This window comes from Maritalea sp. YIW29, assembly GCF_057219265.1.
Genome location: NZ_JBXVVF010000002.1, coordinates 1 through 57,193 on the forward strand (window position 1 = coordinate 1; position 57,193 = coordinate 57,193).

56 protein-coding genes, 1 tRNA gene and 1 other RNA gene (1 of these 58 cut by a window edge) are annotated in these 57,193 nt (G+C 48.5%); 22 read left to right on the forward strand and 36 right to left on the reverse strand.

What is annotated here, in order from left to right; all coding sequences use genetic code 11:
• From AC2D8L_RS09100 to AC2D8L_RS09110, 3 genes are all read right to left on the reverse strand, one after another.
• Positions 1–1,404 (reverse strand): HAMP domain-containing protein (locus AC2D8L_RS09100; protein WP_484685169.1); only part of this gene is annotated, 1,404 nt, incomplete at its 3' end.
• Between the two features lie 188 nt (positions 1,405–1,592).
• The gene (locus AC2D8L_RS09105) at positions 1,593–3,203 is read right to left on the reverse strand and encodes a glutamate synthase-related protein (protein ID WP_484685170.1); all 1,611 of its coding nucleotides are present in this window, start codon (positions 3,201–3,203) and stop codon (positions 1,593–1,595) included.
• Positions 3,196–4,473 carry a cation:proton antiporter gene (locus tag AC2D8L_RS09110; protein ID WP_484685171.1) on the reverse strand — a complete coding sequence of 426 codons (1,278 nt, stop codon included), beginning with the start codon at positions 4,471–4,473 and terminating at the stop codon, positions 3,196–3,198. The genes AC2D8L_RS09105 and AC2D8L_RS09110 overlap by 8 nt, the downstream gene beginning before the upstream one ends.
• Positions 4,474–4,835: 362 nt before the next feature.
• Here AC2D8L_RS09110 and AC2D8L_RS09115 point away from each other — a divergent pair, with 362 nt between their 5' ends.
• Both AC2D8L_RS09115 and AC2D8L_RS09120 read left to right on the forward strand, forming a co-directional pair.
• Positions 4,836–5,822 carry a relaxase/mobilization nuclease domain-containing protein gene (locus tag AC2D8L_RS09115; RefSeq protein WP_484685172.1) on the forward strand — a complete coding sequence of 329 codons (987 nt, stop codon included), beginning with the start codon at positions 4,836–4,838 and terminating at the stop codon, positions 5,820–5,822.
• Positions 5,812–6,528 carry a hypothetical protein gene (locus tag AC2D8L_RS09120; protein WP_484685173.1) on the forward strand — a complete coding sequence of 239 codons (717 nt, stop codon included), beginning with the start codon at positions 5,812–5,814 and terminating at the stop codon, positions 6,526–6,528. Before AC2D8L_RS09115 ends, AC2D8L_RS09120 begins: the two co-directional genes overlap by 11 nt.
• Before the next feature lie 163 nt (positions 6,529–6,691).
• On the opposite strand, the gene AC2D8L_RS09125 is transcribed toward AC2D8L_RS09120, so the two are convergent.
• From AC2D8L_RS09125 to AC2D8L_RS09165, 9 genes are all read right to left on the reverse strand, one after another.
• A complete protein-coding gene (locus AC2D8L_RS09125) occupies positions 6,692–7,465 on the reverse strand; it encodes an adenylyl-sulfate kinase (RefSeq protein WP_484685174.1) in 774 nt (257 codons plus the stop codon).
• A 32-nt stretch (positions 7,466–7,497) separates the two neighbouring features.
• Positions 7,498–8,799: a hypothetical protein gene (locus AC2D8L_RS09130; protein ID WP_484685175.1), complete on the reverse strand. Its 1,302-nt coding sequence runs from the start codon at positions 8,797–8,799 to the stop codon at positions 7,498–7,500.
• 137 nt (positions 8,800–8,936) lie between these two features.
• Complete coding sequence (locus AC2D8L_RS09135; protein ID WP_484685176.1) at positions 8,937–9,974, reverse strand: hypothetical protein; 1,038 nt, start codon at positions 9,972–9,974, stop codon at positions 8,937–8,939.
• A 47-nt stretch (positions 9,975–10,021) separates the two neighbouring features.
• On the reverse strand, positions 10,022–10,711 hold the full coding sequence (locus tag AC2D8L_RS09140) for a 2OG-Fe(II) oxygenase family protein (RefSeq protein WP_484685177.1): 690 nt from the start codon (positions 10,709–10,711) through the stop codon (positions 10,022–10,024).
• A gap of 16 nt (positions 10,712–10,727) precedes the next feature.
• Positions 10,728–12,320 (reverse strand): tetratricopeptide repeat-containing sulfotransferase family protein, encoded by a 1,593-nt coding sequence (locus tag AC2D8L_RS09145; protein ID WP_484685178.1) that lies wholly within the window; start codon positions 12,318–12,320, stop codon positions 10,728–10,730.
• A gap of 897 nt (positions 12,321–13,217) precedes the next feature.
• Positions 13,218–13,294 (reverse strand) — tRNA-Arg (locus tag AC2D8L_RS09150).
• A gap of 138 nt (positions 13,295–13,432) precedes the next feature.
• A complete protein-coding gene (locus AC2D8L_RS09155; protein ID WP_484685179.1) occupies positions 13,433–14,860 on the reverse strand; it encodes an ATP-binding protein in 1,428 nt (475 codons plus the stop codon).
• Between the two features lie 24 nt (positions 14,861–14,884).
• Positions 14,885–16,315 carry a dihydrolipoyl dehydrogenase family protein gene (locus AC2D8L_RS09160; protein WP_484685180.1) on the reverse strand — a complete coding sequence of 477 codons (1,431 nt, stop codon included), beginning with the start codon at positions 16,313–16,315 and terminating at the stop codon, positions 14,885–14,887.
• Positions 16,316–16,335: 20 nt separating this feature from the next.
• Positions 16,336–17,118 carry a TVP38/TMEM64 family protein gene (locus AC2D8L_RS09165; RefSeq protein ID WP_484685181.1) on the reverse strand — a complete coding sequence of 261 codons (783 nt, stop codon included), beginning with the start codon at positions 17,116–17,118 and terminating at the stop codon, positions 16,336–16,338.
• A 326-nt stretch (positions 17,119–17,444) separates the two neighbouring features.
• Between AC2D8L_RS09165 and rpmH the strand changes: the two genes are divergently transcribed.
• From rpmH to yihA, 5 genes are all read left to right on the forward strand, one after another.
• Positions 17,445–17,579, forward strand: a complete 135-nt coding sequence (gene rpmH, locus AC2D8L_RS09170) for a 50S ribosomal protein L34 (protein ID WP_084633949.1) — start codon at positions 17,445–17,447, stop codon at positions 17,577–17,579.
• Between the two features lie 54 nt (positions 17,580–17,633).
• Complete coding sequence (gene rnpA, locus AC2D8L_RS09175) at positions 17,634–17,996, forward strand: ribonuclease P protein component (protein WP_484685182.1); 363 nt, start codon at positions 17,634–17,636, stop codon at positions 17,994–17,996.
• The gene (gene yidC / locus AC2D8L_RS09180; RefSeq protein WP_484685183.1) at positions 17,993–19,816 is read left to right on the forward strand and encodes a membrane protein insertase YidC; all 1,824 of its coding nucleotides are present in this window, start codon (positions 17,993–17,995) and stop codon (positions 19,814–19,816) included. The genes rnpA and yidC overlap by 4 nt, the downstream gene beginning before the upstream one ends.
• Before the next feature lie 85 nt (positions 19,817–19,901).
• On the forward strand, positions 19,902–20,537 hold the full coding sequence (locus AC2D8L_RS09185) for a CatB-related O-acetyltransferase (RefSeq protein WP_484685184.1): 636 nt from the start codon (positions 19,902–19,904) through the stop codon (positions 20,535–20,537).
• 9 nt (positions 20,538–20,546) lie between these two features.
• Positions 20,547–21,176, forward strand: coding sequence for a ribosome biogenesis GTP-binding protein YihA/YsxC (yihA, locus tag AC2D8L_RS09190; protein WP_484685185.1), 630 nt, complete (start codon positions 20,547–20,549; stop codon positions 21,174–21,176).
• On the opposite strand, the gene AC2D8L_RS09195 is transcribed toward yihA, so the two are convergent.
• Entirely contained in the window at positions 21,173–23,854 is a 2,682-nt protein-coding gene (locus AC2D8L_RS09195) for a bifunctional diguanylate cyclase/phosphodiesterase (RefSeq protein ID WP_484685186.1), read from the reverse strand. The two genes, yihA and AC2D8L_RS09195, sit on opposite strands and share 4 nt — an antisense overlap.
• Before the next feature lie 295 nt (positions 23,855–24,149).
• Between AC2D8L_RS09195 and argB the strand changes: the two genes are divergently transcribed.
• Complete coding sequence (gene argB / locus AC2D8L_RS09200) at positions 24,150–25,055, forward strand: acetylglutamate kinase (protein WP_484685187.1); 906 nt, start codon at positions 24,150–24,152, stop codon at positions 25,053–25,055.
• Positions 25,055–25,738 (forward strand): pyrimidine 5'-nucleotidase, encoded by a 684-nt coding sequence (locus tag AC2D8L_RS09205; RefSeq protein ID WP_484685188.1) that lies wholly within the window; start codon positions 25,055–25,057, stop codon positions 25,736–25,738. The genes argB and AC2D8L_RS09205 overlap by 1 nt, the downstream gene beginning before the upstream one ends.
• 8 nt (positions 25,739–25,746) lie before the next feature.
• Here the strand turns inward: AC2D8L_RS09205 and AC2D8L_RS09210 are convergent, their stop codons facing one another.
• Positions 25,747–26,442 (reverse strand): helix-turn-helix transcriptional regulator, encoded by a 696-nt coding sequence (locus tag AC2D8L_RS09210; RefSeq protein ID WP_484685189.1) that lies wholly within the window; start codon positions 26,440–26,442, stop codon positions 25,747–25,749.
• Positions 26,443–26,519: 77 nt separating this feature from the next.
• Here AC2D8L_RS09210 and AC2D8L_RS09215 point away from each other — a divergent pair, with 77 nt between their 5' ends.
• Positions 26,520–26,819, forward strand: a complete 300-nt coding sequence (locus AC2D8L_RS09215; protein WP_484685190.1) for an antibiotic biosynthesis monooxygenase family protein — start codon at positions 26,520–26,522, stop codon at positions 26,817–26,819.
• 52 nt (positions 26,820–26,871) lie between these two features.
• Here AC2D8L_RS09215 and AC2D8L_RS09220 read toward each other — a convergent pair whose 3' ends face one another.
• Positions 26,872–27,741 (reverse strand): LOG family protein, encoded by an 870-nt coding sequence (locus tag AC2D8L_RS09220; RefSeq protein WP_484685191.1) that lies wholly within the window; start codon positions 27,739–27,741, stop codon positions 26,872–26,874.
• A 195-nt stretch (positions 27,742–27,936) separates the two neighbouring features.
• Here AC2D8L_RS09220 and dapD point away from each other — a divergent pair, with 195 nt between their 5' ends.
• From dapD to AC2D8L_RS09235, 3 genes are read left to right on the forward strand one after another with little or no spacing between them, the layout of a single operon-like run.
• The gene (gene dapD / locus AC2D8L_RS09225) at positions 27,937–28,782 is read left to right on the forward strand and encodes a 2,3,4,5-tetrahydropyridine-2,6-dicarboxylate N-succinyltransferase (RefSeq protein ID WP_484686381.1); all 846 of its coding nucleotides are present in this window, start codon (positions 27,937–27,939) and stop codon (positions 28,780–28,782) included.
• A gap of 3 nt (positions 28,783–28,785) precedes the next feature.
• Positions 28,786–29,943: a succinyl-diaminopimelate desuccinylase gene (gene dapE / locus AC2D8L_RS09230; protein WP_484685192.1), complete on the forward strand. Its 1,158-nt coding sequence runs from the start codon at positions 28,786–28,788 to the stop codon at positions 29,941–29,943.
• A gap of 4 nt (positions 29,944–29,947) precedes the next feature.
• Positions 29,948–30,520: a hypothetical protein gene (locus AC2D8L_RS09235; RefSeq protein ID WP_484685193.1), complete on the forward strand. Its 573-nt coding sequence runs from the start codon at positions 29,948–29,950 to the stop codon at positions 30,518–30,520.
• Positions 30,521–30,545: 25 nt separating this feature from the next.
• On the opposite strand, the gene truA is transcribed toward AC2D8L_RS09235, so the two are convergent.
• From truA to def, 3 genes are read right to left on the reverse strand one after another with little or no spacing between them, the layout of a single operon-like run.
• Positions 30,546–31,286 (reverse strand): tRNA pseudouridine(38-40) synthase TruA, encoded by a 741-nt coding sequence (gene truA, locus AC2D8L_RS09240; protein WP_484685194.1) that lies wholly within the window; start codon positions 31,284–31,286, stop codon positions 30,546–30,548.
• Positions 31,286–32,212, reverse strand: a complete 927-nt coding sequence (fmt, locus tag AC2D8L_RS09245; protein WP_484685195.1) for a methionyl-tRNA formyltransferase — start codon at positions 32,210–32,212, stop codon at positions 31,286–31,288. The genes truA and fmt overlap by 1 nt, the downstream gene beginning before the upstream one ends.
• A 3-nt stretch (positions 32,213–32,215) precedes the next feature.
• Positions 32,216–32,731, reverse strand: a complete 516-nt coding sequence (gene def, locus AC2D8L_RS09250; protein ID WP_484685196.1) for a peptide deformylase — start codon at positions 32,729–32,731, stop codon at positions 32,216–32,218.
• 177 nt (positions 32,732–32,908) lie between these two features.
• On the opposite strand from def, the gene AC2D8L_RS09255 reads away from it, so the two are divergent.
• Together AC2D8L_RS09255 and AC2D8L_RS09260 are read left to right on the forward strand one after the other, a co-directional pair.
• Complete coding sequence (locus tag AC2D8L_RS09255) at positions 32,909–34,108, forward strand: DNA recombination protein RmuC (RefSeq protein WP_484685197.1); 1,200 nt, start codon at positions 32,909–32,911, stop codon at positions 34,106–34,108.
• Positions 34,109–34,181: 73 nt separating this feature from the next.
• On the forward strand, positions 34,182–34,790 hold the full coding sequence (locus tag AC2D8L_RS09260) for a LysE family translocator (protein WP_484685198.1): 609 nt from the start codon (positions 34,182–34,184) through the stop codon (positions 34,788–34,790).
• Here the strand turns inward: AC2D8L_RS09260 and recR are convergent.
• The 5 genes from recR to AC2D8L_RS09285 all read right to left on the reverse strand — a co-directional run bounded on the left by recR (position 34,787) and on the right by AC2D8L_RS09285 (position 38,582).
• A complete protein-coding gene (gene recR, locus AC2D8L_RS09265; protein ID WP_484685199.1) occupies positions 34,787–35,395 on the reverse strand; it encodes a recombination mediator RecR in 609 nt (202 codons plus the stop codon). The genes AC2D8L_RS09260 and recR overlap by 4 nt on opposite strands.
• A 19-nt stretch (positions 35,396–35,414) precedes the next feature.
• Positions 35,415–35,738: a YbaB/EbfC family nucleoid-associated protein gene (locus tag AC2D8L_RS09270; protein WP_484685200.1), complete on the reverse strand. Its 324-nt coding sequence runs from the start codon at positions 35,736–35,738 to the stop codon at positions 35,415–35,417.
• Complete coding sequence (locus tag AC2D8L_RS09275) at positions 35,735–37,480, reverse strand: DNA polymerase III subunit gamma/tau (RefSeq protein WP_484685201.1); 1,746 nt, start codon at positions 37,478–37,480, stop codon at positions 35,735–35,737. Before AC2D8L_RS09275 ends, AC2D8L_RS09270 begins: the two co-directional genes overlap by 4 nt.
• An 86-nt stretch (positions 37,481–37,566) precedes the next feature.
• Positions 37,567–37,662, reverse strand: an RNA gene (gene ffs / locus AC2D8L_RS09280) — signal recognition particle sRNA small type.
• 95 nt (positions 37,663–37,757) lie between these two features.
• Positions 37,758–38,582, reverse strand: a complete 825-nt coding sequence (locus tag AC2D8L_RS09285; RefSeq protein WP_484685202.1) for a prephenate dehydratase — start codon at positions 38,580–38,582, stop codon at positions 37,758–37,760.
• A gap of 313 nt (positions 38,583–38,895) precedes the next feature.
• Between AC2D8L_RS09285 and AC2D8L_RS09290 the strand changes: the two genes are divergently transcribed.
• Both AC2D8L_RS09290 and AC2D8L_RS09295 read left to right on the forward strand, forming a co-directional pair.
• Entirely contained in the window at positions 38,896–39,450 is a 555-nt protein-coding gene (locus AC2D8L_RS09290) for a c-type cytochrome (RefSeq protein ID WP_484685203.1), read from the forward strand.
• Positions 39,451–39,537: 87 nt separating this feature from the next.
• Positions 39,538–40,482 (forward strand): 2-hydroxyacid dehydrogenase, encoded by a 945-nt coding sequence (locus AC2D8L_RS09295; protein WP_484685204.1) that lies wholly within the window; start codon positions 39,538–39,540, stop codon positions 40,480–40,482.
• A 24-nt stretch (positions 40,483–40,506) separates the two neighbouring features.
• On the opposite strand, the gene AC2D8L_RS09300 is transcribed toward AC2D8L_RS09295, so the two are convergent.
• Positions 40,507–41,850, reverse strand: a complete 1,344-nt coding sequence (locus tag AC2D8L_RS09300) for a leucyl aminopeptidase family protein (RefSeq protein ID WP_484685205.1) — start codon at positions 41,848–41,850, stop codon at positions 40,507–40,509.
• Positions 41,851–42,018: 168 nt separating this feature from the next.
• On the opposite strand from AC2D8L_RS09300, the gene AC2D8L_RS09305 reads away from it, so the two are divergent.
• A complete protein-coding gene (locus AC2D8L_RS09305) occupies positions 42,019–42,795 on the forward strand; it encodes a tetratricopeptide repeat protein (protein ID WP_484685206.1) in 777 nt (258 codons plus the stop codon).
• A gap of 122 nt (positions 42,796–42,917) precedes the next feature.
• Here the strand turns inward: AC2D8L_RS09305 and AC2D8L_RS09310 are convergent, their stop codons facing one another.
• From AC2D8L_RS09310 to AC2D8L_RS09345, 8 genes are all read right to left on the reverse strand, one after another.
• Entirely contained in the window at positions 42,918–43,883 is a 966-nt protein-coding gene (locus AC2D8L_RS09310) for a type II secretion system F family protein (RefSeq protein WP_484685207.1), read from the reverse strand.
• A 27-nt stretch (positions 43,884–43,910) separates the two neighbouring features.
• Complete coding sequence (locus AC2D8L_RS09315) at positions 43,911–44,891, reverse strand: type II secretion system F family protein (protein WP_484685208.1); 981 nt, start codon at positions 44,889–44,891, stop codon at positions 43,911–43,913.
• A 3-nt stretch (positions 44,892–44,894) separates the two neighbouring features.
• Positions 44,895–46,394 (reverse strand): TadA family conjugal transfer-associated ATPase, encoded by a 1,500-nt coding sequence (locus AC2D8L_RS09320; RefSeq protein WP_484685209.1) that lies wholly within the window; start codon positions 46,392–46,394, stop codon positions 44,895–44,897.
• A 24-nt stretch (positions 46,395–46,418) separates the two neighbouring features.
• On the reverse strand, positions 46,419–47,678 hold the full coding sequence (locus tag AC2D8L_RS09325; RefSeq protein WP_484685210.1) for a CpaE/TadZ family protein: 1,260 nt from the start codon (positions 47,676–47,678) through the stop codon (positions 46,419–46,421).
• 30 nt (positions 47,679–47,708) lie between these two features.
• Positions 47,709–49,136: a type II and III secretion system protein family protein gene (locus tag AC2D8L_RS09330; protein ID WP_484685211.1), complete on the reverse strand. Its 1,428-nt coding sequence runs from the start codon at positions 49,134–49,136 to the stop codon at positions 47,709–47,711.
• Positions 49,137–49,147: 11 nt separating this feature from the next.
• Positions 49,148–50,068 carry a Flp pilus assembly protein CpaB gene (cpaB, locus tag AC2D8L_RS09335; RefSeq protein ID WP_484685212.1) on the reverse strand — a complete coding sequence of 307 codons (921 nt, stop codon included), beginning with the start codon at positions 50,066–50,068 and terminating at the stop codon, positions 49,148–49,150.
• A 156-nt stretch (positions 50,069–50,224) separates the two neighbouring features.
• Complete coding sequence (locus tag AC2D8L_RS09340; protein WP_484685213.1) at positions 50,225–50,731, reverse strand: A24 family peptidase; 507 nt, start codon at positions 50,729–50,731, stop codon at positions 50,225–50,227.
• Positions 50,732–50,879: 148 nt separating this feature from the next.
• On the reverse strand, positions 50,880–51,065 hold the full coding sequence (locus AC2D8L_RS09345; protein ID WP_484686382.1) for a Flp family type IVb pilin: 186 nt from the start codon (positions 51,063–51,065) through the stop codon (positions 50,880–50,882).
• A gap of 331 nt (positions 51,066–51,396) precedes the next feature.
• Here AC2D8L_RS09345 and AC2D8L_RS09350 point away from each other — a divergent pair, with 331 nt between their 5' ends.
• The 4 genes from AC2D8L_RS09350 (at position 51,397) to AC2D8L_RS09365 (ending at position 53,723) form a co-directional block, all read left to right on the forward strand.
• Entirely contained in the window at positions 51,397–51,858 is a 462-nt protein-coding gene (locus tag AC2D8L_RS09350; protein ID WP_484685214.1) for a pilus assembly protein N-terminal domain-containing protein, read from the forward strand.
• 104 nt (positions 51,859–51,962) lie between these two features.
• Positions 51,963–52,496, forward strand: a complete 534-nt coding sequence (locus AC2D8L_RS09355; RefSeq protein WP_484686383.1) for a TadE/TadG family type IV pilus assembly protein — start codon at positions 51,963–51,965, stop codon at positions 52,494–52,496.
• On the forward strand, positions 52,496–53,059 hold the full coding sequence (locus AC2D8L_RS09360) for a TadE/TadG family type IV pilus assembly protein (protein WP_484685215.1): 564 nt from the start codon (positions 52,496–52,498) through the stop codon (positions 53,057–53,059). Before AC2D8L_RS09355 ends, AC2D8L_RS09360 begins: the two co-directional genes overlap by 1 nt.
• Positions 53,060–53,096: 37 nt before the next feature.
• On the forward strand, positions 53,097–53,723 hold the full coding sequence (locus AC2D8L_RS09365) for an HAD family hydrolase (protein ID WP_484685216.1): 627 nt from the start codon (positions 53,097–53,099) through the stop codon (positions 53,721–53,723).
• Here AC2D8L_RS09365 and AC2D8L_RS09370 read toward each other — a convergent pair.
• The 4 genes in view from AC2D8L_RS09370 to deoA are tightly spaced (at most 37 nt apart) and all read right to left on the reverse strand, a layout consistent with a single transcriptional unit that may run on beyond the window.
• Positions 53,712–54,137, reverse strand: coding sequence for a lipocalin-like domain-containing protein (locus AC2D8L_RS09370; protein ID WP_484685217.1), 426 nt, complete (start codon positions 54,135–54,137; stop codon positions 53,712–53,714). The two genes, AC2D8L_RS09365 and AC2D8L_RS09370, sit on opposite strands and share 12 nt — an antisense overlap.
• A gap of 15 nt (positions 54,138–54,152) precedes the next feature.
• Positions 54,153–54,782 carry a uracil phosphoribosyltransferase gene (gene upp / locus AC2D8L_RS09375; protein WP_484685218.1) on the reverse strand — a complete coding sequence of 210 codons (630 nt, stop codon included), beginning with the start codon at positions 54,780–54,782 and terminating at the stop codon, positions 54,153–54,155.
• A gap of 34 nt (positions 54,783–54,816) precedes the next feature.
• Positions 54,817–56,034 (reverse strand): phosphopentomutase, encoded by a 1,218-nt coding sequence (locus tag AC2D8L_RS09380; protein ID WP_484685219.1) that lies wholly within the window; start codon positions 56,032–56,034, stop codon positions 54,817–54,819.
• Positions 56,035–56,071: 37 nt separating this feature from the next.
• Positions 56,072–57,193, reverse strand: partial view of a thymidine phosphorylase gene (gene deoA / locus AC2D8L_RS09385; protein ID WP_484685220.1) — the 3' portion only. 195 nt of this gene lie beyond the right edge of the window; the window shows 1,122 of its 1,317 coding nt (coding positions 196–1,317); the start codon falls outside the window, past its right edge; it ends in the stop codon at positions 56,072–56,074.

Below are 57,193 nucleotides of genomic sequence, written 5' to 3' on the forward strand. Positions count from 1 at the left end.
CTGGAGGAACGAGCCTTGATAGTCCCCTTCCATCCGCTGGGTGAGGTCGGTATTGGCAAGAGCTGAAAGTACCTCACCGGTTTCGGTGACACCGCGGTCGACCGTTTCCACCAACTCGTTCACCCCATGGGCCAAACGGTTGAGTTCCTCATCTGGGAACTGGGCTTCCACCCGGCGACTAAAGTCACCCGCCACCGCAGCGTCCACCACTGCACCAAACGCCTGCTGCAAATCTTGCATCATCTTGGCGCGTTCAGATGTCCGCTCACGCTCGGCGATCTTTTCTTCCTCGGTCATTTGATTGACCCGAAGACCGTTCTCCCGGAACACTTCAACCGCACGGGCCATTTCGCCAAGCTCGTTCGTGCGGTTGGTGAAGGGGACTTCGGTTGAAAGCTCGCCGCTTGCCAATGTCCGCATCACTGATGTGATCTTCTTCAATGGTTGAACGATGGTCCAGCCGATTGCAAAGTTCGCCATCAGCGTCAATAACAATGCCGCACCGATTACTGCCAAAATGAACATGCGGGCGTTTTCTGTAACACCCTCCAAGCTTTCTCTTGCTTGCGAACCTTTGATATCTGCATCAGCAATAACAACTAGAAGTTCGTTGGCCATGCCCTGATAGAGTTCATCGAGCTGGGCTTGAATGTCTGTATATCTAGATTTCGCGCCTGCATATTCATCAAAAGCCACGTTGTAGGTATCGATCAATTCTGCAAGGGCAATTCGATCCATCGGATCGACATTTTCTTTTTGTGCTGCACGCAACACCTTCTTGATCTGTTTATCGACACCCAGAATGTTTCTGTCGCCACCTTCAAGGACAAAGTTTCGCTCGGCCAGGCGCATTCTAGTATATTCAAGGTTTACGAGGTTCGATTTGAAGGGCTTGATTTTCTTGGCGACTTCTTTGTCTGCCTGCGTAAATTCGAAATAGAAACCGCTTTCAGCTTTTGGCGAAATCTCAACGTTTGCTTCAACCAAAACATCGAAAAGACTACGATATTCAGCAAGCTGTACCTTAAGACGGTCAATGTTTTCGGCGATCGAACTGCCTTCAACCTGCTCTGAAAGAACATCTAGCAAAGCCGCTGCGTTCTCACTTTCAGCACGTTGTTGGTCTGCAATAGCAGGGTCATCGCGAAGGATGAAGTCTTTCTCGAACTGACGAACAGCCAAGTTACTCCGGCCAACGGCTTGGGCGAGCTGTTGGACTTTGGCGAAATGCCGTTCCGTTTCGATTTCAGCTGTCTTCTGCTGTTCTGAGAGAACAAACATCACGCCAACCGCGGCAATTAGCAATGCGCCAAGCACCGAATTTGCGGCAATTCTTGTCGATATTTTGAGAGACCTCAAAATGGAAAAACTGGGTTTAAAACGCAACGCACGCAAGAACTTCATGCCGGACACTCCTCAACATATTGCCCGTGATGTTAACGTTAATTGGTTTCTAATTGGTTACATACCATTGCAACTAATTGGTTTTATCGGCGCGACAGAATAGTCAAGTAATTCCATATAGATGCTTTCAGCCAAAGACGTGTGTACATCTAATTTTTGGCTAGCCCAGGCCTAACATCACTCACAATCTACCCAACACCACCAAAATTTACACCCGAAATTGCAGCCATGTCTTTTTTCCATGTTGTTAGATCATTGTGATTGAACTGGGACAAATGGGTATGCCCGCAGGCTCTAGCCATAACTTGCATCAATTCAACACTGGCACTGAAAAAGTTTGCCAATTGTTGTGCTGACTTTTCCACCACCAGCCGGTTCACAAGATGTGGTTTTTGCGTTGCGATGCCCACAGGGCAATTATTGGTGTGGCAAGCCCGCATGGCCAAACAGCCGATGGCTTGCATCGCCGCATTTGAAACAGCGATGGCGTCGGCCCCAAGGGCAAGTGCTTTGATAAAATCCGCAGGTTTTCGCAAACCGCCAGTAATCACCAAAGTTACGTCCGAACGGCCCAATTTGTCCAAATGCCGACGCGCGCGTGCTAAGGCTGGGATTGTAGGCACAGAGATATTATCACGGAAGATGACCGGCGCAGCGCCGGTGCCGCCGCCCCTGCCATCCAAAATGACATAATCAACGCCGACAGCTAACGCCGCGTCAATATCTGCTTCAATATGCTGCGCGGAGAGTTTGTATCCGATTGGAATGCCTCCGGTCTTGTCCCGCACGTCGTCTGCGAATTCTTTTATTTGGGAAATGTCTGTCCATTCGGGGAAACGCGGTGGTGAAATTGCGGATGTGCCGGGTTCAAGTTCGCGCACTTGGGCGATTTTGCCTTGCACTTTGTTGCCCGGCAGGTGCCCCCCGGTGCCCGTTTTTGCGCCCTGCCCGCCTTTGAAATGAAAAGCTTGCACGCGATCTAACTTATCCCAGCTAAACCCAAATCGCCCAGACGCTAGTTCATAAAAGTAGCGGCTATTTTCCGATTGCTCTTCGGGCAACATGCCCCCTTCGCCTGAACATATGCCTGCGCCCGCCAATTCTGCGCCTCTTGCCAACGAGACTTTTGCGGTTTCCGACAAGGCACCAAAACTCATGTCTGAAACGAACAGCGGGATATCAAGATGAAGTGGTTTTTTGGCGTTCGGGCCAATGACAATATTGGTGCCCACCTTGTCTTCATCTAGCAAAGGTGGTTTGGCCAGCTGCGCGGTTAGAATTTGAATGTCGTCCCAATCAGGCAACTCCCCTCTTGGGACCCCCATAGATTCGACAATGCCATGATGTCCGGTCCTGGTTAGGCCGTTTTTCGCATAGCTCTGGATCAGGTTATTGTATGGCTCTGCACTGTCCCCATGGCTTGGGTCGGCATAAAGACCGAGATACGCGTCGCGGTTGAAGGGTTGAGGGTTTGCGTGTCCCCATGCTTCAATCTCGTCCTGATCAACAAGAACATTATCGCCCTCAATCCAGGAACTGAATTTCGGTAATTTCTCGTCATTGGCATATGCAGAAACGCCACTATCCAGTCGATAGTCCCAGTTGTGCACACCGCAGATCAAATCGTCGCCACGCACAAAACCATCGGCCATCAAAGCGCCACGGTGGAGACATCTGCCGTAGAACACGGAGACCTTTTCATCAAAGCGCACCACAACGAGGTCGACCTCGCCAACAAGCGCATATTCAGGTTTGCGATCAGCAAGATCACTTAATTTGATCACAGGCACTTTATTCATCGGCTTTGTCTCCCACGTTATAATCAAAGTTAGTAGAAATCGATTTTGCAGAATGATTGATAGGCTGGGTCTCCGCACATGTCCCCATTTTGCTGATCTTTTGGCCATACCACCGCGCCGCTGGCGCCGCCGTGACGCCATGCAAAACAGCGCTTATCCAAACTGTGTTTATGGCCAGATGCAGAACATCATCCCCCAGCGCGTGCGGCACATGTTTTAGAACGAGCAGCGCAAACAATGCTGTTGCAAGCCCTCTTGGTCCAAACCATCCAAAAAACAGCCTCGTGATTGGCGATGCCTCCGTGCCGATCAGCGATATCCAAATCGCCAATGGCCGTACAATAAGCAAACTGGCCATGATCAGGCCAAACATAGGGGATGTTAGGTGGGCGATCGCTTCGGGCACTAACGCCACGCCGAGCAAAAAGAACGCAGCCCAAGTCAAAAGCTGCCCTTCGCTTTCGGTAAACTCAAATACAAATTTGCAGGATGTCTTTACGCGGTTGCCAAAGGCAAGGCCGGCGACAAAGGCGGCGATAAATCCATTGCCGCTCACCGCAATGGCGGCAAGATATGAAGCACCTGCCAGTGCCAACACACCGACACCTTCAAAGGTATCCGAACTTGTTCCCAACTGTTTTGCACGCACAAATGCGGTGCCACCAACAAACCCGACAATGGCCCCGACAAGCGGGCCTAATAGAAGCTGCATCAGCGTAAATGTGACCCAATTCATCTCACCTGCATCCGGTATTGTGGTCGATAAAGCGGCGAACAAAAGAACCGCGGGGAGTGCCAGCCCATCATTTAACCCGCTTTCAACCGTTAGAGCTCGGCGCGGCCTTATGGGCACTTCCGGGTTGGTGACAACCGCTTGACCCAACGCAGCGTCAGTGGGTGCCATGATTGACGCGACGAGTGCAAGGGCAACCAAAGGCCAGCCCGGCAGAAAGATAAATCCGGCTAGAGTACCAAGAAGAATTGAAAGAGGTAGACCGATGGCCAACATGCGAACCGGCCAAATGTGCTTTTTTCGCAACGCCGCTAGGTCAGTTTGAGCCGCGTCCAAAAACAGCAAAACAACGAGGGCAATTTCGGCGATTGGGTGCAAAAGCGTTTCCCCCAATTCTAGCGGAACTAGGCCGAACAGCGAAAAGATGGTGCCCGCAAATATGAAAACAATCGGCGCCGTGACGACCGTAGAAGACAGTCGCTTCGCGTAAAGCGCATAAAGCACAGTAACAGCGCAAATCGCCAAAAAACCAATCATCGCCCCTCCCTACCCTTATTCATACTGCGAGATTATGTTTATGCCTAATGTTTATGCCCCAACATCTGCATCGGGCATTTCAAAACATTGTGACGACGGGGAAAGGCAACGAGCTAACCGACGCGGCGGCAGCCGAATACGGGAAATCAACCAAAGTTAGCTTCACGACGGGTGTATGACAGATGTTTGGAAAAGAAGGAAATGGTGCACCGGGAAGGAAAATCCTCGAAGACCATCTTGGAAACCTTAGAGGAGTGGAATAGCTATCTCAAGGCAGAACACTTTGAGCTAGTCAATTTATCCCTAGAGCCAGGTGAGCGCCAACGAACTCATTCCCGAAAGCTGCATCGGGGGCCATCGCTATGAGGAATGCAAACGGGATATCAAATGTCGAAGCGATTGATGGGCAGTTTTCAAATGCGGTATCTGCTCCACGTAAGAAAACAGCAAATACACCGTTTGTCGGATTGCGTGTCACTGAAGCGGAAATGGCTCAGCTAAAGCATATGTCTGCTGGCATGTCGGTAAGTGCTTATGTCCGGCATTGCCTGTTTGGTGAAAACGCCGCACCGCGAAAAGTCAGAAGGCGTGTGCCGATCAAAGATCAGCAAGCATTAGGCCGTGTCCTTTCTGCACTTGGACAAACACGGATAGCCAATAACCTCAATCAAATTGCCTATGAAGCCAATTGCGGCTCATTGCTGTTGGACGTGCAAACAGATGAACGCCTGAGTGAAGCATGCCAACACGTCAAGGCAATGCGTGAGGATTTGGTGAAAGCTCTTGGTGTAGGCGGCGGCGCCATTCAATTAGCACGCCATCTCGAAAATGCAGACGACAATGAACATGTTATTTTACGCCATATACGAGGTTTCGTTTCGGACAGTGTTGCGGGTGCACTCTCAGAAGCATACGCGGTTAGTCGAGGAACCAAGTGCAAAAACTTTATGTTCTCCCTCAGCCTTAGTCCGCCTGAAAATGAAAAAGTGCCAATCGCAGTTTTTGAAAAGGCTATTGCCGACATTGAAAACAAGCTGGGCTTAACAGGCCAGCCATTTGTACTGGTGTTTCACGAGAAGGAAGGTCGGCGTCATGCCCACTGCGTTTGGTCACGCATTGATGGGAAAGCGATGAAGGCCATCAACATTTCGCACTACAAGCTCAAATTGCGGGATATTTCGCGGGAACTATATCTGGAGCAAAATTGGCAAATGCCGCGCGGCCTGTTGAATATTGAAGAACAAGACCCTTCAATTACTCATATGAAGAGTATCAACAAGCCAAACGCGCCAAAGCCAATCCAAAGGCCATTAAACAAACGTTTCAGGATTGTTGTTCGTGTCCGATAATGTCAGCACTTTTGCCCATGCTATGGAAGAGCGGGGTTATTATCTGGCAAAGGGTGACAGGCGCGGCTTTGTCGCCGTTGACTGGCGCGGTGAAGTTTATGCCATCTCAAAATGGATAGGACTTAGAACCAAAGAAGTAAGAGCCAAACTTGGTGATCCAGAGCATTTGCCGTCCATTGATGAAACCAACCAGGAATTGGCTAAAAAATTTACAGACAAGCTACGTCAATATGCCAATGAAGAAATCAATCGCTATCAAAGGGACGCATCAGCCCTGCTTGAAAAACGCAAAAGCTTGACACAACTTCATAAACTAGAGCGCAGCAATCTGGAAGTTCAGCAGGAAAAGATACGAATTAGACAAACCACACAGAAAACTTCGCAACTGCCTAAAGGCATTAAGGCGCTATGGATCCGCATTACTGGCAAGTACGCGAAAATCAAAAAGCAAATCGAAGAGGAAGCGCGTAACGCTAAATCTCATGCAATCAATGAAATGCAGAAGCTAATCGAACAGCAACTATCTGAGCGCCGCATTCTTCGGCATGAAATCCGACAGGAGCGCCACCATCATGCTCTTACATTCAAAAAACTCAATCGGGACATAGCAACGCAATTGAATTCATATCCTGGCGAGCAAATTCAAAGCCAACTTACAGCCAGCACGCCAATTCTAAATCAAAGGCGTGAGCGCAGACAAAAATAGGACTTCAGTTGAAGTTGTTCGCATTTCCGACGTCCGCTTAGATCCTATATTGACCACCGAACTTGCGCTAAATAGTTTGTCCGCCCGACGATTTGCTTTCGCTTGCTACACACAAAGCAATCGACTCAGGTATTATCAACCTAGCGGCGCATCCAGTGCTTAATCATGGAGCCAGTTTAATTTCGTTCCTTAGTTTTGTCGCTGATATGTTAAGCATTTCATGTGGCAATTTGATTTCGGTCAGATCATATCCGACATCTCGCCCATAGAAGATATGCGAAATGTTAGGCACTAAGACGACAGAAAATTGGCCCCTATAGTTTTTCAACCCAAGTTCAATTCGCTGTTTTACCTCGGAAAAAGAAAAAGGATTCCCGTCATCAATATTGTGTGTATCTCGCACTGCGATGCACGCTTGCCCCACTCGTTTTAGTCCTTCTTCAATCAACGCCAAATGTCCATCATGAAATGGCTGAAATCTCCCAACAAACAGCGCAGTTGGCAATTGTGGATCAAACCTATTTAGCAAAAGAGCGGCTATCATTTCGGCCCAATACCGCGGCGACCCCTCAGACGTCACACGAACATCGAAAGTGGTGGGTGGCTCAAATAATGCGTTTGTGTCGCTAAATCTACTTTCTTTGATTCTATCCACCCATATTGTAAAATCTGCGTTGAAACACTTTCGTGTCAACATCGTGGGACACACGAAATCGGCAACAGCAAAAGTGTGAGCTTCAACAACACGGTCGCACAACCAACTCATCCTGCGTGCTTGTTCAACTCGGTCTTGAAGTGAAAAACCTAAATCAACGTTGATGTTTTGCCGAACTTGATCTGCGTTGAATACAACTCCGTCGATCAATTTGGATAGCTCTTTTGCTAAACTTGTCTTACCGGCGCCCGGGAGGCCCATAATAAGTATTTTTTTTGACATTATGCGTTCCTAATTTGAATTATGTAACATCATCAGTCGATCGGTTTTGAATGAAGTCGCTCTAACTGGCTCCAATTTGCCAAGCAAATAAGGACTACTATGAAAATAGAGACAGCAACAAATCCATCCAAAACTATTCCATCCCAAACAGGTAGCGCAGGCATTAGCAGGGCAATGCCACCAATTCCCAATTTGAGAAAATTGCCGCTAGTAAAAATACATGTAGAAACGCAGAACCTCGCAACCCCTGACGTTCCAATTCCTCGAGAGAATGTACCAACAGACGTAACCAACGCGACAGTTTGAATTGTGAGAGTTTGTATCGCAATTAAGGAAAACGACAACATGTACACAGGGAGACTTGATAAGTCAGAGCTAACATCGAGCGCAAGAATGAGAGGCGGGATCAAGACTAGGTTCAGAAGACAAATAGCTCGCAGCAAGTGGTGTTCGCCGAGCTTGTCAGTTAACCTGCCTATCAATGGGGAACACAAGGACACAAGTGATTGTAAAGCTATGTAAGCCGTCAAAATGAAAACAGGTGAAAGACCAATTCTGTCAACCAAAAAAATCGGGAGCAACGCAACACCAAGAAGTCTTGCTGAAAAAAATGCACCAAAAAACGGCCTATTTTCCGCACTAACAAGTGCTTTTATGTATTCTCGCGCACCTGGGGGATCCCCCAGTTCTTTGGCAATTTCGTTATCACCAATATCTAATAATAATCGCCTGATTACAACAGCGCTATACGTCAACAAGGCGCACATTATCGTAATCACAATCACAAAATCTGACGTCGATATTCCATCTATTGCCAATACTATGATGCCGATAGAAACTGAATTCTTTACCAGTCCAGCCCTTTGTCGAGTTCGGCCGAAGAACATTCCCATCTGCCGTTTGTGAACTATCGATCTGACCAATGGAAACCAAGCGAATGTAGAAATCAATTGATTCAACAGACACAGACCAACAATTAGAAACATTGCGCTGTATCGTAATACAGGCTCGTTCAAGAGAAACACCGTTGGGATGAACATAGCTACGATTAGGGGCCGCAACACGTAGCCTTTTCGGACCACCTTGTTAAAACCCCATATGGATATTATGTAGGGCCCAAGCAAAACGACAATATTGGTGAAGACCAGCAAACTCGAGAGCAATACAAAACTCCCCGCGTCAAATCCAAGAATCTCCGCATAGAAAAGTTGAGCACTTGGTCCAACAACTACAAAAAAGACGGCAAACAACTGAATGAACACGTTGGAGTTACTCGCCGAGATAGCGTTTTTGCTCAATTGGCCGCCGTCCATGATGGCTTTATATCCAGTCATCCAACTCGCCTCCTAAAGTGTTATCAGCGGAACTACACATTCGGCAAACCTTGACCGGTGCAAGTTCTGCAATTGCCCAAATGCAAAAGGCTGAGGATTTCTCGGTGAGTAAAGGATTTGAATTCACGCGGAGCTGCTTAACCAACTAGTGGACGCGGAAGGCAAGTCAAACTTGCGCCCTCTGGATAATGCTGTTCAACCCAGCGTTCCGCTTCACGAATTTCAGTCTGCAATAGATGTTCAAGTTGGGCATTCTCCGAGATCTTCTTTTGGTGGTCAAATTTGGCGGAAGTGTTTTTTGAGTGTTGGCTGTAAGCACCGTTTTCAATGATCTCTTCAATGATCTCACCGGCAACAGACATATGAAAAAATTCAAAAGCTTCGGCTAAGACTGATCTCGGGCGGTCGAATATTTCTTTTGAGTTTAGCGATCTTACATTCAAATTGGCATCCATCAAAAGGTCCCTATAGTAAGTCATTAATCCTGACCAAACGACAGCAGCGCAAATTGCATCATTGGAAACCGAATCTATTGGAATTCGAATTCCAAAAACCTCCAAATCCATAATCGCCCTAGTAAGCATCCTGCGCACATACCTGCGGCGTTTGGGATGTTTAAGCATTGACGTAGTGAATGTTCGAAGCGGAGCATAAAGTAAAATCGCTGCGGACTCTTCATGTTTTGACAGAAGTTTTTGGGCTAAATTTATGCACGAGTCAGAAGGTTTGATTATCGGCTGCTCCGATCGCACATAGGTCCGGCTGAGCAATGAAATTGCCAAATCTAGCTGTTTTTCAAGGCCCGGATAAAGCTGTCCGTTATAACGTTGTTCGCGACTAGCATTCGCTATTTGATGAAGTAACATTGGCTCTCGGTAAACTAAGCTTTCGCCTGGGACACTTAAACAACGACTAAGCAATGTCGATCCACAGAATGCGGTATGGAATATCAGATTTAGCGCGCTTGCCTTTATTGGCAAAGAAGCATGAGCTCCTAAAATCTCTTGAAGGCCAAGTTGGCTGGGTTCACTGTTGCTTAAAGCGCGGTTGTCTAGAAATGTTGACTCCATGTAGTTTTCACGCGTCATTTCTAGCAATGCCACTTCATTGCTTTCCCAACTAATCGATTGGACAAATATGGATGGATCGCTAAATAACTTTGCAGCATTAATCATGTTCGTTCCAGTGTTCAATAATAGAATTGGGTGTGGGCAAATCAATCCTACGCGTCATGGAACCAGCCGCTGATTGTATATCTCTTCTTGCCGTTGGCAGCGCTTGTAATCGGCGCTACCCAGTGCATTTGGTCCGACGTCACATCAAAAATCGTCAAACTGTTGTATTCACAAGGCAGCCTACATTGGTTCCCCGAGCTTTGTCGGTACATAAAGTCGCCGCCATATTCCTTTTGCCAATCTTTTGATAAATACAACACGAACGTAATCCTTCGGCTTCCATCACGGTCATTATGAGGCGCTAAGTAATCACTCTCCTCCATTGCTTTTGCCGATAGACTAGCACTTTGTTTGAGATCCAATTTAGAAACCGCCGAGAACCAGTCATGTATCGCTGGATCACTCCTGAATGCTTCGAGTATCGCCAAAAAAGCATCCAAGTTTTTGCCCTGGCGACCAATTTTATTCGGTTCAATATTCGAGACGGACAACAGCTTGTCTTCGAAATTTGCATTTTCCCATTCTTCAATACTGACATTCCTCCTATCAAATAGATCCCGTCGCGTAGGCATCCACGTGGCGTCGAACTCTAAGAAGTTGCTCAGTGTGTCCGCTTGCTCGGGAATCAGAAACTTAGGAATATGCACCAGTGGGAAACTTGCATTTCTGAGTGTGTTTCCAAAATCGTCAATTGCACTTGCTGAAAGATGCTGCGAATTTATCCATTTGTGTAACATCGAGTATCCCTTTAATTTATTTGAATAGTTGGTGTGTTTTTGAAATATTTGAGAGAACAGACAAAACACTCAGGTGTCCGTCATATTTCTTCCAAAGTTCAATTGATGAATTTGTGAGGGGCTTTTTTACTTGAATCGAACTTAAAGTATTGATGGGTCTATGCTGCTTAGACTGCCGCCCATGAATAGGCTCGAATGGAAGGCCGCAGAAACTCAACACCTCCTCTAAAGTTTCCTTTGGTTTCAAAACTAGGTCTTCATACGAAACGTCAAAGATTGTATTAGGCAGGACACGGTGCCAGTGTTCCATTATTTTTTGGTATTGCAAATAGTGGGATACGATCCCATCTTCTGTTTTCGAATAACTGTGAAACCTCGAAAAATAGTTCTTGAAAATGGAAAGGCAATTGTCCATCGGGTTGCGATGGCAATGGAGAATTTTCGCATTTGGCAGCGATGCCTTGATCAATCCAATATTCGCAAAATTGTGCGGTAATTTGTCCGTGAAACAGCTATCAAAATGCAATCTACCCTTTACTCGTCTTAAATACTCATTTCCGATGTTTGAATATCTTTCGACTGGGTTTGGCCGCCCCTCAGATGATTTCGTCGAACTAATGAGCGTCTCTTGACGTGTTAGCTCATCCTCCAGCTGCTGCATATCTGCAAGTTCACCGCCTGCCGAGACCATGGAATGAAACGACATGAACTGCTCTAGCAAGGTGGTGCCAGAACGAGGCATCCCGACGATAAATATTGGAACGGCTTGAGTAGTGGAACGTGGAACTGAGACCTCAAAGAACTGCGGAGAATAATGAAGAATAGTCTTGTCAATTTTGGTTTCCCAGGCCTTTTGTTTTGAGCAGTCTTCGCCTTCTATCAAAAGTTCATTTGCAGCCCTAACATGGCTAATCGCTAGATCGTAGTCGCCAAGTTTCTCAAATACCCTGCCCAATGCAAACCCTAGAGTTGCGCGATCATGGACGCTTTGCTGCAAGTCATTCCAGGCATCGGTCATGGCTTTGACGACCAATGACGTTTGGTTTTGTGGTGGGTCGAGCTCTGCGATCGCACTTAGGCAATACGCGTTTGTGGGTAACTTTCCAAGGACAGTGCCAACCTCAGAGAGGGCTTTATGGCTTTCTCCCGTGGCAATAAACAACTCTATCTTACCAAGATTTGCGTCCAATGAACCTGGGACATTTTTGGAGAGATTATTGTATACGGTAAGCGCAGAATCTACATTTTGGTTTCGAAGATGCATTCTTGCGAGCGTGATATAGTCTTCGCTGCGACCCGGAAGTAGCTTGATGACTTCGGATTGCGCTCGAATTGCTTCGCTAACTCGACCACACCTATCTAGCACAATGGAAAGAGTCCTCCATATCGTAGGTTCGGCCTCGTTTTCCATAATTGCAGCATGAAGGTGCGCAATTGCAGCACTTACGTAGCCGTGTTGCAACAATACCTTTGCAAGTTTGTACTGTAGTTCAACATGCTGCGCGTTTGGAGATAGTACTTTGCGGAAATGCTCAATCCGGGTTTCAGCGCATTCGCATTCACAGATTAACTGAATCTGTGTTTCGTCTAATTCTCTATTAATGCGCAATAAACCATTCCTTGGATAGGCACACCTTAAAACACAGTTATGCAAGCGCTCAAACGTAAAGACGGACCCAAAAGCACTCTAAGGTATGCATCGTCATTCTTAGCTCACCCGCCTACTCACATATACGACGGGAGAACGGCGGTGCAGCAACAACATCTCGCTGCTGCACCGTGTGCGCGTAGTTTGCGATTTCTATTTGTTGGCTAGGAGCCTAGAAAGAAGGACGCTCGGTTGATGCCGGTTCGGCCATCTCAACAGGACTAAAAGAAGGACGCTCGGTTGATGCCGGCTCAGCCATCTCAATTTTACTACGGAGTTGTTGCGAAGAGAATACTGTCATTATTCTTCCTATCAATAATTTGTGACGCTTCGTATGAAATCCGAAACCGTCTTATGAATTTTATGAGCAACAGGCCCAAAATTATGAATTGCGCTAAAAAACTTTAGCGTACTAAAATAAGTTAGCACGCTCGAAGATTGCCACTAGACGGAAGAATTGTCTACTGTAAATTTCTTAGTACGCACATCACCAAGAGCGCAATGTTCATAAGAGGAGCTTCCTCAACGAGGTTGGCTCCCCCACACTTCAACCAGCCTAGCGTATACGAGACTTGGCGAACTCTGGTAAGGCATGCGATCGTTTGTGTAGCGCGCAGGAAAGGTTACGCAATAGCGCCATTCCAAAAGGCAGGTTTGAGGATTTTATCGAACACGCTCTCAATTTTCTTGCAAACCCCTACAAACTCTGGGAATCAAGCCAACAGCACTTGCAACGCACGGTGCTTGGATTGGCGTTTTCGGAGCATTTAGCCTATTGCAGAAAAGAAGGTTATCGAACACCAAAAACATCCTTACCGTTCAGGATGTTAGGTCAAATTCCAACGTCAAATGTTGAAATGGTGCACCGGGGAAGATTCGAACTCCCGACCCCTTGATTCGTAGTCAAGTACTCTATCCAGCTGAGCTACCGGTGCATTTTCGACGGTGGGTAGTGTCTACCCTCATCAGTGTGGCAAAGGCATATACCGGGCTGATTTGGAATGCAAGTACCTCATTTAGTTCTTTTTTATTTTTCTGCCATTTTAGATGTACAAAACCTTAGTGATAGATGCTCAAGCACAGTTTGACGGCAATTCAATCGAGAAAACAGTTCCTTGATCACTATCCAAGTGACGTAGCGTTCCGCCATGGGCCTCGGTGATTTCTTTAGCAATCACCAGTCCTAGTCCGGTGCCCCCGGCTTTTCCAGATCCATCAAATGCCACGAACAGGTTGTCTTTGGCGCGCGGTGGCAGGCCGGGGCCGTTATCGCTGATCAAAATTTGATAAAATTTGCCACTGGTTTGTACTTTGACCGTCAATGTTTTGACGCCCGTTGGCGCTTCATAGACTTCTAAAGCCTCACGGGCATTTTTCATGATGTTGATAAATACACGGGCGATTTGGTCTGGATCGACATTGATAACCAAATCATCTTCGACCAAATTCTCAAACTCGATTGATGGATGCGACCGCACCCCGGCGTCAATCGCCGATTCGTCAATCAAAAGGCGGAGGTCAGCCTGCATGAATTTGGGTGGAAGAGTTTTTTGGCGTCCATAATCAAGCACGGATTGGGCGAAATTAATCGCCCGGTCCAATGTCGTCACTAAGCGCGGCGCAAGTCGTTGAACCTGCGGGTCTTCCAACGTTGCCACTTGATCGGACAGAAGTTGGGCAGCGCTTAGCGTGTTGCGCAGATCGTGATTGATTTTGGCAACCGCTAACCCAAGATCTGCCAGATGTTGTTTTTGGCGTAGCATTGAAAAGATGTCTGTTTCCATCATCGCCAATTCGCGCTCGGCAATGCCAACTTCATCGCGGCGTTTTGAAGGCATGATGATGAGGTTGGCATTTTCCGGGGTTTGCCGAAAAGCAATCATGTTGGCGGTCATTCGCCCGATGGGGCGTACCAGCAGCCGATTTAGAAAAAAGAATATAGAAGCAGCTGTAACGATGGCGACCAACAAAGAGAGCCAGAAGATGTTGCCCGAATAGGTCAACATCTCTTGACGCAGCTTGGATTCGCTCATCAAAACCTCGACGACAATATCGGGCGCGTCGATGGGCGAACCGATGATGCGCATAGTTCTATCGTCGCCGTTAAATATAACGTCGAGGGCACCCGTTATCAGCTCTAAAGATCCCCGCTCCCGGGTGTCAGCTTTTGTCACCGCGACGGGCATGGGCATATCCATGCGTTCGATTAGCTGGGACTTGCCCTCCATCCGAACAACCAGGGCTTCAGCCTGAGCTGATTTGAGCAGGTTCGAGATCATATCAGGGGTCAGATCCATGGCGTCGGGCACGGTTTCGATTACCCGCGCGGCGACACCTGCCACCTGCACACGATCATCCAGCCAACGAATGCGGAAATTTGCGACGGATGGTAGATAAATCACCACCTCAACAATCATGATCATTGCGATAATCATCGCGATGAGTTTGACAGAAAGGCCAAAAATTACGCGCCTATATTGTGGATTGACTGTGTTCGACATGGGCCAACTATATTCTGATTTTGATCAACCAAACAAACGGTTTAGTGATAACAGCCCTTTGAGTAGTGGGTTGTCCAATTTATCCTTATAAAACTCATAACTGACGCGCTTGGTTACTTCGAACAATGTTGGATAAGGCGAGATCATTTTGGTGAACGCGCCAACCTTGTGTCCGTTGGCGATGGCGAACGCATACATATTGATCAACTCATCTGCGTGTAGACCAACTGCGCCGGCACCCAAAATCTTGCCCGACTTATCGGTCAGCACTTTTACCAAGCCGTCAGTTTGCTTTTCGGCTCTGGCCCGGTCATTCTCTTCAAAGCTCCAACGCAAAATCTTGAAATTGTCGCCAAATTTTTCGCGCGCCTGTTCTTCGTTCATACCAACCTGGGCGATGGTTGGCTCTGTGTAAGTCGCCCACGGAATGATGTTGGTGTTTTGCTTTACCGGCATACCGAACAGTGCATTTCGGACCACAAGACCTGCTTGATAACCCGCTACATGGGTGAATTGCAGTCCACTAGCGACATCCCCAATGGCATATACGCGGCGGTTGGAGGATTTAAGGCCATCATTGATCTTAATGCCTTTGTTGGAATGTTCGATTTCAGCAGCGCCAAGATTTAGTTTTTCAATGTTGGGTACGCGCCCTGCGGCTACCAGCAGGTGCGAGCCGACAATCGTCTCAACTTCTCCTTCGGGCGTCTCCACTTTGATCGAAACGGATTTTGCCTTTTTGGCGACTTCGAGCACTTTTGTTCGGGAACGAATGTCCACGCCTTCACGCCGAATATGGCGCAACGTGATGTCGGTAAATTCCTTATCGTCTTTGCTCAGCGGTTCGAACATTTCAAGCACGGTGACGTTGGAACCAAGCCGTTGGTGGGCTTGAGCTAGCTCCATACCAATTGGACCGCCGCCAATGATAATCAGGTCAGCCGGCTTGCGACGTTGTTCAAAAATCGTCTCATTTGTTAAAAAAGGAACATCCGAAAGGCCGGGAATTGGTGGCACCATCGGGCGGGAGCCCGTCGCAATGACAAATTTGCGCGCGCGGATCATCTCGTCGCCAACTTTCACGGTCTTTTTGTCGACGAAGCTCGCTTCCCCCTCAATGACATTGACGCCTAACCCGCGAAACCGCTCGACGGAATCGTTGGGTGCAATACCAGCAATGACTTGTTTAATGTGATCATTAACACGTCCAAAATTGACTTTGGGCTCTTCCGCTTGAATACCAAATTCAGGCGCTGTGCGCATCGCTTGCGCCCTTTTGCCCGCAGCAATCAGCGCTTTTGAAGGGACGCAACCGGTATTTAGACAATCACCGCCCATCTTGTCGCGTTCAATCAAGATAACTGAAGCGCCTAATTGTGCGGCGGCCGCTGCAACCGTCAGGCCACCCGAGCCGCCACCAATCACACATAAATCAGGTTTCAAATAATCGTTCATTTATGTATTGGCCCTTTGAGTTAGCTGGCAACTTTGTTTGCACGGATACGTTTAACAATGATCGGCAATAATGACACTAAACCTAAAACGGAAAACGCGATCAACAATTCTGTAGTGATCAAATCGCTTGGGGCAAGTGACACGCCACAATTTTCACCGCTATTGGCCATGCAGTCAGCGAATGCACGCGACTGAGCTTGTACCAATGAAGCAAGTCCCTCCCCTGCATAAGAATATGCAAATGTGCCTGGTGCGATGCCCACCAGGGTAGTCCAAGCAAAGGTTTTGAATGGAACGCCAAGAATCGCTGGTACAATATTGATCAATGTGAACGGAAATGCAGGTACGAGCCGCAAAAATAGCATGTAGCTGACCGCATCTTCTTGCATGCCGGCGCGCAATTTCTGAACAAAGGCACCGGCGCTTTCGCGTAAATGGGCGCCCAATGATGAACTCGTTATCCAAAATAAGATTGATGCGCCAATTGTTGCGGCTATAATTGTGGTAAAACCAGCAAGCCACCAGCCAAAGAAAATGCCGCCCGCAATTGTGAGTACCCACGCTGCGGGAAAGGATAAAGCCACCGCCACGATATAGATGAGCGCGTAAAGCGCAATGGCGATCAGAAAGTTCTCTGAAATGTAGGATTGCAATTGCGCATAGTTGCCGACAAGTGCTTCTATCGACAGTGCTTTATAGACGCCTGAAAACGCAATGATGGCGACAAGGGCGGCAAAAATTGCGAGTGGAAGCCAGCGGCCCCAGTCCTTTTTTTCCGGTTTTGATTGCTCATTATCGTTCATTTGTGTTCTACGCTGTTATTACTGTTAAGGTGCAACATAGAGGTAAAACTTGAAAAGTCTTTATGGCCTCACCTCAATTTTACAGCACGTGAACAGCGGCTCAATTCCGTGTGATGTGTGCGTTGATGTAAAAGGGCACGATATACACCGATCTTTCAGGGCTTTGAGATTGACTTAATGCTGTAATTTGCATATACACCGCGCAACTCGGCCGCAATTTGTGGTGCGACAGCATTTATGCATGGCGTACTGTAATTTTTATTGATGGCATACATGTAATTCTAATTCGAGAGGAGCAGTGCCCCGAACGGCACTGTGATTGAGCAATGAAGCGTACCTTTCAGCCAAGTAATCTTGTGCGTACTCGTCGTCACGGTTTCCGTGCACGCATGGCAACAAAAAACGGCCGTAAAATTTTGAACGCACGCCGCGCACGCGGTCGCAAGCGTTTGTCTGCGTAAATCGTTTTTGTGACCCGGTGCATGATGTTGGGTCAGAACATTGCAGGTGGAACGATGCGCCGTTTAAAAAACCGGGCGCAGTTTTTACAAGCCGCGCGGGGACACAAATCTGTCCGGCGCGGCTTTGTGCTGCAAGCAACACCGTGCGATGATCAAGAACCCGGAATTGGGTTTACTGTTACTAAACGTGTCGGCAACGCGCCTGAGCGTAACCGCATCAAACGCCGACTTCGCGCTTTGTGCGATCAAATGGCGCCAAAATTCCAGCCTAATTACAACTATGTATTGATTGGGCGCAAAGAAGCGCTACATGAACCCTTTAGCCTTTTGCAAAAAGGTCTGGGTGAAGCGATCAAGAAAATTCACAGTCCACGCAAATCCAAAGCGGACTTAGGGGAGCGGAAAGCAAAATCATGAATGGTGAAGGCCGCAATTATATTTTAGCGATCGGCTTATCGATCTTAGTGTTGGTTGGTTGGCAGTTTTTTGTCGCAGGACCGCAGCTAGAAAAATCACAACAGCAGGCACAGATTGCTGCAGAACAAGCTCAAAGTGAGGCTACAGCAGATCTTCCGACGCCCGGTACGGCAAGTGACGGCGCTGCTATCGCAACCTCCTCTCCTGCAATTGTTGGTACGCGAGACGACGTGATTGCCGCAGGCAGCCGCATTCAAATCTCCACGGGCGCGCTCGTTGGCTCGATCAATTTGCAAGGTGGTCGCATAGACGATTTGCGCCTAACCCAATATCGCGAGACCATTGATGAAAGCAGCCCAATCATCACGCTGTTTTCACCGCAAGGTTCTCCTAAACCCTATTATTCTGAGCAAGGTTGGGTCGGAGCAGCCGGTTCAACAGCGACATTGCCAAATTCGGATAGCGTCTGGGCGGTTGACGGCAACGCAACGCTAAATGCGGCTTCACCAGTGACCCTGACGTTTGACAATGGAGAAGGTCTTGTTTTCAAACGCACGTTTGAAGTTGACGAAAACTACTTGTTCACAGTCAAGCAAAGCGTTCAGAACAACACGGGCGGCGACGTTGCCCTTTACCCTTATTCATATGTGACACGGCAGGAAACACCTGAAACATCTGGCTTTTTCATTTTGCACGAAGGACCGATCGGCGTTTTGGGCGATGCCAACCTTGTAGAGCTTGGCTACAACGATCTGGTTGACGATAGCCGCAAAGACTATGAGGCAAATGGCGGCTGGCTCGGCTTTACAGACAAATATTGGGCTGCGGCTGTCTTCCCTGAAGCGAACACAGCAATCAACGCACGGTTCTCTTACAAAAAGGCCGACGCCCGTGACACGTATCAAACCAGTTATGTTGGCCGCGAACCGCTTGTAATTGGCGCTGGTGCCGCCGCTGAGCACAAAAGCTATGTTTATGCTGGTGCAAAAGTTGAGAGCATTATCGACAGCTACGAAAAAGGCTTCGGCATTGATCGCCTAGAGTTGCTGATTGACTGGGGGTGGTTCCACTTCATTACGAAACCGCTCTTCTACGTTATTCGGGCTCTAAACGATCTGTTGGGCAATTTCGGTTTGGCTATTCTGGCTGTGACCGTATTGATCAAAATCCTATTCTTCTGGTTTGCCAATAAATCATACGCTTCGATGGCGGGCATGAAAAAAGTCCAGCCTGAAATGAAGGCAATTCAGGAACGCCACAAAGAAGATCGCATGGCCCAACAACAGGCCATGATGGAATTGTATAAGCGCGAAAAGATCAACCCGATGAGTGGTTGTTGGCCAGTGCTTATTCAGATCCCAGTATTCTTCTCGCTCTATAAGGTTTTGTTCGTCACCATCGAAATGCGTCAAGCGCCATTCTTTGGCTGGATTCAGGATTTGGCTGTGCCAGACCCAACGAACCTGTTCAACCTATTTGGATTGATCCCACTTGACCCAACTGGCATTCCATTGTTGGGCAGCTTCTTGGTTATCGGCGCGTGGCCATTGATCATGGGTATCACCATGTTCGTTCAAATGCGTTTGAACCCACCACCAACGGATGCGACCCAAGCTGCGATCTTTGCTTGGATGCCTGTGATCTTTACATTCATGCTTGCAGGCTTCCCTGCTGGTTTGGTGATCTATTGGGCATGGAACAACTTCCTATCGATCTGTCAGCAATATTTCATCATGAAGCGCCACGGCGCGGATGTGGACATTATTGGCAACATCATGGCTACCTTTAAGAAAAAAGAGCCTGAAGGCGACGCCAAATAAGTTTTTGGGTTTTTGATAGACCCAATAAGAACTGAAGTTTAAAATCGCGCTGTATTTGCAGCGCGATTTTTTTTTGGTGAATTCTATGTATGGTCCCGACCCCAACAACCCAACGCCCTTACCCAACACAGATCAATTGGTGTTTTTGAAGAACTTCATTACCCGCGACGGCATATCAGTTGGGGATTACACCTATTATGATGATGTGGACCATGCGGCAGAGTTTGAAAGTCGCAATGTCCTTTATCACTATGATTTTGTTGGCGATCAGCTCATCATCGGCAAATATTGTTCTCTTGCCACTGGCTGCACGTTTTTAATGAACGGCGCAAACCATCCCCTATCCTCATTCTCAACCTACCCGTTTGCGATTTTCAAAAATGGTTGGGGCGAAGGGGATGTTGCCCAGTTGGCAGAACAAAACAAAGGCGACACGATTATTGGCAATGACGTCTGGATTGGACGCGATGCCGTCATATTGCCGGGCGTGAATGTTGGACATGGCGCGATCATCGGTGCCAGGGCGGTTGTCAGCAAAGACGTGCCGGACTACTCGGTTGTCGTTGGTAATCCAGCAAAAATTGTCCGCCAAAGATTTGACGATCAAACCATTGCAAGCCTTCTCAATGTTGCTTGGTGGGACTGGCCCGCAGATAAAATTACCCGAAATCTTGATGCGATCACCAATGCAGACCTAGACGGGATGATCAATGCGGTATAGACCGCACGGATGACCGAATTTAGCACTGCAGAAATTGAAGCTGGCCGCCTTTTATTTGCCCGACCGTGGCAATTCATAAAGGGGTGCGTGCGCGTAGATGACCTTCCGCCTGGCGACCGCTTAGAAATTGCGTTTGCTGGCCGTTCTAACGTCGGCAAATCTTCGCTGATCAATGCGCTAACAGGCCGGGTCAATTTGGCGCGTACATCCAACACACCGGGCCGTACACAAGAGCTCAACATATTTGAAGCCGACAACGCGCCAGCACGCATTGTGGATATGCCGGGATATGGATTTGCTAAGGCACCGAAAAAGGTCGTCGAGAAATGGACGCGATTGATCCATTCCTATTTGAAGGGTCGAGCAACCCTGCGTCGCGTATTTGTTCTGATCGACGGAAGACATGGCCCCAAGCCAGCAGATATTACCGTCATGAATGAACTGGATGGTGCGGCTGTATCGTATCAGATTGTTTTGACAAAAGCTGATAAACCAAAGGCGAACGAGTTAGAAAAAGTGAAGCAGGAAACAGCGAAGATCATTTCCAAACATCCTGCCGCGCACCCAGAAATGCTGATTACGTCATCGGAAAAGGGTGAGGGAATTGACTTATTGCGCGCAACAATCGCGCAATTCTAACCGACACGTTTGGATGGATTTTTCACCCAAGAATGTTCAGATAGGAAACGCGTTAGCTCGCCAGCGGCCATAGGTTTGGCGTAAAGGTATCCTTGCAATTCATCAACGCCAAGCTCGCGTAGTATCTCTGCTTGTTCTGGCGTTTCGACACCTTCTGCCAGAACACGAATGCCCAACGACTTGCCCATATCGATCATTGATTTGACCAATCGTCGCTGGTCAACAGATTCTGTAATGGACGACACGAATTGTCGATCAATTTTAATCCGGTTGGGTTCCAGGTTTAGCAGACCAACAATCGAGGCGTGCCCAGTACCGAAATCATCAATATCGATATCAATGCCCATCGCTTTGATTTGAGCCAAATTGTCATCAAACATCGCATCACTATCATCGATAAATATAGACTCAAGTAGTTCGAAGGTGACCCGACCAGGCTCGATATCAAGTTCGTGCAGCCGGCGTACTAGATTTTCGTCACGCAGCCTTGGGGAAGAAATATTGACCGAAGCTTTGTCAACGCGGACACCTTGTTCTTCCCAATATTTCAAGTCGTTCAACACAGTCGCTAGAATCTCGTGGTCGATTTCATCAACGACGCTGATGTCCTCGGCAACCTTTAGAAATTCGAACGGACCTAGAATACCTTTGTCTGGATGATCCCAGCGTGCCAGCGCTTCTACACCAATTACCTCGCGCGTATTGGCATCAAACTGGGGCTGGTAGAACGGCACAAATTGCCCCAGTTCAAGGCCCCACAATATTTCTTCAGCGACCTCGCGCGCTTTGACGATGCGTTCTTGTTGTTCGTTTGAGAAAAACTCAAAACAATTACGTCCACGCTCTTTTGCTCGATACAGCGCAATATCTGACTGGACCATGAGTTCGTTTAAACTTGCGCCGCTTTTTGTCGAATGAGCGATCCCGATGCTGGCGCCAAACCGACATGGCTGGCCATCAAACATTACGGGTTCCTTCAATGCCTCAATTATGCATTCAGCAAGATTGATCAGTTTTTCGTCATCGAATGGGCGTTGGACAATTAACACAAACTCATCGCCGCCCACCCGTGCCAGAAAATCACCTTCCGCTACACACTGTTTCAACACTTCTGCAACATGGCGTAGTGTGGCATCCCCAGCCAGGTGCCCCAATGTGTCATTGATTTGCTTAAATCGATCCAAGTCCAGCGCAAGCATAGCCACAGGCTTTTCGGCCTGGCCGCGCTCACCAAATTGCTCAATAGTTTGATCCAAGAAACGCCGATTGGGCAAACTGGTAAGCGCGTCATGCAATGCGAGATGCTCTATGCGTTCTTGCATCTGTCTCAACTCAACATTTTTGCTTTCTGCCAAACGCGTCGCGGCTAACAACTCATTTCGCATCGTCACATCTTCAGTGATGTCCCAATTTACGCCAACCATTTTTGGGTCGCTACCTGGAGGATGATAATAGGCACATCGAGATTGCAGATGTCGAATATTACCATCAGGCAACATGATCCGAAATTCAGTGCTCAACTGCGATTTTCCCTCAATCGCTTCATTGAAAGACTTGGAGACGCGCTCTACATCATCAGCGTGAAGTGCTTCCGTAAATGCATTTTCAGGTACAGTTGCACCATTGGATTCCCATCCAAACAACAAAGTTGTCCGCTTGTCCCAATAGCGTTCACCGGTTGTTAAATTGGCTTCCCAAACCCCGACATTGGACGACGCGAGAGCTACATTTAGGCGCTCTGAAATTAACCCAATTTTTTGCTCCCGTTCGGCCAACTCCATATTCTTCAGATTGCGCTGCCGCATTAAGTGTCCCGAGTAGGCTGACGGAATAAAAATCAAGATGCCCGCAAGGAACATAATCATTCTGATCGAGGACAGGTCCGGTTCGTAAGCATCCCAACCACCTCTTGGCTGGGCAAGCATTTGCCAGGTGCCACTAGGCAGCGCTACGTCCAATTTAACAGACCTTGGATCATCTCTAATGTCAGACCCGAAAAACACATTGCCAGGTTCCCCCGGCGCACCGCTGCCCACCAACGAAACCTCTACGGGCATGTTTTCGTCCAACAGACCGCTATTTTCATAAAGTTTTTGGACATCAATAACGGCAGAGACAATGCCCCAAAACCATTTGCTGCCGTCACGTGTGCGCACGAATACCGGATAACGGCCAATAAATCCCTGCCCGCCCTGAACCAGGTCCACAGGACCTGCCAAAACCAATTCGCCGCTATCGCGCGCGCGCAGAGCTGCATCGCGTTGCGCTACATTTTTATTGTAATCAAGGCCAATGGCCTTCTCGTTCCCCTTCATCGGGTAAATCATCGTAATAACAAGCTTTGGCGCACCCGCAACTATTGTCAGTTCAGAGTGATCACCAAATAGGTCAGACAAAAGAGATTCGAATTCAGGCTGCGTCGTATTGGGGCGTGCAGACAAAACCGACACAACACCACGCACCAATTGCAGATTGGAATTGAGTTTGCCTTCCAAACGGGACTGCAAAACACTAGCATTACTAATGACTTCTTCGCGGACAGCATGTTCTTGAATTGAGCGTGATTGGTATTCAGTATATTGCCAAAAGCAAACCGTGAAGACGAGGGCAATTATCGTCGGAATGTTTGTAACACTCCACACATTTTGTTTGATGGCAGATAGAAATCGTCCTGTCATAATTGCCTATGAACTCATTCTGGTTATTGACGACAACTTTAGTGTTGGAATGATTAACGTTCAATTTAGCGCAAACATCTTAAAAAACCCGAAAACCCTAACCTTTTCCGATATTTTACTTCGTCAAACGTTATGTCATCTCATCCAATGTAATTACATTTGTCAGTATCAGTCGTGTATTTTCCGAATTGGCGTCATATAATGCAGTGATGAAATTTAAATACAGGTCAAGACAAGCCACCCTTTTTTGTTTAAGGGTGTCAAGGTTTGTTGGACCGTTTTGAGAACTTGCCCCATGATTGACAAAACAAAAGAAGCCGCCATTTTAGCCCAAGCGCTGCCCTATATGCTGCGGTATGGACACAGAGTTGTGGTCGTAAAATATGGCGGCCACGCGATGGGAAATCCTGAGCTTTCACGGGCGTTTGCGCGCGACATCGTATTGCTCCGACAGTCGGGCGTAATGCCGATCGTCGTGCATGGCGGTGGTCCACAGATTGGCAAGATGCTCGACCGGCTTAATATCGAATCTGAGTTTAAAGATGGATTGCGGGTTACGGACCGGGCAACCGTTGATATTGTCGAAATGGTCTTGGCGGGTGCAATCAACAAGCAAATTGTTACGGCGATCACACAAGAAGGTGGGCGCGCTATTGGGCTGTGCGGCAAAGACGCTGGTATGGTGCAAGCGAAGAAGCTGACGCGCACATCCATGGACCCGGACAGCAATATTGAACGGATTATCGACCTTGGATTTGTTGGTCAGCCCGAAGAAGTTAACCCGGAAATTTTACATCGTTTGATTGGCGAAGAGATTATTCCGGTAATCGCCCCTATTGCTGCGGGCAAGAATGGCGACACATTCAACATCAACGCCGACACATTTGCCGGCGCAATTGCATCAGCTATGGACGCCAAGCGCTTTTTGTTGCTTACGGACGTTGAAGGTGTGTTAGGCGCAGATGGCGAGCTTATCCCTGACATGGACGTCAATGGCGCGCAAAAACTAATCAATAATGGCGTGGCCAAAGGCGGGATGATCCCAAAGCTTGAAACCGCTATTGACGCTGTTGAAAGCGGCGTCGAGGGCGTGGTGATTGTGAACGGGAAAACAGAACATGCTGTTTTATTGGAGCTATTCACCGAGCATGGCGCAGGAACCCTTATCCATCACAACGATGATGTTAGAGAGGACAACTGATGCCATTAAAGGACGTTCAATATTGGGTATTTGATTTGGACAACACGCTTTATCCGCGTGAATGCCAGCTTTTTGCACAAATCGACAAGCTAATTACAGCCTATGTTGCAGATGTCACCGGACTTGAACCTATACCGGCTCGCCAATTGCAAAAAGAGTTCTTTGGACAATATGGGACGACTCTGCGTGGTCTGATGGCAACGCGTGACATCGACCCAAACCATTTTTTGTCCAAGGTTCACGATATCGATTACAGCTCGGTGTTACCCGACCCCGATTTAATGTCTGCTATCCGCAACCTACCGGGTAAGAAGTTGATATTTACCAATGCTGATACCAAACATGCAGAAGCGGTGATTGATCGACTTGGCGGCAACGACGTATTTGACGGCATTTTCGATGTTGTCGATGCTGATTTGGAACCCAAACCATTTGTTGGGCCATACAAGAAGTTTCTCAACGACCATAATGTAAACGCAACAGCTGCTGCTATGTTCGAAGATATGGAGAAAAACCTTCTCACTGCACATGAACTTGGCATGCGCACAATTCACGTTGTCCCTGGTGCAGATTTTAAAGATGATAGTCTTGAAGCGTTTGAATTGGAACGCAAAGATGATCATGATCATATTCATCATGTAACAGACGATCTTGCTGGGTTCTTAAAACCATTTGCAGCATAGCGGCGCAATCAATTGACCCGTTTATGTTCGACAAACCCAGCATGATAGTCGTCTAACCGCTGACCCACGGCCTGCTCAAACAGTTCCCCTGTTGGGCTAAAGTCACGTAATCGATCGACGCGGAACTCGCGAAAATCATCCCGTTGCTCGCACCAAGCGGTGAGCAGCCAAATGTGGCCAAAGCTAATTAGTCCCAGTGGTCGTATGGTGCGTTCGCTCAATTGTCCGGATAGGGCACTATAGGAAATCGCTAATTTCTGACGTCGTTCAATCGCCTCACGTAGCTTGCCAATAACCTTTCTTTGCTGCTCTGTACCGCTGGCCGGGTAGGAAAGAAGCGAGGTATTTTCGAGACGAGCGCGATGATCTGGCGGCAAAACATGTCTCACCTTTTCCAAGGCTTCGCGGGCGGCATTTGCCAGATCCTTATCGGCCAGTGCAGCCACAGCCCGCGCCCCAAATGCTAGAGCCTCCAACTGCTCAAATGTAAAGGTCATAGGCGGTACATCAAATTCATCGCGCAGCATAAAACCGACGCCGGGCTCAGAATCAATAGGTGCGCCCGAACCAATTAGGTGGGCCATATCGCGATAGATGGAGCGTTTTGAAATTTCGAGCTGATCGCCGATTTGTTTTGCGGTCAGAGCCCCATTTGCTTGGCGCAAAATTTGAATAATTCTGAATAATCGTTCCGCTCTGCGCATAAACCTCTCCATTGTGGCCACAAGGGTGGCAACAGGGGGATGATAGAGGATCAGCATCACACAAGAAAGGTACTATTATGAGTGACAAAATTGTTGAGCTGGTTCTATTTAAGGTCAAAGATGCCAAAATCGCAGAGCAGGCGCGGAAAAAGGCGATGGCATTCGCAAAGCGGCAAAAAGGCTTTATCAGCTATTCCGCCCTTACCGATCAGAAAGATGCGACCCAATTCGCAGATTTAGTTAACTGGGAAACGCTGGAAGACGCTTTAGCGGCGGCTGAGCTGGTGCCAAAAGCCCCTGAATTTGCTGACATTATGGGTCAAATTGAAAGTGTTAGCACCATGCAACATTTCAAAATCAGCAACATCGTAAGTTAAGAAAAAGGCCCGGCAAATGCCGGGCCTATTTACTTGGTTTCAGCGACGATGCCTATTTAGTAGCTTCGTCTTCGCCATTGTCTTCAATATTTGGCAAGTTGTAGGCTTCTCGCACAACAGCCCATGCCTCATCAGCCGTATCCACGGTTTTGAACAAATTCACGTCGTCAGGGGAAATTGTACCCTCTTCAGCCAACGCCTCAAGATCAATCACTCGGTTCCAGAAGTGAGTGCCGAACAACAATACCGGCACTCTTTCCATGCGGCCCGTCTGAATAAGCGTAAGCGTTTCAAAGAACTCGTCCATGGTGCCAAAACCACCGGGGAACACTGCGATGACCTTTGCGCGCAACAAGAAGTGAATTTTACGCGTTGCGAAATAGTGAAAGTTAAAACTTAGGTCCGGCGTGACATAGACGTTTGGCGCCTGTTCATGTGGCAGCACAATGTTGAGACCAATCGATGGGGCACCAACTTCGCTCGCCCCTTTATTGCCCGCTTCCATAACGCCCGGACCGCCACCAGTTACGACAACATATTCTTTGTGGTCCAGCGTTTCAGAGGTCAGCGATGCCAAGCGCGCAAATTTTCGAGCTTCATCATAATATTTGGAGTTCTTTTCCAAATTGGCTTTCTGAACGTCATTTTTGGCCGCCCATGCATCTGCTCCCGGCGCTGGCAATCTCGCCCCGCCAAACAGCACCACAGTCGAATTGATGCCCCGCTCCTGCAGCCATAGTTCTGGCTTTAAAATTTCAAGCTGCAGGCGAATGGCCCGCGTGTCTTCTGACGTCATGAATTCTTCGTCAGAGAAAGCCAATTTGTAAGCAGCTGATTCTGTTTGAAGCGTTTTGGGTACGCGCCTTGTAACGCTGATATCTTCTTTCGAAGTGCGTAACGCGGTGCGGCGGCGTTTTGACATAGAAATCTCCAAAGTTTGTTTGTAACTATCATTCGCACAATCCAGTTAACGAGTAGTGGAATGCAAGTGCATCGCGCAATCGTCATTTTTGTGTGAGCGAGAGGATTGCTTTCGTCACCGGATGAGTTGACACCAATGGTGACGGCGCTAATGTCGCTCACAAAATCTTGGATATTTGCTGGAGAGTTTGGAAATATGTCTTTTGCCGATTTGGCGTCAACAATTGATGCCGCTTTTGATGACCGTGACAATATTAACCTCGCCACGACCGGCGCAGTCCGCGAAGCCGTTGTTGACGCCCTAAAACTGATGGATGATGGTAAGTTGCGCGTCGCAGAGCAAAATGATGCTGGCGAGTGGACGGTCAATCAGTGGGCTAAGAAGGCTGTATTGTTATCCTTCCGACTAAACGACATGGAAGCAATTCCAGGCGGCCCCGGTGGCTCGCACTGGTGGGACAAAGTTCCTTCAAAATTTGATGGCTGGGGAGACAATCGTTTCCGCGCTGCGGGTTTTCGTGCAGTGCCGGGCGCAATTGTTCGCCATTCCGCTCACATCGCACCAGGCGCGGTTTTGATGCCTTCATTCGTCAATCTTGGTGCATTTGTTGGTGAAGGCACAATGGTCGACACATGGGTTACCGTTGGCTCATGTGCACAAATCGGCAAAAATGTTCACCTTTCCGGCGGCGTTGGCATTGGTGGCGTGTTGGAACCGTTACAAGCTGATCCTGTAATCATTGAAGATGATTGCTTTATCGGCGCACGTTCTGAAGTTGTTGAAGGCGTTCGTGTGGGCAAGGGCTCTGTGATCTCCATGGGCGTGTTCATCGGCCAATCGACAAAAATCGTAAATCGTCATACTGGCGAAATTCATATGGGTGAAGTTCCGCCATATTCTGTTGTGGTTTCTGGCTCCATGCCGGGCAAACCACTCCCAGACGGCACACCAGGCCCTAGCCTATATTGCGCGGTGATTGTTAAGCAGGTTGACGAGAAAACGCGCTCGAAAACTTCAATCAATGATCTTTTGCGAGACTAATTGATGTCTGACGCGCTGGAACTGCTTTCCGACCTTATTCAATGCCGTTCAGTCACGCCTGAAGACCGCGGCGCGCTCGATGTGCTTGAAGCATATTTGAAGCCTTTGGGCTTTACATGCACTCGCACACCATTTGAGGGCGATGGAAGTTACAAAGTGGAAAATCTGTTTGCGACCAGAGAAGGCGGCAAGCCGCATCTCTTGTTTGCAGGACACACAGATGTTGTTCCAATTGGCGATGCAAACGCGTGGACGCATGATCCGTTTTCGGCTGACGTGGTCGATGGCGTGATGTGGGGCAGAGGCGCAGTGGACATGAAAAGCGGGGTCGCAGCTTTTTGCGCTGCCCTACCTTCTTTCATTGAAAGCGGTGCGGCAGACAAATGCACAATTTCGTTGCTGATTACCGGCGACGAGGAAGCCGACGCCGTAAATGGCACGGTGAAGGTGCTCAAATGGGCGAAAGATCAGGGCTACGAGTTTGATTTCGGGTTAGTTGGCGAGCCATCAAGCGCGACCGAGTTTGGCGACACCGTGAAAATCGGTCGGCGTGGCTCAATGAGCTTCACCATCACTGTCTCTGGCGAACAAGGTCATGTGGCATACCCAGACAAAGCGCGTAATCCATTGCCTGTTCTAGCGAGCATTGCCCAACAGCTATCCTCAGCAAAATTGGATGATGGAAATGAGAATTTCCAACCGACAAATCTAGAACTCACCTCGATTGACGTTGGCAATGCTGCCACAAACATCATCCCAGCAAGCGGCGCAGTGAAAGGCAACATTCGTTTCAACGATATCTGGGATACGCAGAAGCTCGAATATTGGCTTTCAACACAAATATTGAAAGTGCCAGCCCACGGCTGCGATGTTGAATTGGATTTCAGACAGCCTGTATCACGCTCATTTGTGTCGCATGGATCAAAACACGTTGATATGTTAGTTCAAAGCGTTGCGGCGGTTGCTGGAAGAACACCAGAACGTTCAACCGGCGGCGGGACATCGGACGCACGATTCATTGCTGATTATTGCCCCGTGGCCGAATTTGGGCTGGTTGGGAAAACCATGCATCAAGTTGATGAGCGTGTGCCAACACAAATGGTACTTGAACTTGAGAAGGTTTACGCCCATTTCTTGAATAGCTTTGCAAACCAAGGATGATTTTATGAACCCGCCAAATCTGATCGACGAATTGGTGGCGGCGGCCCGTGGGTGCTTCGGCATTTTGTTGGGCCGCGAGCAAGAAATCAAATATTTGGATGGCAGTTGGTCTGGCGTTATCAGCTCAGTTATTGCTGCATTGTTGGCAATCGGCGTGCAAGCAATGCTAGAATTGCCTTTGCCGCAAGACGTAGTTGCGCCAATGCCTGTGTTGGTTTTACTTCATTTAGTGGCCGTAAATGTTGCTGGATTTTATGGCGTTTATCTATTTTTGCGTGCTAAGGGGCGAACAATCGACATGCAGCGATATATCGCCGCGCACAATTGGTCGAACTTATTCTTCCTCGCATCCACACTTGTTTTGGTGTTCGTCTTGCCAGGTTTGTTGGGTAGCTTAGCGATTACCATTGCTACAGCGGTTTTTTATGTCCGCGCCGCACTCCATCTATTAAACATCCGTGGAGCTGATCTGATCTTGATGATCGGCGCTCAAATATTGGCCATGCTGGCCTGTATCATTTTGCTGATGATTATCGGTAGCCTTATTCCAGGCTTGGGATTTTACATCCCTGCCTAAACCAATTCGAATTGGCGTTTAGGACCTAAGGGTAATCCACATGGGTTAGATATAACCCATGGGCCGGTGCGACGGGCCCACATGCTTTTCTGTCTTTAGCTTCCAGCGCGGTTTTGACATCGTCTGGTTGCCAACGGCCTTCACCTACGGCTTTGAGAGATCCAACCATCGAGCGCACTTGATTGTGCAAAAATGCTCGCGATGAAACATTGATGAAAATCGTTTCACGATCCCGAGTCACCTCAAACCGATCAATAGACCGGATCGGCGATTTTGCTTGGCAAAACTTGGATCTAAATGTCGAGAAGTCATGCTCACCTAAAAAGTATTTGGCCGCCTCCGCCATTTTTTTATGATCAAGTTCGATAGGAACGTGCCAGACACGATTTGCATCCAACACCGGCCGCGAACGGCGGCAAAATATTTGATATTCATAATGCCGAGCAGTGGCGGAAAACCGCGCTTCAAAGCTCTCATCTACCTTTTCAACATCAATAATGACAATGGTGTTGGGCTTTAGATGAAAGTTAATGGCCTGCATGACGCGAAACGTGTCGTGGTCTTCATCCATGTCGAAATGAATAACTTGCCCTAAGGCATGGACACCGGCATCCGTACGGCCTGCGGCCTGTGTGCGTGTTTTAACACCGCAGAATTTTTCAATGGCACGTTCGATTTTGTTTTGGACAGCTTTGCCGTTTGGCTGCACCTGCCAACCTGCATAAATTGTACCATCATATTCAACGAGCGCTTTATATCGTGGCATTAGGCCAGCACTTTGGATCTAAGCGAGCCTGTTCCGCGGATGAACGTTTCCGCGTCCATCTTGCTTTTACCCTCGCGTTGAACATGGGTTATCGCAATGGCGCCCTGTCCTGTTGCGACGGTCAATTGGTCATCAATGATCGTGCCGGCGGCGCCTTGGCCGTCAACAAGAGCGGATTTAATCACTTTGACCCGCGTTGGTTTGCCATTCAGCTCAATCTGAAACCACGCGCCGGGAAACGGCGATAGACCACGCACCTTGTTGTGGATTTCAATCGCGCTGGCCGACCAATCGATCCGCGCTTCCGCTTTGTCGATTTTTTTGGCGTAGGTAACGCCTTCTTCGGCTTGGGGCACAAAATGAAGACTATCCCGCTCAAGGGCTGGCAGGGCCCGCCCTATCAGATCCGCACCACGGATCATCATTTCATCGTGCAATTCACCCGCAGTCATGTTCTCAGAAATAGGAATTTCGTCGACAAGGCCAACGTCGCCAGTGTCCAACCCTTCGTCCATCTGCATGACCATTAGGCCGCTTTGCTTATCACCCGCCATAATGGCGCGTTGGATCGGGGCTGCACCACGCCAGCGCGGCAGTAATGAGCCGTGCAAATTCAGGCAACCTTTTTCAGGCGCATCCAATATGCGTTTTGGCAACAACAATCCATATGCCACAACAACAGCAACATCTGCTTCCAGCGCTTCAAACGCTTCAATGTCAGTTTCGTCTTTGAAGTTTAAAGGCGTGCGCACTTCAAGGCCAAATCCTCCAGCCAATTCATGGACAGGTGATTTGCGTTCTTTCTTGCCGCGGCCTGCAGGACGCGGCGGTTGGCTATACACGGCAACAACGTCGTGGCCACGCCCGATAATTTCGCTCAATGTTGGCACCGCAATTTCTGGGGTGCCCATGAAAATTATCCGCATGAACTATTCCACCGCCCGTCTGGCCAGTTTCTGAAATTTCTTTTTTACCCGATCTCGTTTGAGCCGGGAGATATAGTCGATGAACAATTTGCCGTCCAAATGATCAACTTCATGTTGCACAATCGTTGAGAGCAACTCTTCGCACTCTTGTTCTTGACGCTGGCCGTTCTCATCCAAGAACGTCACTTTACACCGATCAGGACGCTCAACATCTTCGTAATACTCGGGAATTGAAAGGCACCCCTCTTGATGAACGCGCAATTCGTCAGAAAACCAGGTGATTTCTGGGTTGATCATGGCCAACGGTCTTGGTTCTTCTTCTTCGCCCGCAGGGTCCATCACGATAACCCGATGCATCACGCCAATTTGGGGCGCAGCAAGGCCAACGCCGGGTGCATCATACATGGTGTCGAACATGTCCTTGACCAAGGTTTTAATCTCGTCATCAATGGTCGCGACGGGTGTAGCCACTTCACGCAAGCAAGGGGACGGGATATGTAGAATGCGCCGGATAGCCATGGGGTCGTTTCACCTTTAATTCCAATTCAGTCGTGTCGATAGGATGAAAGGGCTTTACTGGTCAAGGAAAGCTTTCAAACACGCCTATCGTTCTCTCATAATATATGGTGATTTTTGCTCTCAATTTCCAGTTCAAATTTGCCAACGCCGCACACCGAATCACGATAAAATAGCAATATGGAAAGCATCTTATTCTCTGCATTTGGCCGCGACTTCAGTGGTTTTGAAACGGTTCTTATTATTTTGGGCCTATTGCTGCTCGTCTCGATAGCGGCAATTTTTACCTCAATGGCCGCGAACAGGAAGCGGCGCGACGATGCGATTGCTCTGGTCGAACGCAATGCAGAAATGGAACGCCATATGGCGGACCTTATGCGTGTTCAGTCTGAAATGACTGGGCGCATGCACACCATGTCAGAAATATTCGGCTCGCGCACATCTGACCTTGCGCGGCTATTGACCGAGCGGATTGAGGGGGCGAGCCACCGCACCAACCAGTCGGTCAATGAGACCCGAGTTAAGACCGAAGAGAGCCTTTCCAAACTCAATGAACGCTTAGCGGTGATCGACCGGGCACAAACAACCATTGCTGACCTTTCGACCGAAGTTGTTTCCTTGCGCGATATTTTGGCGAACAAACAAAGTCGTGGTGCGTTTGGTCAGGGTCGAATGGAGGCTATTGTTGCGGACGGCCTGCCTAACGCTAGCTTTGACTTCCAAGCCACTCTTTCCAACAACAATCGACCCGACTGCCTAGTGACGTTGCCCAACGATGCGCCAAACTTAGTGATCGACGCCAAGTTTCCGCTCGAGGCGTGGCAGCGGCTGCATGAGGCAGAAAATACGGATCAGACAAAGCAGGCGCTGGCTTCGTTTCGAAATGATATGAATGTGCACATAAAAGCGATTTCGGAAAAATATCTAATCCCTGGCGAGACCCACGACACCGCATTTTTGTTCGTGCCATCTGAGAGCATATTTGCGGATATTCACGAGAAATTTGAAGACATCGTGCAAAAGGCTCTTCGCCAGCGTGTGGTCATCGTTTCACCGTCATTGCTGATGTTGTCCATCCAAGTGGTACAAGCACTGCTTCGGGACGTTAAAATGCGTGAGCAAGCACATATTATCCAGCAGGAAGTCGCAAATTTGTTGTCAGACGTTGGTCGACTTTCAGATCGCGTTACAAAACTGCAAACTCATTTCAGCCAAGCCAATAAAGACGTCGAGCAAATTCTCATCTCAACGGGCAAGGTGACGAAGCGCGGTGAGCGCATTGAGCAAATGGAGTTTGAAAATAAATCCGAAACTGACGCCACCGAATCCGTATTATCTGAACCACAAAGTGCGGAACCATTGTTGCCCATTTCTCGCTAGATATCGGTCATAATCGGGTCGCTTTCCCCGTGAACAGACCTTACTATATCTACAAGCTAGTGAGGCTATCTAGATGTCGTACGTTTTACCGCTAATTCTGTTTCTAATTCCGTTGGCATTTTCACCGGGACCCGGAAACCTGTTCTTTGCGGCGCTAGCCGCTCGATTTGGCGCAGCAGCCAGCATTCCTGCGCTTGCAGGCTATCATGTCGGCACGATGGGTATCACATTTTTGGTTGGGTTGGGATTTGAGATCGGCACTTCCAACAATGAAGGCTTCACGAAGCTACTCGCATCAGTTGGGGCAATCTATGTCCTATATTTGGCCTTCAAACTCGCCACATCAAAAATCTCAAATACGCCAGATGTGAAGAATGTGCCGAGCTTTATGGACGGATTTTTGCTTTTAGCATTCAACCCAAAAGCCTATGTGATCATTGCCCTGCTGTTCACACAATTCCCAACAGCAAGATTACTACCTGAGAATCCAATGTTAGCGAACCTGATGATTTCGAGCTTCTTCACCATCCACAATCTGTTTGCTTTTATCGTCTGGATCTTGATCAGCGACAGGTTGGCAAAAGGCTTCAGATCTCCGGAGAACTTTCAACGGATGAACTGGTTGTTTGGCGGCATGCTTGGAATTGTTGCGGTTTGGCTGTTCGTTACGAACTGGACTTAGAAGTCTGTTCTGGCGCTAAGGGCTTGGGTCAACGTACCTTCATCCAGATAGTCGAGTTCCCCACCAACCGGCACGCCATGGGCCAAACGGGTAATTTTGACGTTTAGGCCTTCAAGCCTGTCCGTCACATAATGGGCTGTGGTTTGTCCATCAACCGTTGCGTTAACTGCAAGAACGACTTCGCGCACATCGCCTTTACTCACGCGATCGACGAGCGGCGCGATGTTCAAATCTTCAGGTCCAACCCCATCAAGCGGCGAAAGTGTGCCGCCAAGCACATGGTAAAGCGACTTGTTTGCACCAGCGCGTTCCAATGCCCAAAGATCAGCGACATCCTCAACAACGATCAGAAGCCCGGCGGCCAAGCGACGGGGGTCGGTGCAGATATTACAAGGAGACTTTGTGTCCACATTGCCGCATTGTACACAGGTCACAACCGTGTCGACAGCACGATCAAGTGCCGAGGCAAGCGGCACCATGAGCGTGTCTTTTTTCTTGATTAAGTGCAGTACCGCGCGGCGCGCAGAACGTGGCCCCAGCCCCGGCAATCTTGCCAAGAGCTGAATGAGTTGCTCAATTTCGGGGCCACCGTTTTGATTGTTCATCTATAGACCATATCTTGCCTTAAAACGGCAATTTCATGCCCGGAGGAATGGGCAGACCGGCTGTCATTTCCTGCATTTTGGTCTGGCTGATTTCTTCAGCCTTCTTGCGCGCATCAGCATGGGCGGCGATAAGCAAATCTTCCAAAATCTCGGCTTCTTCTTCCTTTAGGAGAGAAGGATCAATTTTGACACCACGCATATCGCCCTTGCCTGTCAAGGTGACCGTAACCATGCCAGCACCAGCAGCGCCTTCGACTTCAGTCGCCTCCAGCTCAGCCTGCATTTCGCCCATTTTGGCTTGCATTTCCTGAGCTTTCTTCATCATGCCCATCATGTCTTTCATTGATCTGTTCCTTCATCATCTTGACCATTTTCCAGCCATTGTTCGACTGGCGGCTCATTGTCTGTAAGTGATTTCTCGTTGACCAAACGCGCACCCGGAAAAGCTTCCAAAATTGCTTTAACCGATGGGTCCTGCATCGCTTTTTCGCGCTGTTCTTCAGCTTCGCGGTCTTTTTGCTGGCGGATCGTGTTGGTGGCTTTTTGCTTTGAAATTGTGACCATCCAAGGCTGGTTGGTCCACTCTTTCAATTTTTGCGACAATTGCTGGGCAACACTTGGGTCCGCGTCTGGCGTCAATGCAATTTCAATGCGCCCATCAGCAATTGAAACAGGGCTTACATGGGCTTCCAAAGCATGTTTGAGAATAAGCTCACGCCGCTCGCCGCTCAAAGCCACAATCGCTTCAAAGCCATCCAACTTCATTGTCGGCACAGGCGAGGCAGAGGCCTTTGGCGCATGATTGACGCTCACCGCCTGCAATTGTCCGCCATTTGCCGCCTGTTGTACGGCACCGCCGCCTCCGCCACCAGATGGACGGGATGGTGGTGCACTGTTGCCGGATGGTGCACTCGTTGCACCGGCTGGCATATTCTCTAGCTTCTTGATCAACTCGTCAGGCGAGGGCAAATCGGCAGCATAGGCAAGCCGGATCAGCACCATTTCTGCGGCCTGAATAGCATCATGGGCATTATTGATTTCTTGAATGCCCTTATTCAAAATCTGCCAAGTGCGCGATAGAACCCGAATGTTGAGTTTACCTGCCATTTCCTTGCCACGGGTCTTTTCGTCAGGCGTCAAAACCGGGTCTTTATCGGCGCCAGGCACAACTTTTAGGCGTGTCACAAGATGTGTTGTGGCTGCAAGGTCAGTAACGATGGTCGCCGCATCTGCGCCAGCATCATATTGATGGCGCAATTGTTCTAGCGCGCCAGCCGCATCGCCCTTCATCAAGGTCTCGAATAGGTCAAGGGTCAATGCCCGATCTGCGAGCCCCAACATCTGACGTACAGTTTCGGCTTTTATGTCGCCACCCGAATGGGCAATTGCTTGGTCAAGCAAAGACAGGTTGTCCCGCACTGACCCTTCGCCTGCGCGGATGACAAGTTGGAGTGCATCAGGCTCAAAAGTGATGCCTTCTTTTTCCAGAATGCCGCCCAAATAGTCTGCCAAGGTTTCCGGCCCAACACGGCGCAGATCGAAACGCTGACAACGGGAAAGAATGGTGATCGGCACTTTGCGAATTTCGGTGGTCGCAAATATAAACTTCACATATGGGGGTGGTTCTTCAAGCGTTTTCAGCAGCCCATTAAAGGCCGCTTTTGAAAGCATATGCACTTCATCGATGATAAAGACTTTATAGGGGGCAGAAACGGGTCCGTAGCGCACACTGTCGATAATCTCGCGAATATCATCGATACCCGTGTGCGAAGCGGCATCCATCTCGATAATATCGACATGACGGCTTTCAATGATCGCGCGACAATGTTTGCCTTCAACATCCAAATCCAGCGAAGGATGCGCGCCACTATCATCTTCAAAATTCAATGCGCGTGCCAAAATTCGCGCGGTAGTTGTTTTACCAACGCCGCGCACGCCGGTCAGCATAAAGGCATGGGCGATGCGGTTCGACGTAAACGCATTTTGCAGCGTCTGCACCATGGCTTCTTGGCCGATGAATGTGGAAAAACTTTCAGGGCGGTATTTGCGGGCAAGTACCAAATAAGATTCTTGTTTGTCCGCCAATTTTTGCTCCGCCATTTGAATGAGAAATACGAGCGCTATTTGACACCGATTCTAATCTGATGTCCTAATTTTTTGCGCTAAGCAAAGGCAGAAGGCTGGCAACGACCCGTTCCAAACTCGTTAGGGCTGCTTCCTTCCGGACCTGACCCAGTTGGCGAGCGGTTCGTCCGCACCAACCTTCCAACGCGATATATCGGTTATCTTTAGCTAGATTGCAAGAGCTTGATTGGATTTTGAACATGACCAACGCCACCCAGTGCCCATCACCCGTCGCGATCTAGCTTTTCTTTGACGGATAGACACCCAAAACATTGATGTAGTCTGTGAAGAACTCTAGCTCTTCCATCGCAAAGCGCACCCCGCGATCGTCTGGATGGCCTTCAATATCCGCATAAAACTGCGTCGCAGTGAAATTGCCGTCCACCATATAGCTTTCTAGCTTTGTCATATTGATCCCGTTCGTCGCAAAACCACCCATTGCTTTATATAAGGCAGCGGGAACGTTGCGCACGCGGAAAACAAAGGTAGTTTTAATGTCCGGCGTGCTCGCCTCAACTTTAAGCATTTCGCGCGACATGATCAAAAAACGTGTTGTGTTGTGGTCTTCGTCTTCGATATCTTCAGCCAAGAGATCAAGACCGTAGATTTCACCCGCCAATTTCGAAGCGATCGCGGCGCGGCGCTTGTCATTATGTTCTGCAACTTCGCGAGCTGACCCTGCGGTATCCACTGCGTTGATGGCAAGCAAATCGTGGTCGCGAATGAACTTGCGGCATTGGCCCAGCGCTACTGAGAGGCTTTGCACTTCCTCAACTTCGCCCAGTTTCGTACCTTTGATGCCAAGCAGACACATATTCACGCGGTGATAATGCTCACCGATGATTTTTAGCCCGCTTTCGGGCAAAATGTGGTGGATATCTGTAATTCGGCCGTAAAGTGAATTTTCCACAGGCACCATCGCATAGTCTGCATCACCATTTTGCACAGCGGCAATTGTGTTTTCAAAAGTTACGCATGGCAAAGCCTCATCATCGGGAAATACAGCATTGACCGCCGCGTGTCCGAATGCACCTTTTTCGCCCTGAAATGCCACTTTTAACATGATGTAAACCTTGATCTATCTTTGAATTGTGCAGCGCAATATCAACAAGCGTTGGTTAAGAGTCAATGCGCTAAACTGACGGCTAAATTGGGACGGCAAAACGCGTCACAACGACAAAATTTGGTAATCTGCAGGCTCAAATGTCGCAGATTGCATGTAGGGAGTTGCGCCATGCGAGCCTAATATATAAGGTCCGCGCGCGAATAGCTGGTTTCGTAAATCACTTGCGGGAATCAGTTTGGTTTGGATAGTGGTATTCAAGCAATGCAAATTTGCCATCGGAATTGGGGCGATGGCGTGGAGAAGACATAAAATGAATTCGATTGACCTGCAGAAAATTTTTGGCGCGGTTCTAGGCACGTTTTTGTTCATCATGGGCGTAGGCTTTTTGGCAGAGGCTGCGTATCACACTGAACCCGGCGCCGGCGGTGGTTACACACTTGAAGCTGAAGCCGATGGGCATGGCGGCGACGCTGGTGGCGAAACGGCAGAAGAAGTTGTTTCAATTGCCGCGCTTTTGGTGGGCGCAGATGCAGCCAAAGGCGAAAAAGTATTTAAAAAGTGTTCAGCATGTCACACAGCTGAAGCAGGTGGGGCAAACAAAGTCGGTCCAGCACTTTACGGTATCGTTGACCGAGCAATGGCCGCAGTTGAAGGTTTTGGCTATTCGGACGTTTTGGTTGACTATAAGGGTGTAGGCAAAATTTGGACATATGCCGATCTGAATGACTTTTTGGTTAAGCCAAAAGATTATGCACCGGGTACTAAGATGAGCTTTGCCGGTTTGAAAAAAGATGCCGACCGGGCAAATCTCTTGGCCTATCTGCAGACATTGTCAGATACCCCTGTTGCATTCCCAACAGAGTAAGCGAACCAATTCCGCTTTAAGCGGTTAGACGAATAAAAAAGGTCGTTCCATAAATGGCGCGGCCTTTTCTTTTTCTTGGAGATTTTCATGACCCTGTTGATGCACCTGGCTGATGTCAGCGAACAAGAATGGGCGAACGCTTTTCGCGCGGCATTGCCTAACCACAAGGTTGTGACCCGAGCGGACGATTATGATCCAGAAGACATCAAGTACATTTACATCTGGAAACCCGAAGATGATGCGTTTGATGGGCTTGAAAATCTTGAAGTGATATTTTCATTGGGCGCAGGTGTCGACGGCATCGTCAAGCATCCACGGCTGCCAGCCGGCGTTCCAATCGTGCGTTTTGTCGATGACGAGCTTACCCAGTGTATGACCGATTATGTCGTAACGAATGTCGGCATGCATCACCGACAAACTACCCGTTACTTGCGTGAACAAAAAGCTAGGGCTTGGGATCAATATTATCCCGAACGCGCCTCTACCATTAATGTGGGCATTATGGGGCTTGGTCAGTTGGGCAAGGACGCGGCCGAAAAGCTCAGCCATTTGGGGTACAATGTAGCCGGTTGGTCACGCAGTCCGAAAAACATCGCTGGCATAGAGGAATTTTCAGGTGCAGACCGGTTTGATGCTTTTTTGAACCGGACCGATATCTTGGTTTGCCTGTTGCCCTTCACACCACAAACTCAAGATATTTTGTGCATGGACAATTTCAAAAAACTGCGGCGCGGACATTTGCCGGGCGGTCCTGCTATTGTCAATGCGGCGCGCGGCGGACATCAGAATGAAGATGATATTGCCGTCGCGCTGCAAGACGGCACACTTGGGGCTGCCAGCTTAGATGTCTTTAAGACGGAGCCCCTGCCCCAAGACAGTGCATTGTGGGCGCTCGACAATTGCTACATCACGCCCCATATCGCCGCGATCTCAGGCACTGATGCTGGCGTCAAACTGGTTACGGCGCAGATCGCAAGATATGAAAAATCTGGCGAATTGTTACATATTGTAGATGTGTCGCGCGGCTATTAAACCACGCGACTGATTGTCATAGCTTTAGCTTTTGGGGAACCGCTTTTTGAGCGCCAAATAAGCTGCACGCTGTCCTTGCTCAGTGCCGCCCAAAGGACGACCGGGGCGTAGTTTATCTGCCCAGGCCATCATATCGATATGGCTCCAGATTTTGGCGTTCTTGACAAACCTTCTTAGGAATAACGCCGCTGTGATCGAACCGGCGAAGCCTCCGGCAGAAATGTGATTTACGTCGGCAATGGAAGAAGAGAGCATATCATCATAATTGTTCCACAATGGCAGTTGCCACAATGGATCGGACGAAGGCACGCCTTCGGTCATAAGTTCACTAGCAAAGCTGTCGTCAGTTGAGAACAATGCGGCAAGTTCCGTACCGACCGCTACACGGGCCGCGCCGGTCAGCGTCGCCATATCAATAATGATTTCTGGACTTTCCTCATCCGCCAGACTGAGCGCATCAGCCAGCACTAGGCGACCTTCAGCATCCGTGTTACCAATTTCCACACTCATACCGTTGCGCGAGGGCAGAATGTCACCGGGTCGGAAAGCTGAGCCAGAGATAGCATTTTCAACAACTGGAATAAGCACCCGAAGCCGAACAGGCAGTTTTGCGCTCATGATGGAATGGGCAAGACCCAAAATATTGGCCGAACCGCCCATATCCTTCTTCATCAAAAGCATGCCTGCGGCTGGCTTGATATCCAATCCACCGCTATCAAAGATCACGCCTTTGCCGACCAATGTGACCTTTGGCGCATCTTCATTTCCCCATGTAAAGTCCAGCAGGCGCGGCGCCTGGGCCGAAGCGCGACCAACAGCATGGATCATTGGGTAATTCTGCTTCAGCAAGTCGTCTCCAACAACTGATTTCACATCGGCGCCGTGCTTTTTAGCGAACTCGCGAATGTATGTCTCGTAATTGTCCGGTCCCAAGTCATTGGCAGGCCGATTGATGAGATCCCGGGCGATTTCAGCTGATTCTGCCATGATCGAGACTTGTGCACTATCCGCACCAGAAAGTTTTCCAAGCGAAACAGAGGCGTTGCTTTTCTTAAAATTATTGAATTGGTAGGCGCCCAGACGAAATCCTAGCGCTGCAATTTCTGGGTTGTCGAATTCGCCAACAAGATCAAATTCACCGTCTGTCAATTTGCTCGCTGCAAGCCCGGTGACCATGGGGTGCGATTTGCCCTTTTCCCCCATGCCAAAAACATACTGATCGATACTACCATTATTAGAAGGCACAGCGAGCAAGCTACCGGCCTTTCCTTCAAATTCGTTGGCCTTTAGCCACGCCCGTTGCGTTTGTGTAAGTGTCGCCAATTGGCTCTGATCGCCTTGCCAGACGCATGTGATGGATTTGGTCATAATATCCCGTTTTGTCTTTGTTGTTTGGTAACAGAGTTATCGCTGATTTCAGCGATTTGCAAATGGTTCAACCAAAGCAACTTTAACGCCCTGTTAGGGTTAATGATTTATTGAATTTGTAAGCCTTTTTGGATTGGCTTGCGTCTAGTTGGAGAGAATTTGAACCAAATGTTTCGCTCATCTCACCTGAAAAATCTGCGCGTACTGGCCCTCGCCGGTGTTGCAGCAATTGCCTTAAACGCATGTGCTGCCAGCAGGGGCGGAAGTGCCATTCGGACGCCGGATTTTTCTGGCATGACGCAAGCGCAAAAGCTTGGTGCTGTCCAAGACTTGGGCCAAAAATATCAACAGAACCCTCGCGATGTAAGGATCACTGTATATTATGCAGCGGCTCTTCGTTCTGCAGGACAAGCTGGACAAGCGGTATCGGTGCTCGAAAAAGCACGGCTCAACAATCCTAAAGACCGAGATATTGCTCTGGCCTATGCAAAAGCATTGGCTTCTAGCGGACGGTTCCAGCAAGCGTTGAACATCATCGATGCGACAATTCGCATTGAGTCCCCGCATTGGAATGTACTGAGCGTCAAAGGCGCCATCCTTGATCAGATGGGGCAAAACACGCAAGCACGTGCCCTTTATGCCCAAGCGCTCGTATCAGCGCCAAATGAGGCTTCAATATATGCTAATATGGGTCTGTCCTATGCGATGACAGGCGACCTAGCCAAAGCGGAAAACAGTCTTAAACGTGCAACGACCCTGCCTGGCGCAACAGGCAAAATACGACAGAACCTTGCCCTAGTGATTGGCTTACAAGGTCGGTTTGACGAGGCTCGTGGCATCTATGCGCAAGAGCTTGAACCAGCTGCGGTTGAAAGCAACATGGCTTACATTCGCGCGCTGTTGACCCAACAGAATAAATGGGACCTTATCAAAGGTAAGAAGTAGCTCGTCGATCTAAATCGGTGCGCCACATTTTCTGTTTTGATTTCAGAAAATCATTGCGTCTTGGCAAAGTACAAAACTCAAATCCTATTCACCCTGACCGTTTCTAGATACCGTCTTTTCATTCAACTGAAGGCTGTGAGCAAGGCGGGTGTCATAATCATAATGAACAAAACTGGCAAGAAGAACAAAATGAGCGGCACTGTTAGCTTAGGCGGCAATGCTGCAGCCTTTTGTTCGGCCGCCATCATGCGCATCTCACGGCCTTCCTCGGCCATTACACGCAGTGAGCTACCCACAGACGTACCATATTTGTCGGACTGAATTAGTGCGGTCATCACATTTTTCACAATGTCCAACCCAGTTCGGTCAGATAGATTTTCAAACGCACGCGCTCGACGATCCAAGAATGATAACTCCGCCGTTGTAAGTGTGAGTTCCTCGCCAAGTTCTGGGCTTTGAATCGCAATCTCGTTGGCCACGCGATTAAATGCATGCTCAATCGACATGCCACTTTCCACGCACAACAATAAGAGATCCAAACAGTCCGACCATGCAGACTTAATGGACTGTTGGCGCTTGGTGGTTTGGTTTTTCAACAAGATGACTGGTAGGTAAGAAGAGACAATACCTACGCCAACAGCATAGGTTAGAGATAGATATAACGGCCCATCTTTGTTGAAGATGAAAATGAAGTAAAACGCAGCTAAAACTGTCATGCCGAGTGGGACAACAAACCTCAAAAACACAAATGTCGTCACGGCCGTTGGCCCCCGATACCCTGCTCTTGCAAGTTTTTTCGCGGTTTGCTCATCAGCAAACGCCTTCTTTAAGTCGAACCGCTCAACGATTTTAGTAACAGTTTCAGAAGACTCTTTTTTTCGACGCGCGTTCTTGTCTTCGCCCCGCAATCTCGAAATTTCATCGACCCGCAGCCGTTCCCGCTCAATTGCAACCTTTTTGATACGCGACTTTACATCTTTTTTGTCGCTGAATTGCATGCCAAACGTAAACACAATTGCTGCGGCAGAAATTGCAGCTAGGGTTGCAACAATGAAATCCGGATTTGTGACAGTGCTTACAATACTCATAGAGCTGTTCGTTTCAAAGTTTTGAATTTAATAGTCAAATTGGATCATCTTGTTCATTACAAAGACCCCGAAAGCCATCATGCCCGCCGCAATCCCCAAATACATGTTTCCAGTCGGCGTCGTGAACAAGGGCAACATATAGGTTGGACTGACCACAGAAATGAGGGCCGACACAACAAACGGCAATGAACCAATAATGCCAGCTGAGGCCTTTGCTTCGGACGAAACGGCTTTCACCTTTGCTTTCATCTTTTTTCGGTTGCGCAATACCGTCGCAAGGTTGTTCAAGGCTTCAGATAGATTGCCACCTGATTGTTGCTGCACCGTGATAACAACCACGAAAAAGTTCACTTCTGCAATTGGTATACGTTCAAACAAAATTGGCACGGCTTCGGCCATGTTCTTACCAACAGCCTGTTGCTCCACAAGACGTGTAAACTCTGTTTTAACGGGTTCTTTTGCTTCACTGGCGACCAGGCGCATTGACTCGTTCAACGGCATACCAGACTGAATACCCCTAACAATAGAATCCACTGCATTCGGAAATTCATCGAGGAACTTTGCTTGATATTTACGCGTACGTCGCTTTACGTACCACATTGGCACCACATAAGTGCCGGCCGCACCAAAGACAATCGCGAATAGTATTGGAACACCTGTCAGCCAAGCAACGACAAACACTAAACTGCCGAATATCACCGCATTGCGCCAAAACGCCCCAACAGAAATCCGCATGCCTGCATGGGCAAGCTTCTTCTTTAACGAAGGTCGCTTGTTCTTCTTATTCGTGTCATTTTGCTCATCAAGAATGTCTTGAAGAGACTTACGACGGTCGGTGAGCCGCTTCTGCGGATCGTTGCGACCTTTCCGACTATTCGTACGTTCTCCCGCAGAAAGTGCTTTGATGCGTTTGTCTGCCCGTCCTCCACCGGACATGCCCGGTGCAAACGCCAAACCCACCGCACCGAGCGCGAAAACAGAAAGCAAAATAAGAACAAGCGGTGACATGATTTAAGCAGCCCCCGCATCAGTTGCATTTGCTCGTTCAAGTGCCTCAACGAGGTTCAACTCTTCGCCATAATAGCGTGCACGCTCAGCGAATTTTGGTTTTGTAATGCCGGTTGATCTATGACGACCAATCAAATCGCCATTCGCATCTTCGCCGACAATGTCGTAGAGGAAAATGTCTTGGGTCACGATAATGTCACCCTCCATTCCCATAATTTCGGAAACATGAGTAATCCGACGAGACCCATCGCGTAAACGCGCGGCCTGCACCACCACATCAATAGACGAAACAATCATTTCCCGAATGGTGCGGGAAGGAAGTGAATATCCTCCCATGGTGATCATGGATTCCAACCGAGAAAGCGCTTCACGGGGTGAGTTTGCGTGCAACGTACCCATGGAACCATCGTGGCCTGTATTCATCGCCTGCAACAAGTCAAATGCCTCAGGTCCACGAACCTCACCCACAATGATGCGTTCTGGACGCATCCGCAAACAGTTCTTCACCAGATCGCGCATCGTGATTTCACCCTCACCCTCTAGATTTGGTGGGCGAGTTTCCAATCTTACGACATGGGGCTGTTGAAGCTGAAGTTCAGCACTATCTTCACAAGTAATAATGCGTTCATCTGGTTCGATGTAAGCGGTTAAACAATTCAGTAATGTCGTCTTACCCGAGCCAGTACCGCCTGAAATCAATATGTTGGCCCGCACTTTGCCCAAAATCTGCAGGATCTCTGCGCCATCTGGCGAGATCGAGCCAAAGCTTGTGAGCTGATCAAGGGTCAACTTGTCTTTCTTAAACTTCCGGATGGTGAGCGAAGCACCATCGATCGCCAATGGTGGCCCGATCACATTCACACGAGACCCATCAGGCAGACGCGCATCACAAATCGGGCTCGATTCATCAACACGACGGCCGACTTGGCTTACAATTCGCTGACACACATTCATCAAATGCGCATTGTCGCGGAATTGGACATTCGTCAGACGAACCTTGCCGTCCACCTCGATATAGGTGCGAACGGCGCCATTGACCATGATATCTGCGATGTCATCTCTGGCTAGTAGCGGTTCAAGTGGGCCATATCCCAAAACGTCATTACAAATATCTTCAAGCAAATCCTCTTGCTCAGAGATCGACATCACAATGGATTTCAGCGCAATAATTTCGGAAACAATGTCGCGAATTTCTTCGCGTGCTGACTCAATCTCCATGGTTGCCAATTGGCTCAGATCAATAGAGTCGATCAGAGCATTGAAAACCGAAGACTTGGTTTTGTAATATTCAGAATCTGCGCCACGATTTTTGATGTCACCGTCTACGTCCAAGACCTGCTCGGTTCTTGGTTTGGCTTTGGGCGCTTTTTGCGCGGGTACTGCAGGCTTCTGCAATTTTGGCGGGGCAGCGCGCTCTACCGCAGGCTCTGGCTTCGCCGGTGCTGCCGCTTTCGGCGCTGCGCCATTCGTATTTCCGCCAAAACTAGTGCGTTTCCCAAACATAATTACCCTAACTCAAAGTCAAATTTACGCGAGCTTTAGTTTCTTCAACAATTCTGGCAAAACACCGCCTCTAGCGGCGCCTGCCTGCTCATCCCGGCCTGTGGTTTTCATCGCAAGCCTGTTAAAAGTGTCATTAATCTTATGCGATGCACTGATCTCTGCGATCATTTGCCCATTATTGGCAGCAGATCCGAAAAGCGCGGGTTCAAACGAGATTTCAGCGAAGCACTCCGCATCGATGGACGCCGCAAATTCATTTGTCGCAATTTCAGGTCGTTTTGGAACGCCAACTTTGTTCAAAACCAACAATGGCTCAGCCTCACCTTGGCGTAGCTCTTTTAGCTTGTCCAACATGGTCTTTGCATTTCTTAGATTTGCGAGGTCAGGTTCTGCGACCAAAACAATTTCGTCTACTGTGGAAAGTGTGTGGCGCACCCATGCATTCCAAGTGTGTGGCAAGTCGAGCACGACGATGGGGATATTCTTCTGGCAAATTTCGACGATCTGCTCAAACGAACGTTCTTCGAAATCATAGTCCCGATCAAGTGTACCTGGAGCCGTCAGCAAATTCACATGATTTGCACATTTGGACATCAAGCGTTCAACAACCACATCATCGACGCCGTCAGCCGAGAATACGGCATCGGCCAATCCATGTGGTGGCTCCTGATTGTAGTTTAACCCTGCGGTCCCAAACGGTAAGTCCATGTCCAAAATCAACACATCGCGACGGACAGCCTGTGAAATTGCCCAGGCCGTGTTGTGGGCAACTGTAGAGGATCCCGCGCCACCTTTGGTCGACAAAAATGCAATGGTGCGGCCGATTGGTTCAGATGAATCCGATGCAAATTGCTCTGATATTGTATCCACCAGGCTTGCACTTGCGATGGGCATAACAAGATATTCAGAGACGCCAAATCGAATGAGTTTTCGATATAATTCGACATCGTTTGCATGGCCGACGACGACGACTTTGGTCGACGCGTCACAAACGCCCGCCAAAGTTTCCAACGCCGTCAAAAGTTCGTCACCCGGCAATGAGGACTCCAACACGATTAAGTTTGGCGTTGGATTGACCCTGTAGATCTCGATAGCTGCGTTTATGCCACCATTATGGGTGGTCAACGCCACCTTGTTCATTCGACGATCAGCGACCGCTTGTTCCACCATCTGGGCAGTTTTGGCGTTCTCGCAGAAAGCTTGAATGGTAATGTGCGGCACCAAGCGTGCACCGGTCATCGCGGCACTTTCCTGTCCACTCAGATCATCATTGTGATCACTCATCTTAATACTCCAAATTCAATCTGTGCACGCTTAATCAAGTACAAAGCCAACTGAGCCTTGTAGGTCGCCATTTTCTTTGTTGCCAACGCCATACATTTTTTCCATATGGCCAAGGAAATTGGCTGCAGCATCGTCTGCAAACTCAAACTTGTCTGTTGGCAAGTCAAAATCATGTTTTTGCCCAGCAGAAGCTAAATATGGTGTGACCAAAATCAGCAATTCAGTTTGAGAACGAATAAAGTCACGAGACCTAAACAATGTTCCCAAAATCGGAATTTTGCCCAAGCCTGGTACTTCGTTGAATTGCTGACGTTGTTTGTCTTCGATCAAGCCAGCTAACGCCAACGTTGAACCAGACGGCATTTTCACAGACGTTTTTGCTTTGCGGTTTTTGGTCGCCGGAATGTTGACCGTCCCAACAGTAAACCCACCTTCAGCGTTCAATTCAGAAACTGAAGTTTCCACTTCAAGAGAAATGATGCCACCGGTGTGAACAACAGGCTTGAAATTCAGTTTTACTCCAAACTCCTTGAACTCATAAGCGATCTCGCCATCTTTGAAACTAACCGGAACTGGGAACTCACCGCCTGCCAAAAACTCGGCTTCAGCACCCGACAAAGCAGTCAGGTTTGGTTCTGCCAATGTGCGCAAGGCACCGCGGCGTTCCAGCGCTTTGATCGTCGCATCAATTGCTAAATTACCAAGAGAAAAACCTGAAGTAACCGTGTTTGGTGCAACCAGTCCGGAAACTCCACCAAGGCTGTTACCCGTTATCAGTTTCGTAGAGAGGCCACCAACCGTCAATGAACCACCTAGGTTGATACCCAATTGCTTCACAGTATCACGTTGAACCTCGGCAATTGTCACCTTGAGCATGACTTGTTGTGCGCCGTCGACGTCAATCACGCTTGTTACAAATGCTGGGTCTTCAGCGAATTTTCCGGCAATTTCCAATGCACGATTGACATCGTCCGCACTCGATGCCTTGCCGGATAGCACAAGGCGCCCATCAAAGTTCTCAACGTTAATGTTGCTCGTTGGAATTAACCGCTTTATCGTGCTTTCAAGCCCCTTGCTTGATTGACGAACTACAACATCAACTACAGCGATGGGTGTCCCATTATCATTTAAAAACAATATATTAGCTTCACCTAAACTAACACTTTGAATTATGGCGCGTCGCTTGGATCGCATAATTCCGCTTACGACTGTCGGGTTTGACACAATCATCTCTTTTACATTGAGCGGAAGCTCAATAATGAGAGACTTATTTTGCCCCAATTCTACGCGGTGCTCCTTGCCTACCTGACTGCGTGAAATCCTGAGCTGCCCGGCCGCGGCATAGGCTTGTGGGATCATTGCACCAAGAATTGCCAACAAAACGCTAACCAACATCATCCAACGCGTCATCGCATTCAGGTCAAATTGCCGGTTTGCAACAGAAACAAATTTTGCCATCGAGTTTACTCCTATTGCTGTTGTGGTGGTGACTGACCATCATCGACATACGTTCCCGAATTTCCTTGAGGAAGTGCGCTTGAGGTCTGGCTGAAAATTGGTTGAGCAGCGTTCAGTACGACGGTTGTATCAGCCGTTGGGGAAACACTTGTTCTAGACGATGTTGACCTTCCCGCTTTGATAAATTGAACGGTGGAGTCGTTGCTGAGAGCATCAGTTGCTGGGCCATCCGCAAAATCCACTATCGAACGCAGGGTCAGGGACAGTTCGCCAATTTTCAATGCATTCACAATTGTTTCAGCTTGTACCGGCGTTAACTCCAATGTCGCAATGGTATCCGCTTCAAATACAACTTCCTCATTGGGGTTCTCACCTGTCAGACCTTTTTCACCGATACGCGGTCCGATCGCCAATACTCGAGCATTGGTCAGCACAGTTTGAGAAACTTCTCCAAACTCTGAGGGCTGAGTAACAATGACATCGACCCGATCGTTTGGAACAATAAAGCCACCTGCGCCAGATTCTGCAGATACCGTAATCGAGACGCCGCGCATGCCTTGCCCAATCACTGCTGACAAGTATCCTTGATCAGATCGCACCAATTTGGCTTCCCGAACAGGTTCACCAACAAAAATCTCAAAACGCGCAACAACCCCGTCAAGCTGACTAATTGCATCGGGGAGGGCCTTGTCAGTCACGAACTCTGACCGAATGCCGTCTTCCGGCCAAACTTGCCAACTAAGCATGTCAGCGTTCAAACGTTCACCAATACCGATTGTTCTGTTGGCGACCAGAACTTTTGTCTGTTCGACAAAAGGCGCAGCAACTTGTTCAGGAGCCGGACTAGAAGATCGACTATTTAAGGCAAAAAATGCGGCTAGTCCGCCTGCAATCAAAGCTACTGCTAGTAAAAGAATACGCGCCGGTTTCATTACACTCATACCCCGGTTGAAACACAATAATGCGCAAGAGTTCGCACATCACTTTCACAGGAGTATCGGTTCAAAGGGTCAAAGTTTGGTTAACCGAGTCTTGGGAATTAGCGTTAATAGATACTAAATTGATCAGACTTGTTGACCAGCAAAGCTCTAAGGCAACATCAACCCAAGGTAAATTGCCGAATTGACATAGACAATCATAGCGCCTGCGGCCAGTGCAATTCCGTATGGCGCACCGATGGATTTATCATGCAATCGCAGTATCCATTCAACATTTGGCAGGGCAGCCTGCGGCACCAACCACCTAAACAAGAGTAGCCCTAGTGTAAGTATGCCACCAAAAAACGCGGAATAAACAAGAAATTCCACAATATTTTCCAATCCAACCCACAAACCAATTGATGCCGCAAATTTTGCGTCACCGCCGCCAATCCAACCAGGTATGAAAAGCAAAAATGCCACCACCAGTACTGCAAAACCAACTAGCAAGTGCATTCCGATTTGTTGAAAAGGAAAACCGATTACCAAGCTTAGGCCAACAAAACCAGCAATCAATGCTATGGAAATCCAATTTGGGATACGCATTGTCAGCAAGTCATAAGCTGCTGCAAGAGCCATAATGAATGGATAAAATATCGCCAAGATTGAGAAAAACATCCAAAATTCCGCTGTTGTTAAAATACCGTATCGTGCGAAAATTAGTTAAAAATAGTTATACTGGCGTAAATCACATAAAAAAAGAGGGGCCATTCGCCCCTCTAAATTACATTCGCAAATTGAATGGCGATAAACCACTCATCAAAGATTACTTCTTAGTTGCTGCAGTTCCGCCTAGTTCAACAGTGATTTTGTTGAATGTTGCGAATAGCGAGTCACCAAGCGCTGTAGCCGCGCCAATGATTACCACTGCGATAAGTGCTGCAATCAAACCATACTCAATTGCTGTTGCACCAGATTCGTCATTCAAAAACTTTTTTACCAAAGTCATTATATTGCTCCTTGCTCCATGCCACAACGTGACAAAAATATTGTCCGATCCTCACCATCGAACTCGAGGTCAACACTATGCCCGGTTTCTTGAGATTGAGTTAATTTGACCAATCGACATTCGAGGCAACTCATTGATTTTACTTATACTTACCAGTTCATTACCAAACATGATTACTAGATCGTTAACAAAACTGGGGAGCGACAGCGCAGATGTTACGCTACGACGCCGGAACTACAATTTACAAAATCTGAATGACATTACGATAATTTGCCATTTGTTCACCATTATTGGTCATCCTTAGGCAAGAGTTCTAAGTAAAGCAGGATAAATCATGTCATTTACAAAAGCAGTTTTAGCGGCTTGTACGATCGTGTTGGGGTTGATTGTTTCTAGTCCAGCATTAGCGTCTGACGCACAAAGCGAAGTAAAGGTCATGATGAATATGGCGCGAATTTTGCGGTTGCCGTCGGCAGCGTCTACCGTTGTTATTGGGAACCCCGTTATTGCCGATGCGGTAATACAGGACCCAAGAACACTCGTCCTAACGGGTAAGGGATATGGTAGCACCAACCTTATTGCATTGGATTCCGTGGGCAATCCAATTGCCGACATCATCGTGCATGTCAGTGCGGACAACAAGAACGTCGTGACCGTGTTTCAAGGCATGGCGAAGACTTCAATGTCCTGTACGCCAAATTGTCAGCCAATGGCAATTGGTGGAGACGACCCCACCTTTGTTGGCCAAGTGGCAAATTCACTTTCCACTGCGGCAAGTGTCGGGACCGAGAACTAGAATTACAAATATTGAGTCAGCTTCGAGCGTTTAAATCAATTCAATTGTAATTCTTTTGATGAATACTGGATTCTGACGAAAATTCCTATTTGGGAAATAAGTTGATGCAGATCTTGTCGTTCAAGAGATTACTTCTACGCAAAGCCAAATTGCTCCATCGCGAAGACGATGGGGTAACTGCAATTGAATTTGCTCTCTTGGCCGTCCCATTCTTTTCCATACTTGGCGTCATATTTGAAACTGGATTATATCTATTAAGCAGTCAGGTTTTTGATAATGCCGTGGACGATGCAGCCCGCCTAATTATGATCGGCGAAGCAACGACAGCAGGCTATTCACCTGAGACATTCAAAAACAAGATATGTGACAATACCTTTGGATTGCTCGACTGCCCTCAGATAAAACTTCGTGTTCGACCCATAGCTACTTTTGCCGACGCAGATACAACTCCTCCTGTGGACAAAGATGGAAAATGGACTTTGGTCGAAGAATTTCGCTCGGGGCAACAGACTCAGGTCATTCTTGTTGAAGCCTACTATAAATGGAACACGTTTTTTGGCTTCGACTATGGATTTTCAAAATATGGAGACTCTCTGATATTCTCTTCCACACGTCTCTTTATGAACGAGCCGTTCTGATGCACAAAAAAATTAGAAACTTCGTTACAGCGTTGCTCTTTTCATTCCGCAAAAGCGAACACGCCATCGCCGCGGTCGAGTTTGCGTTGATTTTGCCCGTCATGCTTTTTGTTTACATTGGTGGTGCGGAAGCAAGCCGTCTCGTCATCATGGACAGACGCCTCGCCGTCGTGGCCGGAACGGTAGGCGATCTGGTTGCCCGGACAGATGGGTCAATTACACGGAGCACACTTGACGACTTTTTTGAAGCCGCAGACTTCATAATGGAGCCTTACCCATCAGCTAAGCTCAAGCAAATTGTTACAAGTGTTGCAATTGACAATAACGGCGTAGCCAAAGTTGTTTGGAGCCGAGGATATAATGGCGGAGTGGCGCACTCCGTAGGAAAAATAATAGACGTTCCAAATCGCCTTGCTCAACAGTCAAAGTTGAAAACAATAATCGTAGGTGAGGCCACCAACGAATGGACACCAATTGTCGATTTTGTGTTCACATCAGGTGTAACCCTAAACAAACGGTTCTTCTATTGGCCGCGCCATGATGCTGGCATTTCATTGAACTAGGTCAACCTTCAAATCTCTATAAACTGAAAGCAAAATAATGACGGAAAATCTTATTCCGGTCTTTGACCTTGGCGGTGTGTTCCTTGACTGGAACCCCATGTACTTATTTCGCAAATTGTTTGATGGGGAAGAAGAAGCGCAAGCCTTTTATGACAATGTGTGCACTGGACTTTGGAACTTGGAGTTTGACGCTGGCAAGACATATCAAGAGGGCGTTGAGGAGAAGACCAACCAGTTCCCTCAGTATTTTGATCAAATTAGTGCGTTCAACAAACGTTGGCATGAAATGCTGGCGGGGCTTTATGATGGCACGATTGACATTCATAATGAGTTGATCGCCGCAGAAATCCCAACATTTGCCATCACCAATTTCTCACGCGAAAAGTTCCATGAGTGTTTGGAAAAGTTCGAGTTTTTGCAAAAATTTGATGGGATTGTTGTTTCAGGCAACGAACGGCTGGTTAAGCCAGACTATCGCATTTACCACCGCTTTTTAGATCGGTATGGCTTATCAGCTGATCAATGCGTGTTCATTGACGATAGCTACCCCAACATCGCTGCAGCGCGATATGTGGGCATGCAGGCAATTCATTTTCAGTCGCCTGAACAATTGCGCGAAGAACTGATAACGTTGGGACTGCCGCTTAGAGCGCTAGCTAGCTAGTCTTTTATAGGTTTCGACCAAGTAGCCATCTTTGTCCGCAAAACCTAGCCGCTTGAGGGGGTATATCCCCTCTTGTGTTAGCACATCGTCGACATAAGTCAGTTTGAAGGCAATCGATTGGCCTTCATAATTCGGGTATGAGCAAAAATCCACATGCTCGATATAGTCCTGCCCGTTAAGGTCATAGCGACCAGCGCCCGCATCGAAGGACTTCGCTCCTTCTAAACGTTCCTCGTCCGTGACGGCAGGAGAATAGGCATCGCGGTCAGGTACACCCGAGAAAAACGAAAAATGGTTACGGGTGAACAGTTTGATGTACTTTCGCCGCGGATCAAGAATAGACGTCGTTTCACCATCCTTGGTGATTTCCGCTGACATCAATGTCCATTCGCCAAGCAGGTCATCTATGTTCATCGATGCTAATCCTCGTTAGCGTGTGCCGTACATCCGGTCACCTGCGTCCCCAAGCCCCGGCACAATGTAGCCCTTTTCATTGAGCTGCTCGTCAATGGCAGCCGTGAAAATTGGGACGTCAGGATGTGCCTCTTGAAAGCGTTTGATCCCTTCAGGCGCAGCCAACAAACACAAAAAGCGCAAGTTATTCGCGCCGCGGCGTTTTATGCGATCTACGGCTGTAATGGCAGAATTTGCCGTTGCAAGCATTGGGTCGACCACCACCACGAGACGATCGGCCACATCAGATGGGGCTTTGAAATAATATTCAACAGCCTCAAGGCTTTCAGGATCACGGTAAAGCCCAATATGGGAAACCCGGGCTGCGGGCACCAGATCAAGCATGCCTTCCAGCAATCCGTTTCCTGCCCGCAGGATCGAGGCGAAAACAAGTTTCTTGCCCTTTAGCTTTGGCGATTTCATGGGCTGAATTGGGGTCTCAATATCAATATCTTCAACTTCCAAATCGCGGGTAATTTCGTAGCACAATAGATGCGCTATTTCGCGAAGCAACCGGCGGAAGCTGGCCGTCGATGTGTCTTTATTCCGCATAATCGTCAATTTATGTTGGATCAGCGGATGATCAACAACTGTTACATTTCCCATAATTCTATCCCTTGCCCATTCTTAGATGGCGCAATTAGATAAAATTACGCCCATGTGGCCCTGCTGGCAATTTTAGCCACGCCGCTACTGTTTCACCTATATCAGCAAATGTCGATCTTGCACCCGCTGATCCTTTGGTCAAATTTGGGGAAAACGTTAAAACGGGAACTTGTTCGCGTGTGTGATCTGTTCCGCGCCAGGTCGGATCACAACCATGGTCGGCGGTGAGCACCAGCAAATCATCTTCATTCATCTTGGTGATAAATTCAGGCAAACGACGGTCAAACTGTTCAAGCGCTGCCGCATATCCCGGCACATCTCTCGTGTGACCAAACAGCATGTCGAAATCGACAAAATTTGTGAAAATCAAATCCCCGTCACGCGCCATTTCCATCGCATCAAGCGTTGCGTCAAACAAGGCCATATTGCCTGTGGCCTTGATTTTGTGGGTGACCCCTTGTGCGGCGTATATGTCTGAGATTTTTCCGATCGCAAACACTTGACGCCCATTGTCTTTCGCACGATCAAGCAATGTCGGTTCGGGTGGTAATATGGAGAAATCCCGACGGTTTCCTGTCCGTACAAAATCCGCATTGGTTTCACCAACAAATGGCCGCGCGATTATGCGGCCAATATTGTATGGCTTAACCAGATCATAGGCGACTTCACAAATTTCATACAAACGCTCAAGGCCGAAATGTTCTTCATGCGCTGCAATTTGGAAAACGCTGTCTGCACTTGTGTAACAGATGGGCTTACCCGACTTGATGCTCTCTTCGCCAAGCTCCCCGATCACCACAGTACCCGAGGCATGCTTGTCACCCAAGATGCCCGGCAATTTTGCACGTTTTATGAATTCTTGTGTTAGTTCCTCAGGGAACGTAGGCACTGTTTCCGGGAAATACCCCCAATCAAATGGAACCGGCACGCCAGCGATTTCCCAATGACCTGAAGGTGTGTCCTTGCCTTTTGAAACTTCACTTGCATGGGCCCAAACACCTGCTCTGTGTTCGCCAGAAAGACCTGCGGGTAACTCGCCAGAGGCTGCTTGAGCTGCAGCGCCAAGGCCCAGCATATCCATATTTGGAATGATCAACGGACCCTTGCGCAAGCCGTCTTTGTCGCCATTGCCGTTCGCGCAGGCTTCAGCAATGTGCCCCAGCGTATTTGACCCCTCGTCGCCAAATTCTGCGGCGTCAGGCGCTCCGCCAATGCCAAAACTATCGAGTACACATAGAATTACACGGGGCATATAGGCCTCCTTCTTCAGGGACGCAAATTGAAGACAATTAGGCCGTAATCAGCCCGTGCAACAACTCGCTGTTCGTTCTTTCGCCGTCCAGCTGGTATGCCTTGCGCAGCCGCATTGCCGCTTCAGATGCAATATCTTCGTCGCTGGCGTGGATGCGTGCAATTGGCGTTTCATTGTCCAACATAGTGCCGATTGAGGCGATCTGGTCAAATCCAACCGCATAATCCAGCTTGTCGGTCGGGGTCGTGCGACCGCCACCAAGCACAACAACACCCATGCCGACGCCACGTGCATCGATGCCTGTCACAAGGCCTGACCTTTCAGCAAACACATCACGGATAATCGGTGCTTTAGGCAAATATTGCGCATGATTTTCCATGAAATCCATCGGACCACCGAGCAACGCAACCATTTTGCCGAACCGCTCCGCCGCTGCACCATTATTCAAAACTGTACGGCATTGTTCGCGCGCAGCGTTCATATCGCCTTCAATGCCAGCCAGTCCAAGACCCAAAGCAGCAAGTTCAATTGTTACATCCAACAACCGCTGATCTTGATGAGCGCCTGTTAGAAACTCAACCGCGTTTCGCACCTCAACGGCATTGCCCGCGGCGCTGGCCAATGGCTCGTTCATATCGGTGATTAGAGCCGACGTTTTCACCCCTGCGCCGTTGGCCACATGCACAAGACTTTTTGCCAACTCGTCCGCGTCATCCGCTGTGCGCATAAAGGCACCGGTGCCGACTTTTACATCAAGAACAAGTGCATCCAATCCTGCCGCCAATTTCTTGGAAAGAATTGACGAGGTGATGAGAGATACATTTTCCACGGTCGCGGTGACATCACGAATGCCGTACATCATTTTGTCGGCTGGGGCGAGATCAGCTGTTTGGCCAATAATCGCGCACCCCGCTTCGCGTACAACTTTGCGGAACAGCTCATTGTCTGGGCTGGTTGTGTATCCGGGGATGGCATCAAATTTGTCAAGCGTGCCGCCCGTATGGCCAAGCCCACGACCAGAAATCATGGGAACATAGGCGCCAACGGCGGCCCAAATCGGCGCAAGCATCAGGGATACATTATCCCCCACGCCGCCAGTTGAATGCTTATCTAAGATCGCGCCATCAAAGTTTGACCAATCCAGCACTTCGCCGCTGTC

Bases quoted from the DNA above. Each gene is read 5' to 3' on its own strand.
- AC2D8L_RS09105 (WP_484685170.1), bottom strand. From the start codon at position 3,203: ATGAATAAAGTGCCTGTGATCAAATTAAGTGATCTTGCTGATCGCAAA.
- AC2D8L_RS09110 (WP_484685171.1), bottom strand. From the start codon at position 4,473: ATGATTGGTTTTTTGGCGATTTGCGCTGTTACTGTGCTTTATGCGCTT.
- AC2D8L_RS09115 (WP_484685172.1), top strand. From the start codon at position 4,836: ATGAGGAATGCAAACGGGATATCAAATGTCGAAGCGATTGATGGGCAG.
- AC2D8L_RS09125 (WP_484685174.1), bottom strand. From the start codon at position 7,465: ATGTCAAAAAAAATACTTATTATGGGCCTCCCGGGCGCCGGTAAGACA.
- AC2D8L_RS09130 (WP_484685175.1), bottom strand. From the start codon at position 8,799: ATGACTGGATATAAAGCCATCATGGACGGCGGCCAATTGAGCAAAAAC.
- AC2D8L_RS09135 (WP_484685176.1), bottom strand. From the start codon at position 9,974: ATGATTAATGCTGCAAAGTTATTTAGCGATCCATCCATATTTGTCCAA.
- AC2D8L_RS09140 (WP_484685177.1), bottom strand. From the start codon at position 10,711: ATGTTACACAAATGGATAAATTCGCAGCATCTTTCAGCAAGTGCAATT.
- AC2D8L_RS09155 (WP_484685179.1), bottom strand. From the start codon at position 14,860: ATGTCGAACACAGTCAATCCACAATATAGGCGCGTAATTTTTGGCCTT.
- AC2D8L_RS09160 (WP_484685180.1), bottom strand. From the start codon at position 16,315: ATGAACGATTATTTGAAACCTGATTTATGTGTGATTGGTGGCGGCTCG.
- AC2D8L_RS09165 (WP_484685181.1), bottom strand. From the start codon at position 17,118: ATGAACGATAATGAGCAATCAAAACCGGAAAAAAAGGACTGGGGCCGC.
- rpmH (WP_084633949.1), top strand. From the start codon at position 17,445: ATGAAGCGTACCTTTCAGCCAAGTAATCTTGTGCGTACTCGTCGTCAC.
- rnpA (WP_484685182.1), top strand. From the start codon at position 17,634: ATGCGCCGTTTAAAAAACCGGGCGCAGTTTTTACAAGCCGCGCGGGGA.
- yidC (WP_484685183.1), top strand. From the start codon at position 17,993: ATGAATGGTGAAGGCCGCAATTATATTTTAGCGATCGGCTTATCGATC.
- AC2D8L_RS09185 (WP_484685184.1), top strand. From the start codon at position 19,902: ATGTATGGTCCCGACCCCAACAACCCAACGCCCTTACCCAACACAGAT.
- yihA (WP_484685185.1), top strand. From the start codon at position 20,547: ATGACCGAATTTAGCACTGCAGAAATTGAAGCTGGCCGCCTTTTATTT.
- AC2D8L_RS09195 (WP_484685186.1), bottom strand. From the start codon at position 23,854: ATGACAGGACGATTTCTATCTGCCATCAAACAAAATGTGTGGAGTGTT.
- argB (WP_484685187.1), top strand. From the start codon at position 24,150: ATGATTGACAAAACAAAAGAAGCCGCCATTTTAGCCCAAGCGCTGCCC.
- AC2D8L_RS09205 (WP_484685188.1), top strand. From the start codon at position 25,055: ATGCCATTAAAGGACGTTCAATATTGGGTATTTGATTTGGACAACACG.
- AC2D8L_RS09210 (WP_484685189.1), bottom strand. From the start codon at position 26,442: ATGCGCAGAGCGGAACGATTATTCAGAATTATTCAAATTTTGCGCCAA.
- AC2D8L_RS09215 (WP_484685190.1), top strand. From the start codon at position 26,520: ATGAGTGACAAAATTGTTGAGCTGGTTCTATTTAAGGTCAAAGATGCC.
- AC2D8L_RS09220 (WP_484685191.1), bottom strand. From the start codon at position 27,741: ATGTCAAAACGCCGCCGCACCGCGTTACGCACTTCGAAAGAAGATATC.
- dapD (WP_484686381.1), top strand. From the start codon at position 27,937: ATGTCTTTTGCCGATTTGGCGTCAACAATTGATGCCGCTTTTGATGAC.
- dapE (WP_484685192.1), top strand. From the start codon at position 28,786: ATGTCTGACGCGCTGGAACTGCTTTCCGACCTTATTCAATGCCGTTCA.
- AC2D8L_RS09235 (WP_484685193.1), top strand. From the start codon at position 29,948: ATGAACCCGCCAAATCTGATCGACGAATTGGTGGCGGCGGCCCGTGGG.
- truA (WP_484685194.1), bottom strand. From the start codon at position 31,286: ATGCCACGATATAAAGCGCTCGTTGAATATGATGGTACAATTTATGCA.
- fmt (WP_484685195.1), bottom strand. From the start codon at position 32,212: ATGCGGATAATTTTCATGGGCACCCCAGAAATTGCGGTGCCAACATTG.
- def (WP_484685196.1), bottom strand. From the start codon at position 32,731: ATGGCTATCCGGCGCATTCTACATATCCCGTCCCCTTGCTTGCGTGAA.
- AC2D8L_RS09255 (WP_484685197.1), top strand. From the start codon at position 32,909: ATGGAAAGCATCTTATTCTCTGCATTTGGCCGCGACTTCAGTGGTTTT.
- AC2D8L_RS09260 (WP_484685198.1), top strand. From the start codon at position 34,182: ATGTCGTACGTTTTACCGCTAATTCTGTTTCTAATTCCGTTGGCATTT.
- recR (WP_484685199.1), bottom strand. From the start codon at position 35,395: ATGAACAATCAAAACGGTGGCCCCGAAATTGAGCAACTCATTCAGCTC.
- AC2D8L_RS09270 (WP_484685200.1), bottom strand. From the start codon at position 35,738: ATGAAAGACATGATGGGCATGATGAAGAAAGCTCAGGAAATGCAAGCC.
- AC2D8L_RS09285 (WP_484685202.1), bottom strand. From the start codon at position 38,582: ATGTTAAAAGTGGCATTTCAGGGCGAAAAAGGTGCATTCGGACACGCG.
- AC2D8L_RS09290 (WP_484685203.1), top strand. From the start codon at position 38,896: ATGAATTCGATTGACCTGCAGAAAATTTTTGGCGCGGTTCTAGGCACG.
- AC2D8L_RS09295 (WP_484685204.1), top strand. From the start codon at position 39,538: ATGACCCTGTTGATGCACCTGGCTGATGTCAGCGAACAAGAATGGGCG.
- AC2D8L_RS09300 (WP_484685205.1), bottom strand. From the start codon at position 41,850: ATGACCAAATCCATCACATGCGTCTGGCAAGGCGATCAGAGCCAATTG.
- AC2D8L_RS09305 (WP_484685206.1), top strand. From the start codon at position 42,019: ATGTTTCGCTCATCTCACCTGAAAAATCTGCGCGTACTGGCCCTCGCC.
- AC2D8L_RS09310 (WP_484685207.1), bottom strand. From the start codon at position 43,883: ATGAGTATTGTAAGCACTGTCACAAATCCGGATTTCATTGTTGCAACC.
- AC2D8L_RS09315 (WP_484685208.1), bottom strand. From the start codon at position 44,891: ATGTCACCGCTTGTTCTTATTTTGCTTTCTGTTTTCGCGCTCGGTGCG.
- AC2D8L_RS09320 (WP_484685209.1), bottom strand. From the start codon at position 46,394: ATGTTTGGGAAACGCACTAGTTTTGGCGGAAATACGAATGGCGCAGCG.
- AC2D8L_RS09325 (WP_484685210.1), bottom strand. From the start codon at position 47,678: ATGAGTGATCACAATGATGATCTGAGTGGACAGGAAAGTGCCGCGATG.
- AC2D8L_RS09330 (WP_484685211.1), bottom strand. From the start codon at position 49,136: ATGGCAAAATTTGTTTCTGTTGCAAACCGGCAATTTGACCTGAATGCG.
- cpaB (WP_484685212.1), bottom strand. From the start codon at position 50,068: ATGAAACCGGCGCGTATTCTTTTACTAGCAGTAGCTTTGATTGCAGGC.
- AC2D8L_RS09340 (WP_484685213.1), bottom strand. From the start codon at position 50,731: ATGTTTTTCTCAATCTTGGCGATATTTTATCCATTCATTATGGCTCTT.
- AC2D8L_RS09350 (WP_484685214.1), top strand. From the start codon at position 51,397: ATGTCATTTACAAAAGCAGTTTTAGCGGCTTGTACGATCGTGTTGGGG.
- AC2D8L_RS09355 (WP_484686383.1), top strand. From the start codon at position 51,963: ATGCAGATCTTGTCGTTCAAGAGATTACTTCTACGCAAAGCCAAATTG.
- AC2D8L_RS09360 (WP_484685215.1), top strand. From the start codon at position 52,496: ATGCACAAAAAAATTAGAAACTTCGTTACAGCGTTGCTCTTTTCATTC.
- AC2D8L_RS09365 (WP_484685216.1), top strand. From the start codon at position 53,097: ATGACGGAAAATCTTATTCCGGTCTTTGACCTTGGCGGTGTGTTCCTT.
- AC2D8L_RS09370 (WP_484685217.1), bottom strand. From the start codon at position 54,137: ATGAACATAGATGACCTGCTTGGCGAATGGACATTGATGTCAGCGGAA.
- upp (WP_484685218.1), bottom strand. From the start codon at position 54,782: ATGGGAAATGTAACAGTTGTTGATCATCCGCTGATCCAACATAAATTG.
- AC2D8L_RS09380 (WP_484685219.1), bottom strand. From the start codon at position 56,034: ATGCCCCGTGTAATTCTATGTGTACTCGATAGTTTTGGCATTGGCGGA.